52 protein-coding genes and 2 tRNA genes (1 of these 54 only partly in view) are annotated in these 56,790 nt (G+C 66.3%); 35 read left to right on the top strand and 19 right to left on the bottom strand.

The window, feature by feature from the left end; all coding sequences use genetic code 11:
• From fabD to mltG, 6 genes are all read left to right on the top strand, one after another.
• On the top strand, positions 1-742 hold the 3' portion of the coding sequence (fabD, locus tag ABDV78_RS07945; RefSeq protein WP_343526836.1) for an ACP S-malonyltransferase. 218 nt of this gene lie to the left of the window's left edge; 742 of the gene's 960 nt are visible here — the last part of the coding sequence; its start codon lies off the left edge, out of view; the stop codon is at positions 740-742.
• A 36-nt stretch (positions 743-778) separates the two neighbouring features.
• Positions 779-1,207: a GxxExxY protein gene (locus ABDV78_RS07940; RefSeq protein WP_343526835.1), complete on the top strand. Its 429-nt coding sequence runs from the start codon at positions 779-781 to the stop codon at positions 1,205-1,207.
• A 2-nt stretch (positions 1,208-1,209) separates the two neighbouring features.
• Positions 1,210-1,950 carry a 3-oxoacyl-[acyl-carrier-protein] reductase gene (fabG, locus tag ABDV78_RS07935; protein WP_343526834.1) on the top strand — a complete coding sequence of 247 codons (741 nt, stop codon included), beginning with the start codon at positions 1,210-1,212 and terminating at the stop codon, positions 1,948-1,950.
• Positions 1,951-2,080: 130 nt separating this feature from the next.
• The gene (locus ABDV78_RS07930; RefSeq protein WP_007403554.1) at positions 2,081-2,317 is read left to right on the top strand and encodes an acyl carrier protein; all 237 of its coding nucleotides are present in this window, start codon (positions 2,081-2,083) and stop codon (positions 2,315-2,317) included.
• Between the two features lie 124 nt (positions 2,318-2,441).
• Positions 2,442-3,698, top strand: coding sequence for a beta-ketoacyl-ACP synthase II (gene fabF / locus ABDV78_RS07925; RefSeq protein WP_307099513.1), 1,257 nt, complete (start codon positions 2,442-2,444; stop codon positions 3,696-3,698).
• Between the two features lie 184 nt (positions 3,699-3,882).
• Positions 3,883-4,851: an endolytic transglycosylase MltG gene (gene mltG / locus ABDV78_RS07920; RefSeq protein ID WP_343526832.1), complete on the top strand. Its 969-nt coding sequence runs from the start codon at positions 3,883-3,885 to the stop codon at positions 4,849-4,851.
• 3 nt (positions 4,852-4,854) lie between these two features.
• Here mltG and bla read toward each other — a convergent pair whose 3' ends face one another.
• Positions 4,855-5,685 carry a subclass B3 metallo-beta-lactamase gene (bla, locus tag ABDV78_RS07915; RefSeq protein ID WP_343526831.1) on the bottom strand — a complete coding sequence of 277 codons (831 nt, stop codon included), beginning with the start codon at positions 5,683-5,685 and terminating at the stop codon, positions 4,855-4,857.
• Positions 5,686-5,810: 125 nt separating this feature from the next.
• On the opposite strand from bla, the gene ABDV78_RS07910 reads away from it, so the two are divergent.
• A complete protein-coding gene (locus tag ABDV78_RS07910; RefSeq protein ID WP_343526829.1) occupies positions 5,811-6,689 on the top strand; it encodes a LysR family transcriptional regulator in 879 nt (292 codons plus the stop codon).
• A gap of 109 nt (positions 6,690-6,798) precedes the next feature.
• Here ABDV78_RS07910 and eda read toward each other — a convergent pair whose 3' ends face one another.
• The 8 genes from eda to ABDV78_RS07870 form a co-directional block, all read right to left on the bottom strand.
• Positions 6,799-7,404 (bottom strand): bifunctional 4-hydroxy-2-oxoglutarate aldolase/2-dehydro-3-deoxy-phosphogluconate aldolase, encoded by a 606-nt coding sequence (gene eda, locus ABDV78_RS07905; RefSeq protein WP_343526828.1) that lies wholly within the window; start codon positions 7,402-7,404, stop codon positions 6,799-6,801.
• A complete protein-coding gene (gene glk, locus ABDV78_RS07900; RefSeq protein ID WP_343526827.1) occupies positions 7,401-8,366 on the bottom strand; it encodes a glucokinase in 966 nt (321 codons plus the stop codon). The genes eda and glk overlap by 4 nt, the downstream gene beginning before the upstream one ends.
• Positions 8,367-8,386: 20 nt before the next feature.
• Positions 8,387-10,204, bottom strand: coding sequence for a phosphogluconate dehydratase (gene edd, locus ABDV78_RS07895; RefSeq protein ID WP_343526826.1), 1,818 nt, complete (start codon positions 10,202-10,204; stop codon positions 8,387-8,389).
• A complete protein-coding gene (pgl, locus tag ABDV78_RS07890) occupies positions 10,201-10,911 on the bottom strand; it encodes a 6-phosphogluconolactonase (protein WP_343526825.1) in 711 nt (236 codons plus the stop codon). The genes edd and pgl overlap by 4 nt, the downstream gene beginning before the upstream one ends.
• Positions 10,912-11,011: 100 nt before the next feature.
• The gene (gene zwf, locus ABDV78_RS07885) at positions 11,012-12,475 is read right to left on the bottom strand and encodes a glucose-6-phosphate dehydrogenase (RefSeq protein ID WP_343526824.1); all 1,464 of its coding nucleotides are present in this window, start codon (positions 12,473-12,475) and stop codon (positions 11,012-11,014) included.
• Between the two features lie 9 nt (positions 12,476-12,484).
• Positions 12,485-13,411, bottom strand: coding sequence for an N-acetyl-gamma-glutamyl-phosphate reductase (gene argC, locus ABDV78_RS07880; RefSeq protein ID WP_343526823.1), 927 nt, complete (start codon positions 13,409-13,411; stop codon positions 12,485-12,487).
• Positions 13,408-13,794: an SH3 domain-containing protein gene (locus ABDV78_RS07875; protein ID WP_343526822.1), complete on the bottom strand. Its 387-nt coding sequence runs from the start codon at positions 13,792-13,794 to the stop codon at positions 13,408-13,410. The genes argC and ABDV78_RS07875 overlap by 4 nt, the downstream gene beginning before the upstream one ends.
• Positions 13,718-14,050, bottom strand: a complete 333-nt coding sequence (locus tag ABDV78_RS07870; RefSeq protein WP_343526821.1) for a MarR family transcriptional regulator — start codon at positions 14,048-14,050, stop codon at positions 13,718-13,720. Before ABDV78_RS07870 ends, ABDV78_RS07875 begins: the two co-directional genes overlap by 77 nt.
• 278 nt (positions 14,051-14,328) lie before the next feature.
• Between ABDV78_RS07870 and secG the strand changes: the two genes are divergently transcribed.
• Both secG and ABDV78_RS07860 read left to right on the top strand, forming a co-directional pair.
• Positions 14,329-14,700, top strand: a complete 372-nt coding sequence (gene secG / locus ABDV78_RS07865; RefSeq protein ID WP_343526820.1) for a preprotein translocase subunit SecG — start codon at positions 14,329-14,331, stop codon at positions 14,698-14,700.
• Between the two features lie 109 nt (positions 14,701-14,809).
• Positions 14,810-16,459, top strand: a complete 1,650-nt coding sequence (locus tag ABDV78_RS07860) for a CTP synthase (RefSeq protein ID WP_343526819.1) — start codon at positions 14,810-14,812, stop codon at positions 16,457-16,459.
• Positions 16,460-16,714: 255 nt separating this feature from the next.
• On the opposite strand, the gene ABDV78_RS07855 is transcribed toward ABDV78_RS07860, so the two are convergent.
• Positions 16,715-17,194: an Hsp20 family protein gene (locus ABDV78_RS07855; protein WP_343526818.1), complete on the bottom strand. Its 480-nt coding sequence runs from the start codon at positions 17,192-17,194 to the stop codon at positions 16,715-16,717.
• Between the two features lie 262 nt (positions 17,195-17,456).
• Between ABDV78_RS07855 and ABDV78_RS07850 the strand changes: the two genes are divergently transcribed.
• From ABDV78_RS07850 to ABDV78_RS07830, 5 genes are all read left to right on the top strand, one after another.
• On the top strand, positions 17,457-19,943 hold the full coding sequence (locus ABDV78_RS07850) for a TonB-dependent receptor (RefSeq protein WP_343526817.1): 2,487 nt from the start codon (positions 17,457-17,459) through the stop codon (positions 19,941-19,943).
• Between the two features lie 575 nt (positions 19,944-20,518).
• Positions 20,519-21,769, top strand: coding sequence for a lipoprotein-releasing ABC transporter permease subunit (locus ABDV78_RS07845; RefSeq protein WP_343526816.1), 1,251 nt, complete (start codon positions 20,519-20,521; stop codon positions 21,767-21,769).
• 13 nt (positions 21,770-21,782) lie between these two features.
• Positions 21,783-22,481 (top strand): ABC transporter ATP-binding protein, encoded by a 699-nt coding sequence (locus ABDV78_RS07840; protein ID WP_343526901.1) that lies wholly within the window; start codon positions 21,783-21,785, stop codon positions 22,479-22,481.
• Positions 22,478-23,071, top strand: coding sequence for a GNAT family protein (locus ABDV78_RS07835; protein WP_343526815.1), 594 nt, complete (start codon positions 22,478-22,480; stop codon positions 23,069-23,071). Before ABDV78_RS07840 ends, ABDV78_RS07835 begins: the two co-directional genes overlap by 4 nt.
• A complete protein-coding gene (locus tag ABDV78_RS07830; RefSeq protein WP_343526814.1) occupies positions 23,068-23,547 on the top strand; it encodes a glutathione peroxidase in 480 nt (159 codons plus the stop codon). The genes ABDV78_RS07835 and ABDV78_RS07830 overlap by 4 nt, the downstream gene beginning before the upstream one ends.
• A 65-nt stretch (positions 23,548-23,612) precedes the next feature.
• On the opposite strand, the gene ABDV78_RS07825 is transcribed toward ABDV78_RS07830, so the two are convergent.
• Positions 23,613-24,182, bottom strand: a complete 570-nt coding sequence (locus tag ABDV78_RS07825; protein WP_343526813.1) for a DUF308 domain-containing protein — start codon at positions 24,180-24,182, stop codon at positions 23,613-23,615.
• Positions 24,183-24,283: 101 nt separating this feature from the next.
• On the opposite strand from ABDV78_RS07825, the gene dnaE reads away from it, so the two are divergent.
• On the top strand, positions 24,284-27,772 hold the full coding sequence (gene dnaE, locus ABDV78_RS07820; RefSeq protein WP_343526812.1) for a DNA polymerase III subunit alpha: 3,489 nt from the start codon (positions 24,284-24,286) through the stop codon (positions 27,770-27,772).
• Positions 27,773-27,819: 47 nt separating this feature from the next.
• Here the strand turns inward: dnaE and ABDV78_RS07815 are convergent, their stop codons facing one another.
• Positions 27,820-27,954: a hypothetical protein gene (locus ABDV78_RS07815; protein ID WP_343526811.1), complete on the bottom strand. Its 135-nt coding sequence runs from the start codon at positions 27,952-27,954 to the stop codon at positions 27,820-27,822.
• A 48-nt stretch (positions 27,955-28,002) separates the two neighbouring features.
• Positions 28,003-29,070 (bottom strand): PA0069 family radical SAM protein, encoded by a 1,068-nt coding sequence (locus ABDV78_RS07810; protein WP_343526810.1) that lies wholly within the window; start codon positions 29,068-29,070, stop codon positions 28,003-28,005.
• A 116-nt stretch (positions 29,071-29,186) separates the two neighbouring features.
• On the opposite strand from ABDV78_RS07810, the gene ABDV78_RS07805 reads away from it, so the two are divergent.
• Positions 29,187-29,519 carry a VOC family protein gene (locus tag ABDV78_RS07805; protein WP_343526809.1) on the top strand — a complete coding sequence of 111 codons (333 nt, stop codon included), beginning with the start codon at positions 29,187-29,189 and terminating at the stop codon, positions 29,517-29,519.
• A gap of 4 nt (positions 29,520-29,523) precedes the next feature.
• On the opposite strand, the gene moaB is transcribed toward ABDV78_RS07805, so the two are convergent.
• The 3 genes from moaB to ABDV78_RS07790 all read right to left on the bottom strand — a co-directional run bounded on the left by moaB (position 29,524) and on the right by ABDV78_RS07790 (position 32,891).
• On the bottom strand, positions 29,524-30,051 hold the full coding sequence (gene moaB / locus ABDV78_RS07800) for a molybdenum cofactor biosynthesis protein B (protein WP_343526808.1): 528 nt from the start codon (positions 30,049-30,051) through the stop codon (positions 29,524-29,526).
• Between the two features lie 207 nt (positions 30,052-30,258).
• Complete coding sequence (locus ABDV78_RS07795; RefSeq protein WP_343526807.1) at positions 30,259-32,154, bottom strand: lytic transglycosylase domain-containing protein; 1,896 nt, start codon at positions 32,152-32,154, stop codon at positions 30,259-30,261.
• Positions 32,151-32,891: a uracil-DNA glycosylase gene (locus tag ABDV78_RS07790; protein ID WP_343526805.1), complete on the bottom strand. Its 741-nt coding sequence runs from the start codon at positions 32,889-32,891 to the stop codon at positions 32,151-32,153. The genes ABDV78_RS07795 and ABDV78_RS07790 overlap by 4 nt, the downstream gene beginning before the upstream one ends.
• Before the next feature lie 186 nt (positions 32,892-33,077).
• Between ABDV78_RS07790 and ABDV78_RS07785 the strand changes: the two genes are divergently transcribed.
• From ABDV78_RS07785 to ABDV78_RS07760, 6 genes are all read left to right on the top strand, one after another.
• Positions 33,078-34,733, top strand: coding sequence for an electron transfer flavoprotein-ubiquinone oxidoreductase (locus ABDV78_RS07785; protein ID WP_343526804.1), 1,656 nt, complete (start codon positions 33,078-33,080; stop codon positions 34,731-34,733).
• A 61-nt stretch (positions 34,734-34,794) separates the two neighbouring features.
• Positions 34,795-36,315, top strand: coding sequence for a hypothetical protein (locus ABDV78_RS07780; RefSeq protein WP_343526803.1), 1,521 nt, complete (start codon positions 34,795-34,797; stop codon positions 36,313-36,315).
• A gap of 41 nt (positions 36,316-36,356) precedes the next feature.
• Positions 36,357-37,199, top strand: coding sequence for a 4-(cytidine 5'-diphospho)-2-C-methyl-D-erythritol kinase (locus ABDV78_RS07775; protein WP_343526802.1), 843 nt, complete (start codon positions 36,357-36,359; stop codon positions 37,197-37,199).
• Positions 37,200-37,293: 94 nt separating this feature from the next.
• Positions 37,294-38,367 (top strand): recombinase RecA, encoded by a 1,074-nt coding sequence (recA, locus tag ABDV78_RS07770; RefSeq protein WP_343526801.1) that lies wholly within the window; start codon positions 37,294-37,296, stop codon positions 38,365-38,367.
• Positions 38,368-38,479: 112 nt separating this feature from the next.
• A complete protein-coding gene (locus ABDV78_RS07765; RefSeq protein WP_343526800.1) occupies positions 38,480-39,316 on the top strand; it encodes a class I SAM-dependent methyltransferase in 837 nt (278 codons plus the stop codon).
• A gap of 288 nt (positions 39,317-39,604) precedes the next feature.
• On the top strand, positions 39,605-40,231 hold the full coding sequence (locus tag ABDV78_RS07760) for a glutathione S-transferase (RefSeq protein WP_343526799.1): 627 nt from the start codon (positions 39,605-39,607) through the stop codon (positions 40,229-40,231).
• A gap of 102 nt (positions 40,232-40,333) precedes the next feature.
• On the opposite strand, the gene ABDV78_RS07755 is transcribed toward ABDV78_RS07760, so the two are convergent.
• On the bottom strand, positions 40,334-41,665 hold the full coding sequence (locus tag ABDV78_RS07755) for a dicarboxylate/amino acid:cation symporter (RefSeq protein WP_343526798.1): 1,332 nt from the start codon (positions 41,663-41,665) through the stop codon (positions 40,334-40,336).
• Positions 41,666-41,741: 76 nt separating this feature from the next.
• Between ABDV78_RS07755 and ABDV78_RS07750 the strand changes: the two genes are divergently transcribed.
• The 6 genes from ABDV78_RS07750 to ABDV78_RS07725 are packed head-to-tail and all read left to right on the top strand — an operon-like array spanning position 41,742 to position 49,725.
• Positions 41,742-43,001 carry a Xaa-Pro peptidase family protein gene (locus ABDV78_RS07750; protein WP_343526797.1) on the top strand — a complete coding sequence of 420 codons (1,260 nt, stop codon included), beginning with the start codon at positions 41,742-41,744 and terminating at the stop codon, positions 42,999-43,001.
• On the top strand, positions 42,998-43,756 hold the full coding sequence (locus tag ABDV78_RS07745; RefSeq protein WP_343526796.1) for a phytanoyl-CoA dioxygenase family protein: 759 nt from the start codon (positions 42,998-43,000) through the stop codon (positions 43,754-43,756). The genes ABDV78_RS07750 and ABDV78_RS07745 overlap by 4 nt, the downstream gene beginning before the upstream one ends.
• A gap of 33 nt (positions 43,757-43,789) precedes the next feature.
• A complete protein-coding gene (gene alaS, locus ABDV78_RS07740) occupies positions 43,790-46,438 on the top strand; it encodes an alanine--tRNA ligase (RefSeq protein ID WP_343526795.1) in 2,649 nt (882 codons plus the stop codon).
• Between the two features lie 49 nt (positions 46,439-46,487).
• Positions 46,488-47,357, top strand: coding sequence for a hypothetical protein (locus ABDV78_RS07735; protein ID WP_343526794.1), 870 nt, complete (start codon positions 46,488-46,490; stop codon positions 47,355-47,357).
• Complete coding sequence (locus tag ABDV78_RS07730) at positions 47,354-48,283, top strand: hypothetical protein (RefSeq protein WP_343526793.1); 930 nt, start codon at positions 47,354-47,356, stop codon at positions 48,281-48,283. Before ABDV78_RS07735 ends, ABDV78_RS07730 begins: the two co-directional genes overlap by 4 nt.
• Complete coding sequence (locus tag ABDV78_RS07725; RefSeq protein ID WP_343526792.1) at positions 48,280-49,725, top strand: MATE family efflux transporter; 1,446 nt, start codon at positions 48,280-48,282, stop codon at positions 49,723-49,725. Before ABDV78_RS07730 ends, ABDV78_RS07725 begins: the two co-directional genes overlap by 4 nt.
• A gap of 21 nt (positions 49,726-49,746) precedes the next feature.
• Here ABDV78_RS07725 and ABDV78_RS07720 read toward each other — a convergent pair whose 3' ends face one another.
• Positions 49,747-50,601: a diacylglycerol kinase family protein gene (locus tag ABDV78_RS07720; protein ID WP_343526900.1), complete on the bottom strand. Its 855-nt coding sequence runs from the start codon at positions 50,599-50,601 to the stop codon at positions 49,747-49,749.
• A 103-nt stretch (positions 50,602-50,704) separates the two neighbouring features.
• Here ABDV78_RS07720 and hemB point away from each other — a divergent pair, with 103 nt between their 5' ends.
• Both hemB and ABDV78_RS07710 read left to right on the top strand, forming a co-directional pair.
• Positions 50,705-51,697 (top strand): porphobilinogen synthase, encoded by a 993-nt coding sequence (hemB, locus tag ABDV78_RS07715; protein ID WP_343526791.1) that lies wholly within the window; start codon positions 50,705-50,707, stop codon positions 51,695-51,697.
• A gap of 11 nt (positions 51,698-51,708) precedes the next feature.
• The gene (locus tag ABDV78_RS07710; protein ID WP_343526790.1) at positions 51,709-53,907 is read left to right on the top strand and encodes a hypothetical protein; all 2,199 of its coding nucleotides are present in this window, start codon (positions 51,709-51,711) and stop codon (positions 53,905-53,907) included.
• Between the two features lies 1 nt (position 53,908).
• Here ABDV78_RS07710 and ABDV78_RS07705 read toward each other — a convergent pair whose 3' ends face one another.
• A complete protein-coding gene (locus ABDV78_RS07705; RefSeq protein WP_343526789.1) occupies positions 53,909-54,436 on the bottom strand; it encodes a hypothetical protein in 528 nt (175 codons plus the stop codon).
• A 155-nt stretch (positions 54,437-54,591) separates the two neighbouring features.
• Here ABDV78_RS07705 and ABDV78_RS07700 point away from each other — a divergent pair.
• The 5 genes from ABDV78_RS07700 to ABDV78_RS07680 all read left to right on the top strand — a co-directional run bounded on the left by ABDV78_RS07700 (position 54,592) and on the right by ABDV78_RS07680 (position 56,396).
• A tRNA-Arg gene (locus ABDV78_RS07700) sits at positions 54,592-54,668 on the top strand.
• A gap of 37 nt (positions 54,669-54,705) precedes the next feature.
• Positions 54,706-54,782 (top strand) — tRNA-Arg (locus ABDV78_RS07695).
• Between the two features lie 126 nt (positions 54,783-54,908).
• Entirely contained in the window at positions 54,909-55,184 is a 276-nt protein-coding gene (locus tag ABDV78_RS07690; RefSeq protein WP_343526788.1) for a hypothetical protein, read from the top strand.
• 495 nt (positions 55,185-55,679) lie between these two features.
• Entirely contained in the window at positions 55,680-56,015 is a 336-nt protein-coding gene (locus ABDV78_RS07685; RefSeq protein WP_343526787.1) for a hypothetical protein, read from the top strand.
• A 120-nt stretch (positions 56,016-56,135) separates the two neighbouring features.
• Positions 56,136-56,396, top strand: a complete 261-nt coding sequence (locus ABDV78_RS07680; protein ID WP_343526785.1) for a hypothetical protein — start codon at positions 56,136-56,138, stop codon at positions 56,394-56,396.
• Positions 56,397-56,790: the final 394 nt, after the last annotated feature.

Here is a 56,790-nt window from a genome sequence, read left to right as displayed (position 1 = left end):
CGTGCTGGAAAAGGAAGGCGGCGTCCGTCTGTCGGAAAAGGCCGATTTCGTCGCGGGCCACTCGCTGGGCGAATATACGGCGCTGTGTGCCGCCGATGCGATCGACCTGGCGACGACCGCGCGCCTCCTGAAGCTGCGGGGACGGGCGATGCAGGCGGCGGTGCCGGTGGGCGAGGGCGCGATGGCGGCCTTGCTTGGCGCGGACCTGGAAAAGGCCAGGGCCATCGCGGGCGCGGCGGTCGATTCGATCCTGGCCGAGGGCGGCGGGGAACAGGTCTGCACGGTCGCCAACGACAACGACCCGAGCCAGGTCGTGATTTCCGGCCACCGTGTCGCCATCGAAAAGGCGGTGGCGCTGGCCAAGGATCTGGGCGCCAAGCGGGCGGTCCTGCTGCCGGTGTCCGCGCCCTTCCACTGTCCGTTGATGCAGCCGGCCGCCGATGCGATGGACGCCGCGCTGGCCGAGGCGACGATCCGCGCGCCGCTGGTTCCCGTCTATGCCAATGTCGAGGCGGTCCCCGTCGCCGATCCGGGCACGATCCGCGCGCTGCTGGTGGCGCAGGTGACGGGCATGGTGCGCTGGCGCGAATCGGTGCTGGCGATGCAGGACACGGGCGTCGCGCATTTCATCGAGATCGGCGGCAAGGTGCTGGCCCCCATGGTCAAGCGCATCGCACCCGACGCCGATGCGGTCAGCGTCGTGACGATGGACGATATCGAGGGGCTGCTCGCGAAACTTTGATTTCGCGCGGAGACGCGGAGACGCGGAGGCGCGGAGATGCGGGACATGGACGAAATCAGTGGAGCGGTTCTCGACGTTGCGTTGCGGATGCATCGTGACTTGGGGCCTGGTCTTCTGGAAAGCGTTTATGAAACTGTGCTGGCGGGTAAGCTCGTCCAGATGGGCTTTTCCGTGGCGCGTCAGCGCCCAGTCGACATTCATTTTGACGGCATGACCTTCGATGCTGCGTTCCGAATTGACCTTCTGGTCGACGAGCGATTGCTCGTGGAAATCAAATCCGTCGAGCGGCTTTCCGCCGCTCATGCCAAGCAACTGCTGACCTATCTAAGGCTGACCGGCCAGCCGGTTGGCCTGCTGATCAACTTTGGCGGCGCAACGCTGAGGGAAGGGGTGCGACGGATCGTCAATTCCCACACTCCCTCCGCGTCTCCGCGTCTCCGCGTGAACCAAAGAATCGGAGAATAAGCATGTTCGACCTGACAGGAATGACCGCCCTTGTGACCGGCGCGTCCGGTGGCCTGGGTTCGGCCGTGGCCAGGGCGCTGGCGGCGCAGGGGGCGAAGCTGGCGCTGTCCGGCTCCAATGTCGACAAGCTGGAGGCGTTTGGCGCCGAGCTGGGCGGTGATCATGTCGCGGTGCCGTGCAACCTTTCGGACGCCGCGGCCGTCGACGCGCTGATCCCGCAGGCGGTGGAAGCGCTGGGCGGCAAGCTCGACATCCTGGTCAACAATGCCGGCGTCACCCGCGACAATTTGACCATGCGGATGAAGGACGAGGAGTGGGATCAGGTGATCCGCGTCAACCTGGAGGCCGCCTTCCGCCTGATCCGTGCCGCCGCCAAGCCGATGATGAAGGCGCGGTTCGGGCGTATCATCTCGATCACCTCGGTGGTCGGCGCCACCGGCAATCCGGGCCAGGCCAATTATGCCGCGTCCAAGGCCGGGATCGTCGGCATGTCCAAGGCCGTCGCGCAGGAACTGGCCAGCCGCAACATCACCGTCAACTGTGTCGCCCCCGGCTTCATGCGCTCGGCGATGACCGACGTGCTGCCCGATGCGCAGAAGGCCGCGTTGCTGACCCGCATTCCGGCGGGCGATCTGGGCAAGGGGGAAGACATCGGCGCGGCCGTCGTGTATCTGGCATCGAAGGAAGCGGGCTACGTCACCGGCCAGACCTTGCACGTCAATGGTGGCATGGCGATGCTTTGAGCCGCTGACGGACACGAATGATCCTGTCCTGGCCCAAGTCTGTCGCTGGACGGGCTTGCCAGACATGGGCGCGCGTTCTACGTGCGTTCAGGAAGTATCAACCCCCGATGAATTACGAGAAGGGATTACCATGAGCGAGACCGCCGACCGCGTGAAGAAGATCGTCGTCGAGCATCTCGGCGTCGAAGCCGACAAGGTGACCGAGGACGCGAGCTTCATCGACGATCTCGGTGCCGACAGCCTCGACATCGTCGAGCTCGTCATGGCGTTCGAGGAAGAGTTCGGTGTTGAAATCCCGGACGATGCCGCCGAGAAGATCACGACCGTCAAGGACGCGATCACCTATATCGACGAGAACAAGGCCTAATTCCGGGGCCACTCGACCCGCATTCTTCGCGGGTCGAACGGGCCGATAAGGCCAGGTTGCAAGCGGCTCCCCGACCCCGAGATAGCGGGCGGGGAGCCGTTTTCGTTGTGGAATGGAGTGGAATATGCGGCGCGTCGTCGTAACCGGATTGGGTCTTGTCACGCCTTTGGGTGCGGACGTGGAAACCGCTTGGGCCAATCTGATCGCTGGCAAGTCCGGCGCCGGTCCGATCACGCGGTTCGATACCACGGGGCAAAAATGCACCATCGCGTGCGAGGTGAAGCCCAAGGACCATGAATATGGCTTCGACCCTGACAAGCGCGTCGACCATAAGGTCCAGCGTCAGGTCGATCCCTTCATCGTCTATGGCATCGATGCCGCCGGACAGGCGCTGGAAGACGCCGGTCTGACCGAGATGGACGAGGCGACGAAGCTGCGCGCGGGCGTGTCGATCGGTTCGGGCATCGGCGGTCTGCCGGGTATCGAGATCGAATCGGTCAACCTGCATGAGCGCGGCCCCGGCCGGGTCAGCCCGCATTTCGTCCATGGCCGCCTGATCAACCTGATCTCGGGCCAGGTCAGCATCAAATACGGTCTGATGGGCCCGAACCATGCGGTCGTCACCGCCTGCTCGACCGGCGCGCATTCGATCGGCGATGCGGCGCGGATGATCCGCGACGACGATGCCGACATCATGCTGGCGGGCGGTGCGGAAAGCACGATCAACCCGCTCGGCGTGGCAGGCTTTGCCCAGGCGCGCGCGCTGAACATGAGCATGAACGACCGCCCGACCGAGGCGAGCCGCCCTTATGACAAGGGCCGCGACGGCTTCGTGATGGGTGAGGGTGCGGGCGTCGTCGTGCTCGAGGAATATGAGCACGCCAAGGCGCGCGGCGCGAAGATCTATGCCGAGGTCGTCGGCTATGGCCTGTCGGGTGACGCCTATCACGTCACCGCGCCGCACCCCGAGGGCAAGGGCGCGGAGAATGCGATGCGCATGGCGCTGCGCAAGGCGGGCATGGAGCCGTCGGACATCGACTATATCAACGCCCATGGCACCTCGACCATGGCCGATACGATCGAACTGGCCGCCGCGAAGCGCGTGTTCGGCGACGATCTGTCGGGTGCGTCGATGTCGAGCACCAAGTCGGCGATCGGCCATCTGCTGGGCGGCGCCGGTGCGGTCGAGAGCATCTTCTGCATCCTGGCGCTGCGCGACCAGATCGTGCCGCCGACGCTGAACCTCGACAATCCCGATGAGGGGACCGAGGGCGTCGACCTGGTCCCGCACGTCGCCAAGAAGCGTGAGGTGAAGGCGGTGCTGAACAACTCGTTCGGCTTCGGCGGCACCAATGCTTCGCTGGTGATGAAGGCGATCTAAGGGGCGACGTCCCATCCTTCGTTCCGTGCGAACGGAGCGTCGTACTGAAAATCCAACCCCGGCACCGACCGGGTCCGGTTGCAATCTGGATCAAGCCGCGCCATCGGCCTGATCGCAAGCGGACCCCGATCGGGGCCGGGGTTGTTCTATGTCGGGGGCATCGCCCCTCCAAACCGGGTGAGATATGCGCAAGGTCGGCTGTATCGGGTTGCTGCTGGGGCTGATGGGCATCGCCGTTTTTGCCTGGGTCGCGCATGACTGGGCGGGCAGCGGTCCGGCCGACAAGCCGCTTGCGGTGGTCGTGCCGGAGGGGGCGAGCCTGGCGCGTGCCGCCAATGAATTGCAGAAGGCAGGCGCGATCCGTTCGGCCAGTCGCTTCCGCCTGTACGCACGCGTCTTCGGCGACGGCGGTGCGATCAAGGCGGGCGAATATGCCATTCCCGAACATGCCAGCGCGCATGACGTGCTGACCCTGCTCCAAGATGGCAAGGTCCGCCAGCGGCTGGTGCCGGTGCCGGAGGGATATCCCTCCGTCCTCGTCCATGACGCGTTGATGCGGGCCGATGGACTGACCGGCGATGTGCCGGTGCCCACCGAGGGATCGATCCTGCCCGACAGCTATGCCTATCAGAAGGGCGACACCCGCGCTTCGGTCGTCGCGCGGATGCAGAAGGCGATGAAGGACTATCTCGCCCAGGCCTGGGCCGACCGGAAACCCGGCATCGCGGTCAAGACGCCGCAAGAGGCGATCATCCTCGCCTCGATCGTCGAGAAGGAAACCGGCAAGCCGTCCGAGCGGCGCACCGTCGCTGCCGTTTATGGCAACCGCCTGCGTATCGGTATGCCGCTCCAGGCCGATCCCACCGTGATCTATCCGATCACCAAGGGGCGTCCGCTCGGCCGCCGAATCCTGCGCTCGGAACTGCACGCTAAGAACGGCTACAACACCTATGCCAGCCCCGGCCTGCCAGTCGGGCCGATCGCCAACCCGGGCCGCGCCTCGATCGACGCGGTGCTGAACCCGGCCGACAGCAAGGCGCTGTATTTCGTCGCCGACGGATCGGGCGGCCATGTCTTTGCCGACACGCTGGCTGAGCATAATGCCAATGTGCAGAAATGGTACGCGATCCGCCGTCAACGCGGCGAGATGTGACGATCAGCCTGCCTCTTGCTTGAGGCGTTGCGTGAGTTTGCGCTGCGATGATGATGCATAGGCGCGGCACGCGCCCGGCGTCGTCAGGAACCGACTGGTCGCGCCGTCCTGATCGGCATGGGCGGTAATCAGGATGTCGCAAGGCAGCGCGCGCATCGCTGCCTGGCCACGTGCGAAGGCCGTTACGACCGCCTTGTTCGCCGGGGCCGAGAAGCGATAATCGTCGGTCGACACCGGGTTCAGGCTGGCGGCAAAGACGATCGCCCTGCACCGCTGGCCTTCGCAGGCACGCCAGCTCCAACTCGTGCTGCCCATGGTATGGCCCGGCGTCGCCCGCGCAGTGACGACGGTATGGCCCAGGGTCAGCCGCTCGCCATCGCGAAGCACCTTGACCATGCGGACGGGCGGGAACCTGCTGTCATAACCACGCTGCGGATCGTCCGCTGCCAGCCGCCCGGTGCGCAGCCCTTCCGCGCCGCGAGGGCTGGCGACCACTGTCGCGCCCGTGTCGCGGGCGAGGGCGGCGAGGCCGCCCGCATGGTCGAAATGCGGCTCGGTGCTGAGAATATATTTGACGTCGTGGGGCCGAAAACCGAGCTTCGCGATATTGGCCAGGATCGCGGGCTCGGCCTGGGGCAGGGCGCCGTCGATCAGGATCAGGCCCTTGCCCGTGTCGATCAGCGCGACGTTCAGGCCGCCGAAGCCGACCAGATAGCTGTTGCCGAAGACCCGTATTGGCGGTTGCGGCGTGAGCCATGCCGCCGTGTGATCCGTGATGATCGGGCGAGTCAGCGGGTCGTCGCCTGCGGCGGCGGTGGTGATAACGGACATCATGGCGAGCGTGACGGCTGATCTTATAAGCATTGCTATGTCTCCCTGTCCGTCATGATGGGCCGGGCATGATGCGGCGACAAAGCATCTTCCCTGGACAGAGCCATGAGAAGAATTGATGGTTGGGCATGGACCGTGCCCAATTGCCGCTGAACGCCCTGCGCGCCTTCGAGGCGGCGGCGCGTCATCTGAACTTCACCCGGGCGGCGATCGAACTGTGCGTCAGCCAGGGCGCGGTTAGCCATCAGGTCGCCCTGCTGGAGCAAAGACTGGGCGCACGGCTGTTCCATCGATTGCCGCGCGGGCTGGCGCTGACCGATGATGGGCAGGCGCTGGTGCCGGTCCTGGCCGAAATGTTCGATCGGGTCGGTGCGACGCTGGATCGCTTTGCCGATGGTCGCTTCCAATATGTGCTGAACATCGGTGTGGTCGGAACCTTTGCCACCGGCTGGTTGCTGGCGCGGCTGGACGATTTCGCGGCAACCCATCCGCACATTGATCTGCGCGTGTCGATCAACAACAACCGGGTCGACCTTGCGGGGGAGGGGCTGGATTGTGCGATCCGCTTCGGGGATGGCGCATGGCATGGAACACACGCCGAGCCGCTGATGACGGCGCCGCTGACGCCTCTATGCGCGCCCTCGGTCGCGGCGCGGTTGCAGGCACCCGGCGATCTGGTGCGGGAGCGCTTGCTCCGCTCCTATCGGGTCAGCGAGTGGGAAAGCTGGTTCGAGGCGGCCGGGGCCCAGGCCCCAACGTTGCGCGGGCCGATGTTCGACAGTTCGGCCTTGATGGTCGCGGCGGCGATGGCGGGGCAGGGCGTCGCGCTCGCTCCGAAGGCGATGTTTGAGCACGAACTGACCACCGAGCGACTGGTCCAGCCCTTTTCCGTCGAGGTGGATGCTGGGCGCTACTGGTTGACGCGGCTATTGTCGCGGAAAGAGGGGCTGGCGATGAGGGCGTTTCGGGTCTGGTTGATGGGCGCAGTGGGGTTTCCTCCCCTGTAAGGGGAGGTGGCCCGCAAAGCACGACGGAGGGGTGTTGCCCTGTCGCGAGCGGGACACCCCTCTACCATGCTGTGCATGGTCCTCCTCCCCTTGCAAGGGAGGAGGATAATCAACCCCGCAGGGCCGAAGCCGCCCGCGCCTTGGCCTCGACATCGGCCATCGATCCGCCAGTCACCCAGCTGCCGCCGACGCACAGCACGCGGTCGAAGGCGAGCCAATCGGGCGCACTCGCCTCGGTGATGCCGCCGGTCGGGCAGAAGCGCGCCTGATAGAAGGGCGCGGCGAGCGCCTTCAGCGCCTTCAGTCCGCCGCTGGTCTCGGCGGGGAAGAATTTGAAATGGGTGAGCCCCAGATCGAGCCCGCGCATGATGTCGCCCGCATTGGCGATACCGGGCAGGTACGGGATGCCGCTTTCGATCACCGCCGCGCCCAGGCGATCGGTCAGGCCCGGCGAGACGATAAACTCTGCGCCCGCATCGGCCACATCGCGAAGCTGCTGCTCGTTGACGACGGTGCCTGCGCCGACGATCGCGCCCGGCACCTTCTTCATTTCGGCCATGGCTTCCAGCGCGGCGGGGGTGCGCAACGTCACCTCCAGCACTTTCAGGCCGCCTGCGACCAGCGCCTCGGCCAGCGGCTTGGCGGTGGCGGCGTCGTCGATCACCAGCACGGGGATGACCGCGCTGGTGCGCATGATGGTGGCGATGTCGGTCATGTATGCTCCTGTGCGAAGGCCGCGGCCGCGCCGAAGAGGCCGGGCTGGGGATGGGTGATGAGCTTGACGGGAATGCGCGCCATCAGCGACTGAAAGCGCCCCTTGGCGACGAAGCGCTGGTCGAAGCCCGAACGCAACAGCTTGTCCTTGATCCGAAAGCCCAGGCCGCCTGCGATCACGACGGTCTTGGCCCCCTGCGCCAGCGCGAAATCGCCCGCCACCGCGCCCAGCGCCAGGCAGAAGCGGTCGAGCGCGGCGAGGGCGATCGAGTCCGTGCCGTCCAGCGCCTCGGTCCAGATTTCGCGGTCGTCACGGCTGGGCACCGCACGGCCTTCGAGCGAGGCGAGCGTCTCATAGATGGCGATGATGCCCGGGCCCGAACAGATCCGCTCGCAGGACACACGGGTAAAGGTACGGCGCAGACGCTTGAGGATCGCATCCTCGATCCCGTCGAGCGGCGCATAATCCATATGCCCGCCTTCGGTTTCGATGACATGGTAACGCTGCGGCGTCATCAGCACCTGGGCGACGCCCAGGCCGGTGCCGGGGCCGCATACGGTGATGACGCCATGCGCGGGTATCGGCTCCTCGGGGCCGCAGATGTGGAGGAAATCCTCCTCCGGCACCTGGGCGACCGCATGGCCGACCGCGCCGAAGTCGTTGATGACCGTATAGATGTCCGCGCCCAGTCGCTCGGGGATCAGCGAGGGACGGATGACCCAGGGATTATTGGTCATGCGGATCACGTCGCCGGTGATCGGCGACGCGATGGCGAGCGAGGCCGCCTTGGGCAGCGGGCGGCCGATATGCGCCTCGAACGCCTGCCACGCGGTCTGGAGCGAGGCGTGCTCGGCGGTCTTCTGCGTGCACGGCTCGCCCAGCTTGACGACGCGGCCATTCTCAACCTCGGCGATCGCGAAGCGCGCATGCGTGCCCCCGATATCGACGGCGACGATTTCCATGATCCTCTCCCCCTTTTCTATTACAGGCCCGCGCCGGCGAGGATGGGCGATGCGCCCTTTTCGGCCTCGTCGGCGGCCTGGCGGAACAGCGCGAACAGTTCGCGTCCCATGCCCTGGATCGGCGCGGGCGTATCGGCCAGCTGGCGCGCGGCCCATTCCGCCGGATCGACCATCGCGTTCAGCGTGCCCTCGACCGCGTCCAGACGGACGATATCACCGTCGCGGATCAGGCCGATCGCACCACCGCCGATCGCCTCGGGGCTGAGATGGATGGCGCAGGGCACCTTGCCGCTCGCCCCCGACATGCGGCCGTCGGTGACGAGCGCGACCTTGAAGCCCCGGTTCTGCAACACACCCAGCGGCGGGGTCAGCTTGTGAAGCTCGGGCATCCCGTTCGCCTTGGGGCCCTGGAAGCGGACCACGACGACCACGTCACGCTCCAGCTCGCCCGCCTTGAACGCGGCCTGGACTTCCGACTGGTCGGAGAAGACGCGCGCGGGCGCTTCGATGATCCAGCGTTCGCGCTCCACCGCCGATACCTTGATGCAGGCGCGGCCGAGATTGCCTGACAGGATGCGCATCCCGCCATCGGGCGAGAAAGGCGCGGCGGCGGGACGCAGGATGGTCTCGTCGCCGCTGTCGCCGACCGGCTTCCAGTTCAGCCTGTCGTCCTCGATCACGGCGGTCTGGCCGTAATCGGACAGGTCCTTGCCCGCCACCGTCAGGATGTCGCGGTGGAGCAGCCCCTCCGACAGCAGTTCGCGGATGACATAGGGCATGCCGCCCGCCGCCTCGAACCCGTTCACATCGGCCGAACCATTGGGATAGACGCGTGCGATCAGCGGCACGGCGGCCGAGAGGCGGTCCATATCCTCCCAGTCGATGATGATCCCCGCCGCGCGCGCGATGGCGGGCAGGTGGATCAGGTGATTGGTCGAGCCGCCGGTCGCCAGCAGGCCGACCGCCGCGTTGACGATCGCCTTCTCATCGACGCACCGGCCCAGCGGGCGATAATCATCGCCCCGCTGTCCGATCCTGGCCAGCCGGTGCACGGCGGCGCGGCTGAGTTCCTGGCGCAGCTTGGTGCCCGGATTGACGAAGGCGGCGCCCGGCATGTGCAGGCCCATCACCTCCATCATCATCTGGTTGGTGTTGGCGGTACCATAGAAAGTGCAGGTGCCCTTGGAATGATAGGCCGCGATCTCGGCGTCGAGCAGCTCGTCGCGCCCCGCCTTCCCCTCGGCAAAGGCTTCGCGGACGGCGGCCTTCTGCTTGTTGGGCAGGCCGGTCGGCATCGGGCCGCCGGGGACCAGGATCATCGGCAGATGCCCGAAGCGAAGCGCGCCCATCAGCAGGCCCGGCACGATCTTGTCGCAGATGCCGAGCAGCGCCGCGCCTTCGAACGTGCCGTGGCTGAGCGCGACGGCGGTCGAGAGCGCGATGGTGTCGCGGCTGAACAGCGACAATTCCATGCCCGCATAGCCCTGCGTCACGCCATCGCACATGGCGGGCACGCCGCCCGCGACCTGCGCGGTCGCGCCCACTTCGCGCGCCCAGACCTTCATCAGTTCGGGGTAGCGGTAATAGACGGCGTGCGCCGACAGCATGTCGTTATAGGCCGACACGATGCCGATGTTCATGCCGCGATCCGCCTTCATGGCGTCGCGGTCCTCCTCGGTCCCCGCATAGGCATGGGCGAGATTGGCGCAGCCCAGATTGGGGCGGCGCACCGCCATCTCGGCCTCTTGCGCGATCAGGTCGAGATAGGCCTGACGCCCCGGCTTCGAACGCTCGATGACCCGGTCGGTAACGGCGGAGACGGCGGCGTTCAGGCTCATTGTTCGCTCCAGTGGATGTCGATGGGCAGTTCGACCTCGGACAGGACGCGGCCGATCGGATAGGGTGAGGAGGCGCCTTCCTTGATCGCGTCCTCCAGGACCTTCTTCTTGGCCGGGCCCGAAATTGCGATCATGATCGCGCGTGCCGACACGATGCCCGCACGGCTCAGCGTCACCCGTGCGACCGGCGCCTCGGGGGGCAGGGGATCGGGCATCAGGCCCAGCGCGCGGCGCTCCTTCGGCCCGTTGAGCGCCTCGTCATAGTCCGGGCCGGGGAAGATCGATGCGGTGTGCCCGTCGGCGCCCATGCCCAGCAGGACGAGGTCGAGCGGCCAGTGCAGATCCTGCATCAGCGCATCGGCCGAGCGGCCCGCCGCCTTATAGTCTTCGGTCGCCTGCGGCACGATCGGCATCACCCGCGCGCCCCGGGGCAGGAAGATCTTGCCGATCATGGTCACGTTGGACAGCGGATCGCCCAGCGGCACGATCCGTTCGTCGGCGGGGACGATGGTCACGCGCTTCCAATCGAGCTTGGCCTGAGCCAGCTTCTCATAGACCGGGATCGGCGTCTTGCCGCCGGACAGCGCGATCACCGCCGCACCGCGTGCCTCGATTGCGCTTTCGATGATGAACTGGATGTCGCCGGCCAGGGCGCCCGCCATCTCGGCGGCGTCCTCGTAATCCCACCATTCGATTTCGTCGGTCATGTCATCCTGTCCTGATATTCGGGGCGCGAGCGCGGCCCGCCGGTCGGGCGGGCCACGGGGGCGCCAATGTCGTCCATCCTCGCAGGGAGGATGGGGTGGATCAGTCGTCCTGCCAGGTCACGCCGTCGCGTTCGGTCAGCGCGATCGCGGCGGACGGGCCCCAGCTGCCGCTGGGATAGCTTTTGGGCTTGACGTCGGCGGCGTCCCAACCGGCGCGGATCGCGTCGATCCAGGTCCACTGTGCCTCCACCTCGTCGCGGCGGACGAACAGGGTCTGATCGCCCTCGATCAGGTCGAGCAGCAGCCGTTCATAGGCGATACGGCGACGGGTGCCCGCGAACTCCGCATCGAGCGACAGGTTCAGCGGCACTTCGCGCAGGCGCAGCCCCTCGCGATCGAGTCCCGGCTCCTTCGCCATCACCAGCACCTGGATATATTCCTCGGGCTGGAGGCGGATGATCAGCCGGTTGGGTTTCAGAATGCCGCCGCGACCGGCGAACATCGAATGCGGCACCGGCTTGAACTGGATCGCGATTTCCGAACGGCGGGTCGCCATGCGCTTGCCGGTGCGCAGATAGAAGGGCACGCCCTGCCAGCGCCAGTTGTCGACATGCGCCTTGATCGCCACGAACGTCTCGGTCTTGGACGGCTTGCCCAGTTCGTCGGCATAGGAGCCGACGATCTTGCCGCCGACCGCGCCGTCGACATATTGGCCGGTGACGGTGTTGGCGGGGACTTCCTCCGGCGTCATCAGGCGGAGCGAGCGGAAGACCTTGGCCTTTTCGTCCCGGATCGCGGTGCCGTCATAGCGGGCGGGCGGCTCCATCGCGATCAGCGCGAGGAGTTGCAGGATATGGTTCTGCACCATGTCGCGCAGCGCGCCGGCGCCTTCGTAATAGCCCGCGCGATCCTCCAGCCCGACCGTCTCGGCGATAGTGATCTGGACATTGTCGATGCCGTTAGCGTTCCAGATCGGCTCGAAGAAGAAATTGCCGAACCGCAGCGCCAGGATGTTCTGGACCGTCTCCTTGCCCAGATAATGGTCGATGCGGAAGGTGCGCTCCTCGGGGAAGCCGAACGCCACCGCGTCGTTGATCTCCCTGGACGAAGCAAGGTCGTAGCCGAGCGGCTTTTCCAGGCCGATGCGGACCGTCTCGCCCGCCAGCCCGACCGATTCGAGGCCCTTGATGGTCGATTCGAACAGGCTGGGCGCGGTCGACAGATAGATGGCGAGGCCGTTGGAGACGTCGCCGACCTTCTCCGCCAGCGCCGGGAAGCCTTCGGTCGAGGAGGCGTCAAGCGACTGATACTGCAATCGATTTAAGAAGCCGTCGATATTGGCCGCATCCTTGCGGTCATCGGGCAGGAAGGTATCGAGCGCCTTGGCCGCAAAGGTGCGGAAGCTGGCATCGTCATGATCCGAACGCGCGGTGCCGGTGATCGTCAGCCCATCCGGCAGCAAACCGTCTGAATGAAGATTATAGAGCGAAGGCAGCAACATACGCTGCGACAGGTCGCCGGTCGCGCCGAAAAGCAGCACCTTGCCAACGGGATTGCGCGTCATGACGTCTCCTTAGAGGACGAGGCCGGCGGTCGGATCAAGGCCGGCCATGATGTTCAGATTCTGCACCGCCGCTCCCCCGGCACCCTTGCCCAGATTGTCGAGCGTGGCGATCAGTCGAGCCTGACCCGTGGCGGCATTCCCGCACAGGCGCAAGGTCATCCGGTCGGTGCCGGCATTTTCTTCGATATTCACCGCCGCGACCTCGCCGGGCGCGAAGGTCACGACGCGGCCATCGGCATAGGCCCCAGCCAGCACCTCCGCGACCGCCTCCAGCGACGGCGCGCCGGGCAGGGCGTAAAGGGGCAGGGGCACTTCGACGACCATGCCGCGATAGGTGTCGACCACGGCGGGGGCGAAGATCGGGGCGTGGGTCAGGCCCGAATGGCGCTGCATCTCGGGCGCATGCTTGTGCGCGAGCGACAGGCCATAGGGGCGGAAGGCGCGGTTCGTGGCGGTTTCATACTCGGCGATCATCGCCTTGCCGCCACCCGAATAGCCCGACGCGGCATTGACCGACAGCGGCCAGTCGGCGGGGACGATCCCGGCGCGCACCAGCGGCCGGACAAGCGCGAGGAAGCCGGTGGGGTAGCAGCCGGGGTTGGAGACGAAGCGCGCCTGCGCGATCCGCTCCGCCTGGTCGGGCTCCAGTTCGGCAAAGCCATAGACCCAGCCGGGCGCCGTGCGATGCGCGGTCGAGGCATCGACCACGCGGGTCCGGTCATTGGCGATCAGCGAGACGGCCTCGCGTGCGGCATCGTCGGGCAGGCAGAGGATGACGAAATCGGCATCGTTGATCGCCTCCGCCCTCGCGGAGGCGTCCTTGCGGCGATCATCGGGCAGGGTCAGGATCGACAGGTCGGGGCGACCGGCCAGCCGGTCGGCGATCTCCAGCCCGGTCGTGCCCGCGCCTCCGTCGATGAAAACCGTCTTCGTCACTGTACCCGCTCCAGCCGGTCGGCGTCGCAATAGCCCACCATGCCCATGTGCGGCGCGATCCCCCAAGCATGACCGCCCGCGATTTCCAGTACCTCGAACGTCTCGCCCGACGTCAGCTCGGCAAGAACCGTGCTGTCAGACCCGCGGCCTTCGCGCAAGGTGACGGGAGCTTTAGTGATGTAAAGCAAAGGGGCGGCATAGTGCGGCGCGAACACATATTCGGCGAGCCGGACATCGGCCAGATCGGCACGGACCGCATGGGTGCGCGGGTCGAGCGCGACGCGGCGACCCTGCAGCGAAAAGCTCTTACGCGCTGGCGTGCTGGAGGCCGGATCGTTGGCCTGGGGCGTTGCCAGCGCCGATGAAATGTCCGAATTCTTCAAGAAAGTCCGCCCCTTCAGGTGTCCTGGCGACAAAGATGTTGCGCTTGTCGCTATCGTCGCGTTGGCGGCGCAGATAGCCCAGCGTTCCCAGTCTATTCAAGGCGCGGGTAACAACAGGTTTCGAGACGTTCAAGGCGCGCGCCAAACCGCGTACCGTATGCGGGCCGGGGCGCAGATAGACGACGAGCAGCAACGCCATCTGCCGATTGGTCAGATCGGGTTCCCCCGACCGGACATAATCGACAAGGGCGCTCATCCAGGCGAACAGCGACTGCGGGTCGTGTGGATTGGACACGGGTGGCGATTCCAATGGCTGAGCCGGGCGTTGCCGGGCGTTGTTTCGTAGTCATAACGCCCTTGAACGACGGTGGTTTCCACTGATGTTCCGCCAGAGTGAACAACTTGGCGGCATCCGATCCTCGCCGCGCACCGCCTGGGGATGAGCGGGTGGAACGCCGGACATGGTTGATCCCATCCTCCGCCTCGCCTATGTGCGCGCTTTCGCACCCCCTATATCGGGATCACACGCGCCTCATGTTCGTCTTCCTGCTCGTCATCCACGCCATCATCGCCGCCCTTCTGGTCGTGGTGATCCTCATGCAGAAGTCGGAGGGCGGCGGTCTGGGCATGGGGGGCAGCCCGGCGGGCCTGATGTCGGCGCGGGGCGCGGCCGATTTCCTCAGCCGTGCGACGGCGGTGCTGGCGACGGCTTTCGTCGGCTTCTCGATCCTGCTGGCGGTCCTGGCCGCAACGCGCGGCGCGCCGGCCATCGACACCTCGCTGGCCCGGACGCCCGCGACTCAGGCGCCGGTCACCCAGCCTGCGCCTGCTCCGGTCCCTGCGGCCAATGCCGCTGCACCGGCGACTCAGCCCGCCGACAATTCGGCGGTACCGCTCGCCCGCTAAAAAACCGGGCTTTCATCGCAGCTCAGGCCCTCGTGCCGCCGCAAATCGTCGGCGGCGCGCATCTTTGCTGTTGTCGTATCCACCCCATCCAAGCTAGGCGATTCTTCCCATGGCGCGGTATATCTTCATCACCGGCGGCGTGGTTTCGTCGCTCGGCAAGGGCCTCATGGCGGCCTCTCTTGCGGCTCTTTTGCAGGCACGCGGTTATCGCGTGCGCATCCGCAAGTTCGATCCTTACCTGAACGTCGATCCGGGCACGATGAGCCCGTATCAGCATGGTGAGGTCTATGTCACCGACGATGGGGCCGAGACCGATCTCGACCTCGGGCATTATGAGCGTTTCACCGGCGTCGCCTCGCGTCAGTCGGACAACGTCACCTCGGGGCGCATCTACAAGACGATCATCGAGCGCGAGCGGCGCGGCGACTATCTGGGCGCGACGGTGCAGGTGATCCCGCACGTCACCGACGCGATCAAGGCCTTCGCGCGCGCCGATACGATCGACGAGAATGGCGAGGAACTGGACTTCGTCCTCTGCGAGATCGGCGGGACCGTCGGCGATATCGAATCGCTGCCCTTCATCGAGGCGATCCGCCAGCTCAAGAACGAGCTGGGCCGTGGCCAGTCGATCAGCATCCACGTCACGCTGGTTCCGTACATCGCGGCGGCGGGCGAGCTGAAGACCAAGCCGACCCAGCATTCGGTGCGTGAGATCGCGGCGCTGGGCGTCTCGCCCGACGTGCTGGTCTGCCGTTGCGAACATCCGCTGCCCGCATCGGATCGGGCCAAGATCGGCCTGTTCTGCAACGTGCCGCCGTCCGCGGTCATTCCGGCGCTGGATGCCAAGAGCATCTATGCCGTGCCGCTGCAATATCATGCCGAGGGCCTCGATTCGGAGGTGCTGCGCGCCTTTGGCATCGAGCCGCAGGGGGCGCCCGACCTGTCGCGCTGGACCGAGATCGTGGACCGTCTGGTCAACCCGGAAGGCGAAGTCACGATCGGCGTGGTCGGCAAATATGTCGGCCTGCAGGACGCCTACAAGTCGCTCAACGAAGCATTGGTCCATGGCGGCATCGCCAACAAGGTGAAGGTCCATATCCGCTGGATCGACGCCGAACTGTTCGAGGGCGATGAGAGCGAGATCGCGCAGCAGCTCGAACCCTGCCACGCCATCCTGGTCCCCGGCGCGTTCGGCGAGCGTGGCGCGCAGGGCAAGATCGAGGCGGTTCGCTTCGCCCGTGAGCGGCGCGTGCCCTATTTCGGCATCTGCTTCGGGATGCAGATGGCCTGTGTCGAGGGCGCGCGACATCTGGCGGGGATCGCCGATGCCTCTTCGACCGAATTCGGTCCGACCTCGGAGCCGGTGGTCGGCCTGATCACCGAATGGATGGGCCGGGACGGTCTCGAAAAGCGCGAGACGAGCGGCGATCTGGGCGGCACGATGCGGCTCGGCGCCTATGACGCCAAGCTGGCGGGCAACAGCGTGGTGGCCTCGATCTATGGCAGCGAGGATATCTCCGAGCGGCATCGGCACCGCTATGAGGTGAACACCGCCTATAAGGACGCGCTGGAGAAGGGTGGCCTGGTGTTCAGCGGCATGTCGCCCGACGGCACGCTGCCCGAGATCGTCGAGCGGCCGGACCATCCCTGGTTCGTCGGCGTGCAGTTCCACCCCGAACTCAAGTCCAAGCCCTTCGACCCGCACCCGCTTTTCGCCAGCTTCATCGAAGCGGCGGTCAAGCAGAGCCGGCTGGTGTGATGATCGCCCCGCCTCCAGAGGATGGAGGCGGGGTTTTTCGCCATTGGGAGCGCGAACCCGCCGTCCGTTCGATTTGAATGGGGGCGGGTGCTGACCGCAACGAACCACAGGGTTGCGGCTGTCCCGCTGTTATTCCTCCCCCTTTCAGGGGAGGAATAAGACGAAATCCGATACGACCTGGAAAACAAAAGGCGCCCGGACCCATCGGCCCGGACGCCCCGCGACGTCTTCAGGGAGGGAAAGACGTCGAGCCTGTTACGCCGCCTTGGCCTCGTCGGCCTTGTCATCGGCGTTATGCTCCACGGCGGCGAGCGGCTGGCCCGTCTTGATCGCGATCGTCTTGGGCTTCATCGCCTCGGGCACCTCGCGGACGAGGTCGATGACGAGCAGGCCATCGTTCAGGCGTGCATCCTCGACGAACACGAAGTCCGCCAGTTCGAAGCGCCGCTCGAACGAGCGATTGGCGATCCCGACATGCAGGAAGTTGGGCGAGTTCGCCTTGTCATCCTTCTTGCCGGTGACGAGCAGCATGTTCTGCTGCGCGGTGATCTCGATCTCGTCACGGGCGAAACCGGCCACCGCCAGGGTGATGCGGTAACGGTCCTCGGCCAGGCGTTCGAGGTTGAAGGGGGGATAGTTTTCCGCCGAAGCGCCGCGCGAATTGGCCTCCAGCAGATCGAACAGCCGGTCGAAGCCGATGGTCGAACGGCGATACGGAGTCAGGTCGATACGCATGTCAAAACCTCCATCAGAAGCGAATTGAACCGGATCTTCGGGTCGCTCCTGCGTGGACACGATCCCGAATGATCGTGCGGCCCGAATGATCGTGCGGCCCGATGATCGGCACCGCACGCGAACCAATATGGCTCAAAGAAAATTCGCTTCAAGAGCCGAAAAGGATCGAAAAGCAAATCTTCGCACTCCCCAAGCCACCCGTGGCTTGAATGCCCAGTAAATTGATGTGTGAATGGGGATGAAAACCAAAAGGGGAGCTTCCATGTCCTTCACTCTCGCGCTGATCCTGGCGACGCAAGCGGCGGCGGCACCAGCCACCGCCGATCCGCAGGAGACGCCCGCCGCGCAGGCCCCGGCCGCCGAAGCCGGCCGTGCCGAAGGACGGCTGGGCACGGCGCAGCAGAGCGGCGGGGATGTCGTCGTCACCGCGCGCCGCCGGGCCGAGACGATCCAGTCGGTTCCCATCGCCATGTCGGTGATCGGCGGCACCGCGCTGGCGGAGACGGGCACCTATAATGTCAACAGGCTGACCCAGATCCAGCCGACACTGCAATTCTATTCGACCAATCCGCGCAATTCGGCCGCCAATATCCGTGGCCTGGGCGCGCCCTTCGGCCTGACCAATGACGGGATCGAGCAGGGCGTCGGCATCTATGTCGACCAAGTCTATTACAGCCGCATCGCCTCGGCGACGTTCGACTTCACCGATACCGAGCGGATCGAGGTGCTGCGCGGGCCGCAGGGCACGCTCTATGGCAAGAACACCACGGCCGGCGCGATCAACATCATCACCCGCCCGCCCAGCTTCACGCCCGAGGCGCGGGTCGAACTGAGCGCGGGGAACTACGACTTCTTCCAGGGCAAGGCGTCGGTGTCGGGGCCGCTGGTCGATGACAAGGTCGCGGTACGGCTGTCGACCTCGATCACCACGCGGCGCGGCACGATCTGGAACACACGCCAGCAGGAATGGCAGAACAGCCAGGACAATCTGTCGCTGCGCAGCCAGTTCCTGTGGCATGCGACACCGACGCTCGACCTGACCCTGTCGGGCGATTATGCGCGGCAGAACCCCAATTGCTGCGTCCAATATTATGCGCGGGTGGGTGCGACGCAGCGGCCGGTGACCCGGCAATATGCGGCCCTGGCCGCGGCCCAGGGCTATAGCGTGCCCTCGACCAACGCCTTCGACCGGCTGACCGATGTGGATACCGATCTGCGCGCCAAGCAGGAATTGGGCGGCTTGTCGCTGGTCGCCAGCTGGGACGTCGGGTCGGCGACGCTGACCAGCGTGTCGGCCTGGCGCTTCTGGCATTGGGATCCGTCCAACGACCGCGATTTCATCGGCCTGCCGATCACCACCGTCTCCGCCAATCCGTCGCAGCAGAGCCAGGTGACGCAGGAAATCCGCATCGCCTCCAACGGCAAGCGGACGCTCGATTATGTGCTGGGCGCCTTTTACTTCTGGCAGTCGATCGACACGCAAGGGTTGCAGGTGCAGGGCCCGGCGGCGAGCCGTTTCCTGCTCAACCCTGGCCCGCTGCCATTTCTTGCCAATGGTTGCGCGACGGCCACCACCAATGCGTGCAATCCGGCGGTGCTGAACGGCCTGACGTCCCGGAACACGATCGGCTTCACCAACACCTCGGCGGCGCTGTTCGGCAAGCTGACCTGGCATGTCGACGATCGCCTGTCGGTATCGCCGGGGTTGCGGCTCAATTATGACCGGAAGGACGGCTCCTATGTCTCGACGGTCACCAACGGCGCCGGTTCGAGCAACCTGACCAATGACCAGCGCGGCGTTCTGGCACCGCAAAACTACACGCCGTCCTTCACCAACTGGAACCTGTCGGGCGATCTGACCATCGCCTATGATTTCAGCCCCGATATCCATTATTATGCGACCTATGCCCGCAGCTATAAGTCGGGGGGCATCAACCTGTCGGGCCTGCCGCTCGACGGGCAGAACAATCCGATCCTCGCGACGCAGACCGTCCGTCCCGAAAAGGTCAATCACTTCGAACTGGGCCTGAAGACCCAGTTCGCCGACCGCCGCGCGACGGTGAACATCGCCGGTTTCTGGACCGAGATCGAGGATTATCAGGCCACGGTGAACAACCTTCAGGTCAACGTCCTGCGCGGCTATCTCGCCAATGCGGGTCGGGTGCGCACGCGGGGCGTGGAGATCGACTCGGCCTTCCGGCCGACCCAGCGGTTCAACGTCTATGCCAATGCGGCCTTCACCGATGCGCGCTACACTCGCTTCACCAACGCGCCCTGTCCGCCGGAATTGTCGGGCGGAACCGCACTGCCGGTCGTGAACGGCCAGATCGTCGGCACGCCGGCGGCGGCGGGGATGCCGGGCAACTCGCTTCCCTATTGCGACATTTCGGGACAGTGGCTGCCGGGCGTCTCGCGCTGGGCCTTTTCCTATGGCGCGGAATATGACCTGCCCGCGACGGTGGCGGGGGTCGATGGGCAATTCTACCTGGGGTATGACGGCAGCTATCGGTCGAAATTCTCGGCCAACCCCTCACGATCCGCCTACACCGACATCGATGGCTACAGCCTGTCGAACCTGCGTGCCGGGTTCAAGGCGCCCGGCAATCTGAACGCCTTTGTCTGGGTGCGGAACCTGTTCGATCAGGATTATTACGAGTTGCTGGCGACCCAGTCGGGCTCGACCGGATTGATCGTGGGGCAGCCGGGTGATCCCCGCACTTATGGATTCACGATTTCCAAATCCTTCTGATCGAATATGGTCGCCCCCTCTACCCGTGCATCAGCCCGGTGGAGGGGGAACGTGGTTTCCTCAGACGAATCGATCATTCGTCCACATTCGGTTCATCTTGATCTGGTATAGCGAAGCTCCCGTAACGGGCGCCGGGCCGGCATCTGGGATACGGAGTTTGGAAGCTCCCCGTTTCCCGCCGGTTCCGGCGGCTTTTCAATGGGGGGACGCGCGGAAGGGGCTGAATGACAAACGCCCGGACCGTTTCCGATCCGGGCGCCTGCGTGACGATCGCTCGTCAGCCCCCTTTTCCCGCTCCCGCATCAACCTCTTTGGGTGAGCGTTGGAGCAATCCCCGAACCACGGCCGTTGCTGCCTGTGTCTCAGTGGGATTGTGGTACGTTACGGCAGGGCGGCTTGTCATCCCTCTTGCGGCATCCGCGCTACGATTGGCGGGTTTGTGTGGCTGGCTTGCAACAATCCGGGGAGTCGCCGGTTTACCCGCCCGCATCGGGCGCGGCATTGCCAGCACCCGGCGCCGCTCGTACAGCCGCTGGGTCTTCTAGTTTTCCCTTTCTAGGATCGAACGAACCGCAATGATCCTGTCTCGTTATGAACGGATGATCGCCCGGCGCTATCTGCTGCCGGGCAAGGGGGAGGCGTTCATCTTCCTCGTCGCCTCGATCAGTCTGGTCGCGGTCATGCTGGGCGTCGCCGCGCTCGTCATCGTCATGAGCGTGATGAACGGCTTTCGCGCCGAACTGTTCGACAAGATCGTCGGGCTGAACGGTCATGCGGTGGTGCAGGGGGTGGGCGGTCGCCTGCCCGACTGGCGCGACATCGTGCGCGATGCGAAGGCCACGCCGGGCGTGACCAGCGCGGTGCCGATGATCGAACAGCCGCTGATGTCCAGCTATAACGGCCGGGTCGAGGCGGTGCTGGTGCGCGGCATGCGCGTGTCAGACATCCGCAACAACTCGGCCATTCGTTCCAAGATCGTCATGGGCAATCTCGACAGCGTCACGCCCGGCAGCGGCCGGATCGCGATCGGCAGCCGCCTGGCCGAGGCGCTGGGCGCGAGCGTAGGCTCGCAGATTTCGCTGATCAGCCCCCAGGGACAGACCACCCCCTTCGGCACCGTGCCGCGCATCGTCAGCTATACGGTCGGCGCGATCTTCGAGATCGGGGTGTATGACTATGACAAGGCCTATATCATCATGCCGATCGAGGATGCGCAGACGCTGCTCCTGATGGGTGACACGGTCGGCATGGTCGAAATCCAGACCGTCGATGCGGACCGGGTGGGTCAGATCCTGGCGCCGCTTGCCGACACGTTGGGCGGCCGGGCGGTGATCGCCGACTGGCGGACGATGAACGCGCAGTTGTTCGAGGCGCTGGCGGTCGAGCGGGTGGCGATGTTCACGGTGCTGTCGATCATCATCCTGGTCGCGGTGTTCAACATCCTGTCGTCGCTGATCATGCTGGTCCGCGCCAAGACGCGCGATATCGCGATCCTGCGGACGATGGGCGCGACCCGCGGGGGATTGATGCGGATTTTCATGACCGTCGGCACGACGATCGGCGCGCTGGGCACGGTCGCGGGTCTGGCGCTGGGCGCGATCTTCCTCTTCTATCGGCAGGGGGTGGTGAACTTCGTACAGTTCGTGACGGGCCAGAACCTCTGGGATCCGTCGATCCGTTATCTGACCGAATTGCCGTCCAAGACCGATCCGGTCGAGGTCATCGTGATCGCATCCATGGCGCTCGTCTTTTCCTTCCTCGCCACGCTCTACCCCGCCTGGAAGGCGGCGAGCACGGACCCGGTTCAGGTGCTGCGCTATGAATGATCCGATCATCCGCATGGGAACCGCGATCGAGCCCCGCGCCGCCGAGCCGGTACTGGAGACGCGCGGACTTTCGCGCAGCTTCACCCAGGGCGACCAGACGATCGAGGTGCTGCGCGGTGTGGACCTGGCGGTCGCGCCGGGCGAGATCGTCGCGCTGCTCGGCCCGTCAGGCTCCGGCAAGTCGACGCTGTTGCAGGCGGTGGGGCTATTGGAGGGGGGCTTTTCGGGATCGATCCGTATCGCTGGCGAGGAGGTGTCCAAACTCGACTCGCATGGCCGCACCATCGCGCGGCGCGACTATCTGGGCTTCGTCTATCAGTTTCACCATCTGCTGCCCGACTTCAACGCGATCGAGAATGTCGTCCTCCCGCAACTGGTGCAGGGCAAGCTGCCCGCCGCCGCCGATGCACGCGCCAGGGGATTGCTGACCGCGCTGGGCCTGGGCCATCGGCTGACCCATCGGCCGAGCCAGCTATCGGGCGGCGAGCAGCAGCGCGTGGCGGTCGCCCGCGCGCTCGCCAACCAGCCGCCGCTGGTGCTGGCGGACGAGCCGACCGGCAATCTGGACGAACACACGTCCGAGGTCGTGCTGGCCGAATTCCTGCGACTGGTGCGTGGCGAGGGCTCGGCCGCACTGGTGGCGACTCATAATGAGCGGCTGGCGCTGAAGATGGACCGGGTGGTGCGTCTGCATGAAGGACGCCTGCAATGAGCGTCTGGACCGAGACGCCGACACTGACCGGTCGCCACGTCACGCTTCGGCCCTTCGTCGAGGCGGATCTGCCGGCATTGGTAGAGGTCGCGCGGGAGGGCGATCTCTGGAACATCTTCTACGCCAATGTCTCCATGATGAAGATACCCGAGCGCTGGCTGGCGGTGGCGCTCAAGGAGCGGGATGTTGGCCGCGCGCTGCTCTTCACGGTCGAGACGCCGGATGGCGCGGTGGTCGGCACGACCCGCTATATGCGCATGGCGCCCCAGCATCGGCGACTGGAGATCGGCGGTACCTTCTACGCCCCCCGCGTCCAGCGGACCGGCGTGAATACCGAGGCGAAGCGGATGCTGCTGACCCATGCTTTTGAGGTGATGGAGGCGCAGGTGGTGCAGATTCGCACCGACTCGCTCAACAGGCGCAGCCAGGCGGCGATCGAGCGGCTGGGCGCGAAAAGGGACGGCGTGTTGCGCGGCCACCAGGTGATGGCCGACGGGCGTATCCGCGACAGCATCGTCTATTCGATCATCGATCGCGAATGGCCGGGGGTTCGGGCGAACCTGGATTATCTGTTGGGGAAGCATGGATGAGCGGGATCGCGGATTTCTCCGTCACGGCGGCGGACGGCACCTCGGTCGACATGGCGGCCTATGCGGGACGTGTGCTGCTGATCGTCAACACCGCCTCGAAATGCGGTTTCACCCCGCAATATGAGGGGCTGGAGGCACTGTATCGTCGGTATGAGGGGCAGGGGCTGACCGTGATCGGCTTTCCCTGCAACCAGTTCGGCGCGCAGGAACCGGGCGATGCGGCGGAGATCGCCAATTTCTGCTCGCTGACCTATGACGTGACCTTCCCTGTGATGGCGAAGGTCGAGGTCAATGGCGATGGGGCCGACCCGTTGTTCCAGTGGCTGAAGGCCGAGGCGCCGGGTGTGCTGGGGACCAAGGCGATCAAGTGGAACTTCACCAAGTTCCTGGTGGACCGCGATGGGCGGGTGGTTGGCCGCTACGCCCCCACGACCAAGCCGGAGGAACTGGCCAAGGATATCGAGGGGCTCCTTTAAACCCGAGCCTTGGTTCAGCCTGGACTGAGGGGGGAATGAGATCGTCCCCCCCATCAGCCAAGGGGTCAAAGCGCGAAAGCGCTCGCCCCCTTCTTGTGATCCAGCGCTGAGGCGATCGAGGTGATGCCGCCGAACAGGAAGCTGATCCCCAGGATATAGCCGGGCAATGTCATCGCGCTCCACGGCAACGTTGCAAGCACGAACAGCGCCAGGATGATGTTCAGCACGCCCAGCGCGATCATCCAGCCGCGCCGCCGCCGCATCCGTACACCCAGTCCGATCTCCAGCGCACCGCGCAAGGCCAGCCACACGGCCACCAGCAAGGTGAGCGAGATCGCGCCGGTCGCGGGCTCGAACGCCATGATCAGCCCGATGATCAGCGAAAGGATGCCGAAGCCGATCGCGTAGCCACGCCCCTCATGCCCCTTGCCGAAGATGCCCGCGCCGATCGACACGAGCCCGGCGGCGATGAAGAACGCCCCGATCACCAAAGTCGCGGCCAGCGTGGCGGGCACCGGGAACAGGAAGGCCGCAATCCCGATCAGGGCCGACAGCACGCCATAGGCCAATATCCAGCCCCAGCCCGCCCCGGGGCGCAAAGCACTGGCAAAGGAACGGTCGGTGTCGGTCATCATCTTCCACCTTGATCTGGATTGATCCTTCTGTTGCCGTAACGGTTCGTCTTTCAAGGGGTTCCATGCTGGCCGAATCATGCGGCTTGGCCTAAGGGTCGGGGATGCATTCTGGATATGTGCCGCTCCGCATCTTCTCCTCCTTCACGATGCTCGACGGCGCGATCGATCCCAAGGCGATCGCGGCCCAGGCCAAGGCGAACGCGTTCCCCGCCGCCGGGTTGACCGACCGCAACGGCCTCTATGCCGCCATGGCCTTTTCCGACGCGGCGAAGAAGGCGGGGGTGCAGCCGATCATCGGCACGATGCTGGGCGTCGCGCGGCCCGACATGCCTGATAACGTCGCGCCGGTGGTCGACTGGGTGGCGCTCTATGCGCAGGACAAGACCGGGTATGATAATCTGTGCGCGCTCGTGTCGGCGGCGCATCTCGATCGCCCGATCGAACTGGCCGCGCATGTCGGCTTCGACACGCTGGAGCGGTTCAGCAGTGGCCTGATCGCGCTGACGGCGGGCGGGGAGGGTGGCATGGCCCGCCTGTTCGCCGAGGGTCAGCCGGACCGGGCCAGGCGCTATGCCGACCGGCTTCAGGCCATTTTTGGCGACCGGCTCTATGTCGAACTCGCCCGCCGTGACGATCCCGTCGAGATCGCGGCCGAGCAGGACCTGATCGACCTGGCCTATGACCGCGACCTGCCGCTGGTCGCGACCAACCCGTGCTGCTTCGCCGATAGCGGTTTTCGCGACGCCCATGACGCCATGCTGTGCATCGCCAATTCGACCTATGTCGAAATGGACGATCGCCCCAAAAGCTCGCCCGAGGCCTGGCTCAAGCCCGCCGAGGTCATGAAGCAGCTCTTCGCCGACCTGCCGGAGGCGATCGACAATACGCTGGTCGTGGCGCAGCGCTGCGCGGTGATGGCCCCCTGGCGCAAGCCCATCCTTCCCAGCCTGGCGGGCGACCGCGAGGGGGAGGCGGCGATGCTCCGCCGCGACGCGACCGCCGGCCTGGAGGCGCGGCTCGACCGGATCGCCGAGCTGGAGGGCGAGGGCGAACCCGGTTGGCGCGAGGCCTATCACGAACGCCTGAGGTTCGAGGTCGACATCATCATCCAGATGGGCTTCCCCGGTTATTTCCTGATCGTCGCCGACTTCATCAAATGGGCCAAGGATCATGACATTCCGGTCGGTCCGGGCCGTGGTTCGGGCGCGGGATCGGTGGTCGCCTGGGCGCTGACCATCACCGACCTCGATCCCCTGAAGCTGGGCCTGCTGTTCGAGCGCTTCCTGAACCCGGAACGCGTGTCGATGCCCGACTTCGACATAGACTTCTGCGAAACCCGGCGTGGCGAGGTCATCCGCTACGTTCAGGAAAAATATGGTCGCGACCAGGTAGCGCAGATCATCACCTTCGGTAAGCTGAAGGCGCGCGCGGTGCTCAAGGACACCGGCCGCGTGCTCCAGATGAGCTATGGCCAGGTCGATCGCCTCGCCAAGCTGGTGCCCAACCACCCGACCGATCCTTGGGACCTGAAGCGCGCGCTGAACGGCGTGCCCGAGTTGGCGAAGGAATATGCCAACGACAACCAGGTCCGCCGCCTGCTCGACCTGGCGACCAAGCTGGAGGGGCTGCCGCGCCACTCGTCTACCCACGCCGCGGGTGTGGTTATCGGCGACCGGCCGCTGGCGCAGCTCGTACCGCTCTACCGCGATCCGCGTTCGGACATGCCGGTCACGCAGTTCGACATGAAGTTCGTCGAGGGCGCGGGGCTGGTCAAGTTCGACTTTCTTGGCCTGAAGACGCTGTCGGTGCTGCAAAAGGCGGTGCAGTTGCTGGCCAAGCGCGGGGTGGAGGTCGACCTCGGCGCGCTCGCCTGGGACGATGAGGCCACCTATGCCCTGTTGCAGAAGGGCGACACGGTCGGCGTGTTCCAGTTGGAATCGGAGGGCATGCGGCGCACCCTGTCCGCCGTGCGGCCGACCAATTTCGGCGACATCATCGCGCTCGTGTCGCTCTACCGCCCGGGTCCGATGGACAATATCCCCAGCTTCGGCCGCCGCAAGCAGGGGACCGAGGAGATCATCTACCCGCATCCGCTGCTCGAACAGATATTGTCCGAGACCTATGGCATCTTCGTCTATCAGGAACAGGTGATGCAGGCCGCCCAGATCCTGGCGGGCTATTCGCTGGGCGGCGCGGATCTTCTCCGCCGCGCGATGGGCAAGAAGGTGAAGGCGGAGATGGACGCGCAGCGCGCCATCTTCGTCAAGGGCTGCCAGGAGGTGAACGGCATCCCGTCGCAAAAGGCCAACGAGCTGTTCGACTTGATCGACAAGTTCGCAGGGTATGGCTTCAACAAGAGCCACGCGGCCGCTTATGCGTTGCTCGCCTATCAGACGGCGTGGCTGAAGGCGCATCATCCGCACGAATTCTATGCCGCGTCGATGTGCTACGACATGGCGCTGACCGACAAGCTCGCGATCTTCGTCGACGATGCGCGGCGCATGGGCGTGACGATGCTGCCGCCCTGCATCAACGCCAGCCAGGCCGAGTTCGATGTCGAGCCGCATGAGGATGGCCTGGGCGTCCGCTATGCGCTCGGCGCGCTCAAGTCGGTGGGCGAGGGCGCGATGGAAAAGCTGGTCCTGGAGCGGCAGGCGGGCGGGCCCTTCGCCTCGCTCGATGCGCTTGCCAAGCGGGTCGATCCGCGCCTCATGAACAAGCGCCAGTTGGAAACGCTGGCGTCGGCGGGGGCGTTCGACGCGATCGAGTCCAATCGCGCAGGCGTCCATGCGGTCGCCGAAACGATCCTGGCCATCGCGGCCCGCACCCATGAAGGGCGGACCAGCGGACAGGGCGGCCTGTTCGGCGAAACCGAGGTCGCGGGCGATGCGATCAAGCTGCCTTCCGGCGTTCGCTGGACGCTGTCGCAGCGGATGGAGCAGGAGAAGGAGGCGTTCGGCTTCTATTTCTCGGCGCATCCGGTGGACCGTCATGCGCATATCGCCAAGATGCATGGCGCGCGGACCTATACCTCGCTGACCGAACTCGTCATTCCCGATGACGGCGCGCGGATCGGTTCGACCATGGCCGCTTTGGTGGAGGATGCGCGCTGGCGGACATCGGCGCGCGGCAAGCGCTATATGATGGCACAGCTCTCCGATGCGACGGGCCAGTTCCTCGCGACCTGTTTCGACGATTCGGTCGCGGCCGATCTGGAAAAGGCGGCCAAGGAGGGCGATTGCGCGCTCATCACCGTCGAACTCGACCGCCGTCCGGGCGAGGAAGCGCCGCGTGTCAGCATCAAGCGGGTCCAGCCCTTTGACGGGTTGGCCAGCACCGCCAAATTCGTCGTCGAGGTGACGGTGACGGACAAGTCGGCGTTTCGCGCGCTCCACGCGATGCTTGACCCGCTGCGCAACGGCCGGGGCGAGGTCCGTGCAAGGATCGCGGGGCCGGATGGGGATACGCTGCTCTCACTCGGGCGGAATTTCCTGCTCGACGCGGAACTCGCCAGCCATATCGAGGACCTGCCCGGCGTGAAGGCCGTGGCGATGAAATCGTCCGAAGCCCGACTGGCGTTGGTGGGGTAGTCTTCGCTCCCCGGTACGAGTCTGCCACTCATGCCGGGGGCGTACCGTCAGCTGCCTTTTTCGCGCTGGCCTTGTTCATCCTCCTTCGCGTCGCCGTGATTGCCATAGCCGCCGCCCGAGCGATCGGCCTCGTCCTCATTCGGCACCTGGTTGGGCGGCGTCGGTTCGGGATCGGTGATCATATGGTCTCTCCTTCACGGCCATAACGCCTTGAAGAACCGGAGCGATCCTCAGAACAGCTCGCCTTGCGGGCCGGTGGGCGGACGAAACTGACCGGTGTCGAGCTTTGGCCGGTCGAGATTGAGCCCGTGCAACCGGCAGGCGCGGTGGAAGCGGACCCGCAGCAACTCGGCCCATGGCCCTTGCCCCCGCATCCGTGAGAAGAAGCCCGGATCATTGTCGCGTCCGCCGCGCAGGGACTGGATGATCGCCATGACCTTGGCCGCCCGGTCGGGGAAATGCGCGTCCAGCCAGGCGCGGAACAGTGGCGCGACCTCGTGCGGCAGGCGGACGGGAATGAAGAAGGCGTGCCGTGCCCCTGCCTCCGCAGCGCGGGCGACGAGATGCTCGATCTCATGGTCGGTGATCGCGGGGATGACCGGCGCGATCGAGACATAGGTCGGTATCCCCGCCGCCGCCAGCGTCGCGATGGCCGCCAGCCGACGTGCGGGCGTCGGCGCGCGGGGCTCGACCGTACGGGCGATCTGCGGATCGAGCGACGTCACCGAGACGCAGACCGTCGCCAGGCCGCGTGCCGCCATGGCCCCCAGAATATCGATGTCGTGCACCACCCGGTCCGACTTGGTGGTGATGGCGACCGGATGGCCGGTTTCGGCCAGAACCTCCAATATCCGGCGGGTGATCCGCCACCTTTGCTCGATCGGCTGATAGGGATCGGTGTTGGTGCCCAGCGCGATGGTCGAAACCCGGTATCCCGGCTTGGCCAGTTCGGCGCGAAGCAGTTCGGCGGCGTTCGGCTTGACGAACAACCGGCTCTCGAAATCCAAGCCGGGCGACAGGTCGTGATAGGCATGGGTGGGCCGTGCGAAACAATAGATGCAGCCATGCTCGCAGCCGACATATCCGTTGATCGATTGGCTGAACGGCAGGTCGGGGGAAGTGTTGCGGGTGATGATCGTCTTCGGCTTGAGCGGGGTGACGATGGTCGCCAGTCGCGGCGGTTCGCCATCGATCAGCGAGCGCGCGTCGAGCCAATCCCCATCCGCCTCGCGTTCGGGCAGGTTGAAGCGCTTGCTGGTCGCATTCTGGGTGGCACCTCTTCCCGTCGTCTTCTGCATTCCCAAATCGGAACATATAAAGAACAAAAAGGCAAGGGCGGGATCACCGATATCGGGCTTGCAAGGGCGTAAACGGCGCGATAGTCATTGGAACGTAAAGTGAACAAAGGGGCTGTATGGCGCGTCTCGACTATCTCGAACTGCCGGTCGCGGACCGGGCGGCGGCGAAGCGCTTCTATGCCGAGGCGTTCGGATGGGACTTCATGGACTTCGGGCCGGACTATGCCGCAACGACGAGCGGAGACACCGATATCGGCGTGGACGCCGCATCCGATCGGGTGAAGGCGCCCCTGCCGGTGATCCGGGTCGCGGATCTCGAAGCGGCGCAGGCGGCGGTCGAGAAAGCGGGCGGCACGATCAGCGTCCCCGCCTTCGCCTTTCCCGGCGGGCGACGCTTTCACTTCCGCGATGTGGACGGGCACGAACTCGCGGCGATGCAGCCCGACTGATCGATCAGCGCTCAAGCAGGCGCGGCATCAGTTCCACGAAGTTGCAGGGGCGGTGACGGCTGTCGAGCTGGTCGCGCAATATGCCGTTCCAACCATCCTTCATCGCGCCGGTCGATCCGGGCAGCGCGAAGATATAGGTCCCGCGTGCCACGCAGGCGCAGGCGCGTGACTGGATCGTCGAGGTGCCGATCGTCTGGAAGCTGAGCCAGCGGAACAGCTCGCCGAAGCCGGGGATCATCTTGGTCGCGACCCGCTCGACCGCTTCGGGCGTGACGTCACGCCCGGTCACGCCGGTTCCGCCGGTGATCAGGATGCAGTCGATGCTGTCGTCATCGATCCAGCGGTGAAGCTGTGCCACGATATGGTCGGCATCGTCGCGCAGGATGGTTCGGTCGGCCAGTTCATGTCCGGCCTCGCTCAACAGGCCGACCAGCGTGTCGCCCGATCGATCCTCGGCCAGTGACCGAGTGTCGGAGACGGTGAGCACCGCGATACGGACGGGCAGGAAAGTGCGGCTCGTGTCGATGGGCATGATGGCTTTCGCTCTGAATGGTTGGAGGCTGAACGCTTGGCAAGGCGGGCGGGGCGCGATGGGGAGGGCGCTTCGACGTCGCTCGGGATGAACGGCGGCCGGGAATGGGGATGCCGAGCCCGTTCCGACGTCCAGCTATGACCCCGATGGCGGTCCGGCCTGAGCATCGTTGAACGCCAGGCAGGGGCAGGGCCGCGCGTGGCGCGCTCAATTCGCCTGGGTCAGCGTCGCGTTCGACTGCGGATTGATCGGTGCGTTCAGCGCGATCGTCGTCCGGGGCTGGACACTGGCCTGCGCCGTGTCGGTGCGCTTCATGCGGATCGCGGAAGCGCCGGGCAGGCCGGGGAAGCGCGGCCAGAGTCCCTGGGCCAGCGCCGATCGGCTGGGCGACTTGGTCTTGCCGGTCTGGCTTTCGTACATCCAGTAATTGCGCAAGACCATGGTGACATAGCCGCGCGTCTCCCAATAGGGGATGCTTTCGATATAGAGGAGCGGGTCGCCGCCGTCGCGGACCAGGCTGTTCCACTCCGCCACCGGCTTGGGGCCCGCATTATAGGCGGCGATCACCTTTGGCAGCAGGCCACCCGTCACCCCGGCCATATCGCGCAGCCGCTCCAGATGGCGCTGGCCGATATCCATGTTGGTCGACGGCTTGGTCAGCGCGCTACGGTCGATCGAGACGCCGCGTTCGCGCGCGAAATCGGTCGCGGCGGCGGGCATGATCTGCATCAGGCCATAAGCGCCCGCCGGGCTGACCACCTTGTTGCGGAATCCGCTTTCCTGAAGGGTATGGGCATAGACCAGCGCCTTTTCGACGCGCCAGCCGCTGTCCGGCGTCCAGCTCGGCGTCGGGTAGCGGGCCTCCGCGGTCGCGGTCACGCCCGCCGGGCAGTTATGCGCGAGCCAGACGGTGGTGGCGGGCAGGTCGAGCGATTCGGCCAGGCGGACCAGGTTGCGGAACTCATGCGGCTGGCCGATCCGTGCCTGTTGCCGGATGACCTGGTCGGCGAGATCGGTCTCGCCGATCTCGACCAGCGCGGCGGCGACCAGGATGTTGGGGCGGCGATCGAGCGCGGCCCAGTCGGTCGCGACCAGTTGCCCCCTGGGTTCGCGATCGCCCTGCATCCCCAGCGCCTGCCGCGCCAACTGGCCGTAGAAGCTCTCACGGAACTGGGAGGCGGAGCGGAGCCGCCCCTCGATCTTGTCGGGCCGCCCGCAGACCATGTCCGCGCGCGCCGCCCAGTAAAGCGCCGCCGCGCGCAGATCGACGTCGGTGGCGCGCGCCGCCGTCCCCTCGAAGGCGGTTTCGGCGGTCTGGCAGTCATTCTGTCGCCAGGCCGATAGCGCGACCGTCCAGCGGCCCTGGATCGCCCAGTCGCCGACCCCGTTGGCGGCCTTGGTGGCCATGGCGCGGGCATTGGCGTCGTCGCCGCTGAGGAAATAGATCCACGCAACCTTCTGCTGCCATTCGGTCAGCGCTTCGGGCGACAGGCCCTGGGTCGCCTCCAGCAGCGCCTGGGCGGGAGCGCCCTGATCGGCCTTGACGAAGGGCTGCATCTTGACCGCCAGCTCGGCGGCGATCTGGTCGCTGCGGATGCTCTTGGCGCGGACGCGGCGGGGCGCGCCGTCCTGCCAGATCAGGTCATGCGCCTCCGGCAGGGGCGGAAGGTCGCGCGCGCCCCGCGAACGGGCGAGGCGGGCCAGTTGCTCGGCCTGGGGCAATTCGGGGGCTTCGTTGAGCAGCGTGACCAGCCGCTCGACATCGACCTTGGGGGATCCCTTGGCGGTGTAGAGTTCGGCGCGGGCGATGGCGTGGAGCGGGCCGGGCTTGAGCGAGTCGAGCTGCAACTGTGCATCCGTCCAGCGGCCATCGCGGATCGCGGCGAAGACGCGCATATAGCCCGCCTTCTGATCGGCATCGAGCAGCGCGGGGATGGTCGGCGGCGGCGTCTTGGGCAGCACGGCGGCGGTGCGGGCATCGGCGGCCGGGGTGGTTCCGGCCCCGGCGATCGGATCGGCCGGAGCGGCGAGGGCGGTTCCCGCGCAGGCGGCCATCACGGCCCCGACGGTCAATGTGGTCGCGACAACCTGCCCCAGCTTCATGCGCGCATGTCCCCCATGACTCTCTGCAAATCCCTCCAGCTTTCCGCCTTCGCCATCGGCTTTTCGATCAGGAAGCGCGGATGGAAGCTGGCGACAGCCCGGCTTTGTCCGCTTTTATGGTCAACGGCGTGTGAATGTCCGCGTGCGCTGGTGAGTTCGGTCCCGAGCACGGCACGGCTCGCCGCATTGCCGAGCAGCAGCAGCGCGCGCGGCGCGATCAGCCCGACATGATGGAGTGCGATCTCGGCCAGCCGCGCTTCCAGTCCGGCGGGGGCACGTCCGGCCAAAGGACGCCGGGCGCAGACGGCGGCGAGGTGCACCGTCTCACGCGATTGGCCGATCGCGGCGAGCATCCGGTCGAACAGCCGACCACAGGCGCCCGACAGAATCTGCCCGGCTTCGCCATCGTCGCGGTCGGGGCAATCGACCAGCACCATGAGCGGGGCATTGGCGGGGCCGGTCGCGGTCAGCGAGACGCCGTCCCAGTCCGCCTCGGGCGCGGCATCCGACAGCCGCCACGCCAGAAACGCCTCCAGCGTGTCGGGCAGCAGCGTCGATGGCGCGATGGCAGGCCCGACCGGCACGGACGTGGGCGTGGACGAGGGCTGGGCGAGGCCGGCCGGCGCGAAGGCCGCGGGACGGGCGGGTTCCGCGGCCTTCCAGTCGCGGGGTTCGTCCTCGACCAGCAGGTCGACGCCCGCATCATGCCACCAATCAAGCACGCTGGCCGCCAGCATACTCTCTAACGGTGCGGTATCGAACGTCGGAAAAGCCCCCATATGGGATAAGCCCATGCTGCAAGGTTGACGTTCGCGTCAATCTGTCGGATCGACAGTCAGGACAAGATGTTTCCCGTCCGCGTCCGAACGAGCCCTTTGCAACGGGGCGCTACGGTCGCGCTATGGTCTAGCTATGAGGATGCCATGAGCGAACGCGAATCGATGCCCTATGACGTGGTGATCGTCGGCGCAGGTCCGGCGGGCCTGTCGGCGGCGATCCGTTTGAAGCAACTGGCGGCCGAAACCGGGGACGAATTATCGGTCTGCGTGCTGGAAAAGGGCTCGGAGGTCGGGGCGCATATCCTGTCGGGCGCGGTGATCGACCCGATCGCGCTGAATGAACTTCTTCCCGACTGGCGCGAGGATGGCTGTCCGCTGGCCGAGGTGCCGGTGACCGAGAATCATCACTGGATCCTGACCGCCGGCAAGCATCATGCCGTGCCACACGCGCTGGTCCCGCCCTTCATGCACAACAAGGGCACCTATACCGGCAGCCTGGGCAATCTGTGCCGCTGGCTGGCGGGCAAGGCCGAGGAACTGGGCGTCGAGATCTTCCCCGGCTTTGCGGCGGCGGAAATCCTGTTCCACGAGGATGGCCGGGTGAAGGGCGTCGCCACCGGCGACATGGGCATTGCGCGCGACGGCACGCGCAAGCCCGATTATCAGCCGGGCCTCGAACTCCACGCCAAATACACCTTCTTCGCCGAGGGCGTGCGCGGCCATCTGTCCAAGGAGATCATCCGCCAGTTCGATCTGGCGCGCGACAGCGGGCCGCAAATCTATGGCCTGGGCATCAAGGAATTGTGGGACATCGACCCCGCCAAGCACGTCCCCGGCCGCGTGATCCACACCCAGGGCTGGCCGCTGGGCGACGAGGCCAATGGCGGTGGTTTCATCTATCACCAGTCGGGCGGCCAGGTCGCGATCGGCTTCGTGACGTGGCTCAACTATTCCAATCCCTACATCTCCCCCTTCCAGGAGATGCAGAAGTGGAAGACCCACCCGGTCATCGCCGAACTGCTGAAGGGCGGCAAGCGTGTCTCCTATGGCGCGCGCGCGATCAACGACGGCGGGCTTCAGGCCATCCCCAAGCTGACCTTCCCCGGCGGCGTGCTGATCGGCTGCTCGGCCGGGTTCCTCAACGTGCCCCGGATCAAGGGTACGCATGGCGCGATGAAGTCGGCGATGCTGGCAGCGGAAGCGGCGTTCGCGGCGGTGCAGGCGGGGCGCGAGGGCGACGAACTGACCGACTATCCGGCGGCGTTCCGAGCGTCCTGGCTCTACAAGGAATTGTCGGGCGTTCGCAACGTCGTGCCGCTGGTCAAGAAATATGGCGATTTCGTCGGCAGCGGCCTGGCCAATGTCACCATGTGGTCCGAGCATTTCGGGCTGAAAATGCCCTTCACGATGAAGCACAAGCCCGATCACGAAACGCTGTGGCGCAAGGATCAGGTGAAGAAGCCCGATTATCCCAAGCCCGACGGCGTGCTGACCTTCGATCGCCTGTCCTCGGTGTTCCTGTCCAACACCAATCATGAGGAGGATCAGCCGGTCCACCTGACGCTGAAGGATGCGTCGGTGCCGATCGCGCACAACCTGCCCCTGTTCGACGAACCGGCGCAACGCTACTGCCCGGCCGGCGTTTATGAGGTGGTAAATGTGGAAGAGGGCGATCCGACATTCGTGATCAACGCCCAGAACTGCGTCCACTGCAAGACGTGCGACATCAAGGATCCGGCCCAGAACATCAACTGGGTCGTGCCGGAAGGCGGCGGAGGGCCCAATTATCCCAATATGTAAGCGTGCCGATGTCCTGTCCCTGACGGCGGCCCTGCTGGTCGCGTCGGGCCTCGTCTCTCCGGTGGCGGCGACGGTGCGTCCCGCCACCCCGCCCTTGCCAGCCTATCTCGCCGCGCGCGTGGCGGCGGCCGAGGGGCGTTCGGCCGAGGCGGCAAGCGGCTATGCGATCGCGCTGGCGGGCTGGCCCGATGATCCCGCCTTGGCGGTGCGCGCCTATCGCGAGGCGATGATCAGCGGCGACGAGGCGCTGGCGCTTCGGTCGGCACAGGTGATGAAGGCCGAACAGGTCGCGCCGCTCGACGTGGCGTTGCTCGACCTGGCGATCGCGGCGCGCAAGCGTGACCTGGGGGGCGTGGATGCGGCTATCGCCCGTATCGACCAGGGAGCGCTCGCCATATTGTCGCCCGCGCTCAAGGCGTGGGTGGCATGGGATCGTGGCCAGCCGGTCGAACCCGCGCTCGACAGCGCGGGCAAGGAGCCGGTCGCGCGGCGACTGGCCGATGAACACCGGGTGCTGATCGCGCTGGCGGGAAAGCGGATGGACCATGCCGCTGCCAGGCTGCTGCTGGAGACGATGCGCGCCGCACCGGACACGCGCATCGGCGCGGCGGAATTGATGGCCGGGCGCGGCGATGTGGCGGACGCCCGCGCGCTGATGGCCGACCCGCTGGTCGTCGCCACCCGCAAGGCGCTGGGCGTGAAGCCGAGCCTGGGCTTCGGCATCTCGCAACTGCTGGTCCGCGTCGGTGGCGAATTGGCGAGCGACGGCCCGCGTCCGCTGGTCATCGCGCTCGCCCGCACCGCGGCGATCGCCGATCCGGGCAATGACCGCGCCCGCCTGTTGCTGGCCCAGGCGCTGTCCAAGGACGAGGCATGGACGGCGGCGATCGCGGCGCTGGACGGGATCGATCCCAGGCGCGCCTTCGCGCACCGCGCCGATATCGTGCGGATCGGCCTGTTGCAGGCGGCCGGGCGGGATGGCGAGGCGTTGATGCTGGCGCAGCGGCTGGCGGTCGCGCCGGGCGCATCGGTGGAGGATTGGCAGGTCTATGCCGACCAGTTGATCGCCGCCAAGCGTCCGGCCGACGCCGTGCCGTGGTATGAACGGGTGACGCGCGGCGATCCGGCGGTGCCCTGGGCCGCATGGCTGCAATATGGCGGCGCGCTGGATCAGGCGGGCCGCGCGGAAGAGGCCGATGCCGCCCTGGCGCGCGCGGTCGCGCTCGGCCCCGACCAGCCGCTAGCGCTCAACTATCTCGGTTATGCGCGGGTCGAGCGGGGGTATGACGTGCCCGGCGCGCTCGCCCTGTTGGAAAAAGCCAGCAAGCTCGCGCCCGACGATGCCTCGATCACCGATTCGCTTGGTTGGGCCTATTACAAGGCCGGGCAGACCGCCCGCGCCCTGCCGCTGGTCGAGCGTGCCGTCGTCGGCGAACCCGCCAATAGCGAGATCAACGACCATCTGGGTGATATCTACTGGGCGCTCGGGCGGCATTATGAGGCGCGCTATGCCTGGCGTGCGGCGGCGCTGACCGCTGACGAGGCGCAGATGGCGGAGATCACCCCCAAGCTGTCGCGCTGATCGCGCTTGCTGGCGGGGGCGGGGCGTCGCATGAGGCGCCTATGACCCGTATCGTCGAAACCGCACCGGCCAAGATCAACCTGGCGCTTCACGTCCGTCGCCGGCGGACAGACGGCTATCACAAACTGGAAACCCTGTTCGCCTTTTGCCGCGACGGGGACGTGGTGACGGTCGAACCTGCCGGGACCGGGGCGACCACCCTGACGCTGACCGGGCCGTTCGCCGCCCTTTTGCAGGGGGAGCCGCCGGCCGACAATCTGGTGTTGCGCGCGGCGGCGGGGTTCGTTTCGCGTTTCGGGATCGCGGGGCATCACGCGATCACGCTCGACAAGCATCTGCCGGTCGCATCGGGGATCGGCGGTGGGTCCGCCGATGCCGCCGCGACGCTACGTGCCTTGGCGCGGATGCACGGCATGGCGTCCGATCACCCGGAGCTGTTCGCGCTGGCGGCCTCGCTGGGGGCGGACGTGCCCGCCTGTCTGCTGGGCCGGACCGCGCTGGGGCGGGGCAAGGGGGATGCTTTGCGACCGCTGGCGCCGATGGGCGACCGGCCGGTGCTGCTGGTCAATCCGGGCGTCGGCGTCTCGACCGCGGCGGTCTTCGGCCGTTGGGACGGGGTAGACCGCGGCGCTTTGGCCGAGGGCGAGGTGATGACGGTCGCGGCGGCAGGGCGAAACGACCTGGAGCCGCCCGCCCGTGCGATCGCGCCGCAGATCGATGCGGTGCTTGCGCTGCTGGAGGCCGCGCCCGGCGTCATCCTGTCGCGCATGTCTGGATCGGGGGCGACCTGCTTTGCGATCTTCGACACCGTGGACGCGCGCGATGCGGCGGCGCGGGCCGCCAGGGCGCAGGACTGGTGGACGCTCGCGACTTTTTTGGCCTGAATATTTGTTCTCATCTTGTTCTCATGGAACAAAGCGCATACATTGCAGATGCGTTGAATGGACCACCAGGTTGGTCTAGCGAGGGAAGCATCTGATGGCCGCCAATCTGAAAGTGATCGAAACAGGCATGGCAACCGCAAACGCAGACCGGCAAAAGGCGCTGGACGCCGCACTCGCCCAGATCGACCGGGCGTTCGGCAAGGGCTCGGCGATGAAGCTGGGACAGAAGGAGACGATGCAGGTCGAGGCGATCTCGACCGGCTCGCTCGGTCTCGACATCGCGCTCGGCGTCGGCGGCCTGCCGCGCGGCCGCGTGATCGAGGTCTATGGCCCTGAATCGTCGGGCAAGACGACGCTGGCGCTGCACGTCATCGCCGAGGCGCAGAAGATGGGCGGCACCGCCGCCTTCGTCGATGCCGAGCACGCGCTCGATCCCGTCTACGCCAAGAAGCTGGGCGTCAATATCGACGAACTGATCGTCTCGCAGCCGGATACCGGCGAGCAGGCGCTGGAAATCACCGACACGCTGGTCCGCTCGAACGCGATCGACGTGCTGGTGGTCGACTCGGTCGCCGCGCTCGTGCCGCGTGCCGAGATCGAGGGCGAGATGGGCGACAGCCATGTCGGCCTTCAGGCCCGCCTGATGTCACAGAGCCTGCGCAAGCTGACCGGATCGATCAGCCGCTCGCGCTGCATGGTGATCTTCATCAACCAGCTCCGCATGAAGATCGGCGTGATGTACGGCAACCCGGAGACGACGACGGGCGGCAACGCGCTGAAATTCTATGCCTCGGTCCGGCTCGACATCCGTCGCACCGGCCAGATCAAGGATCGCGAGGACATCACCGGCAACACAACCCGCGTGAAGGTGGTGAAGAACAAGGTCGCGCCGCCGTTCAAGCAGGTCGAATTCGACATCATGTATGGCGAAGGCATCTCGAAGATCGGCGAGATCCTCGACCTGGGCGTCAAGGCCGGGCTGGTCGAGAAGTCCGGGAGCTGGTTCTCCTACGACTCGGTGCGGATCGGGCAGGGGCGTGAGAACGCCAAGAACTATCTGCGCGACAATCCCGACATGGCCGACCGGCTGGAACGCGCCATCCGGCAGCGGACCGAGAAGGTCGCCGAGGAGATGATGACCGGTCCCGACGCGGACGACGATCTGTAACACAGGGCAACGGCCCGCCGGAAACGGCGGGCCGTTTTGCCATGCGCGGCTCGGGCTCCTGGCGAAGACGAGATGAAGGGCCGGAAAGGGCCGGAAAGGGCGGGGGGGAGGCATGACGGGGGCGATGGACTGGGCCGGGCGGGTCGGCGACACATGGGCGGCGGAATGGCGGCGCACCGATCGCAGCCTGGCCGACCTTTCGCGCCATCTTGACGCGGCCATCGCTGCCGTCGCGCCCCATCGGGGAGGGGCGCTCGATATCGGCTGCGGAGCCGGAGCGACCAGCCTGGCCCTGCACGCCGCGCGCCCCGCGATGGAGATCACGGGTGTCGATCTATCCCCCGAACTGGTCGCGGTGGCACAGGCGCGGGCGGAGGGCGAAGCGGCCGGTCCTGTACGTTTCCACTGCCAGGATGCGCTGGACCTGGCGGCGCGCGACGGACCATTTGATCTTTTCGTCTCGCGGCATGGGGTGATGTTCTTCTCCGATCCCGTCGCGGCTTTCCGCGCCTTGCGCGATGCGGCGTCGCCGGATGCGACCCTGGTCTTTTCCTGTTTTGACGAGCGCGGGCGAAATGGCTTTGCGACGCTCGCCGACATCGTGACGGGGCAGGAGCCGCCCGTATTGAAGGGCTATGCGCCGGGCCCGTTCGCCTTTGCTGATTTCCATCAGGTCGCGACATGGCTGGAACAGGCGGGCTGGACACTCGGCGCGGCGGCGCGGGTCGCCTTCGATTATAGGGTTGGACAGGGCGATGACCCGGTTGCGGACGCGGTGGCCTTCCTGTCCCGCATCGGCCCTGCGGCGCGTGCAATCGCGGACGCCGAGCCCGAGGAGCGGCGGCGGATCGTCGATGCGCTCGCGGCCCTATTGTCCGATTATCGCATGGGCGATCAGGTCGTCCTGCCCGCCTCGGCCTGGATCTGGCGGGCTCATGCGGGGGGATAGCGGCCATATTCCGGGCGCGCGGGACGTGTCGGGACGGATGTGCGGCTTATCGCTGCGATGATCGTGACCGTTGGGACAAGCGCTACGGTTCGCGTGGCGGCGCGTGGGATTTTGAGGCGCGATCGTTACGCAGACCGCACGCATCCGAATCTCCTCCCAACAAGGGGATAGGTATCGGGACATGCGCCCAGGACCATGTCGGATGACGGATCGACAGGCGCATGTTCGTCCCTTTGGCTCCCGCCGCGACCCTGATGCGTTATCGCCGCCGGATCATGGGGAACTGGCATGACGATCATCGTCCATCATCTCGAAAATTCGCGGTCGCAGCGCATCCTGTGGATGCTGGAGGAACTGGAACTCCCCTATGAAGTCCGCTGCTATGAGCGCGAGCCCAGGACGATGCTGGCGCCGCGCGCGTTGCGCATGGTCCATCCGCTGGGCAAGTCGCCGGTCATCGAGCATGACGGACTGGTGATCGCCGAGACGGGGGCGATCATCGAGTATCTGGTCGGCAAGGGCGATGGTCGGCTCGGCCCCCCGGCGCATCGCGAGGCGATGCTGCGCTGGCGCTTCTGGCTGCACTATGCCGAGGGGTCGTTGATGCCGCCGCTCCTCGTGCTGCTGGTGCTCAGCCGAATCCCGCTCCTGGGCAAGGCCGCGATGAAGCGGTTCCAGCCGATGATCGACCGCCATCTCGACTATGTCGAAAGCGAATTGAAGAACACGCCCTGGTTCGCGGGCGACCCATTCACCGCCGCCGACATCATCATGAGCTTCCCGCTGGAGGCGGCGCGGGCGCGGGCGGGACTGGACGAAAGCCGCCCCGCGACGATCGCGTGGTTGGAGCGCATCCACGCCCGCCCGACCTATCAGATCGCGTTGGCGAAGGGCGGGCCCTATGCCTATGCGTGACCTCGCCTCCCGGACATGCCGCAGGTCGATGTCCGCCGCCCCGTCAAAGCCGTCGGGTATCGGGTGGTAAGGCCACGGGGCCGTACCGCCCGGTCCGCCGGATCAATGCCCGCCGACCTGACGAAAGCTGTCCGGCGCGGGCTCGGCGGGTGTGCCCGATGGCGCGTGGAGCGAAGGCATATCGACCGGTTCGGGTGGATCGAGCGGTCCTTCCCATTTGGCGATGACCGCACTGGCGACGGCATTGCCGATGACGTTCGTGGCCGAGCGTCCCATGTCCAGGAAATGGTCGACGGCCAGGATCAGCAGCAATCCCGCCTCGGGGATGTTGAACATCGGCATGGTCGCCGCGATCACCACGAGCGAGGCGCGCGGTACGCCCGCAATCCCCTTCGACGTGACCATCAGGACCAGCAGCATGGTGATCTGCTGCCCGATCGACAGGTCGATGCCATAGGCTTGCGCGATGAACAGCGACGCGAAGGTCATGTACATCATCGAGCCGTCGAGATTGAACGAATAGCCGAGCGGCAACACGAAGCTGGCGATCCGCGGCGGCACGCCGAACCGGTCGAGACCCTCCAGGATGCGGGGATAGGCGGCCTCGGACGAGGCGGTCGAGAAGGCGAGCATCAGCGGCGCGCGGATATGCGCGATCAGATCGCGGATACGCGATCCGATGAACAGCGTGGCCACCCCCAGCAACACGAGCCACAACAGGATCAGCCCAAGATAGAAGCTGCCCATGAAGACCGCGAGCCTGCCGATCACCGACGGACCCTGCTCGGTCAGAGTGCCAGCCACGGCCGCGAACACCGCGATCGGCGCGACCCGCATCACATAGTCGGTCACCTGCAGCATCACCGCGACCAGCGCGTCCACCGCGCGGACCAGCGGCGCCGCCCGCTCGCCCACCGCCGTGATCGCGACGCCCAGGAACAGCGATCCGATGACGATCTGGAGCACTTCGTTGGTCGCCATCGCCTCGATCAGCGAGGCGGGGACGAGATGGGTGACGAACTTCTGCAGGTCGAAACCGGCTTTCACCACGCCGCTGTCGGCGGTGACGGCGGGCAGCGGCAGGTTGAGGCCCACGCCCGGGTGCAAAAGGTTGACCAGAACCATGCCCAGGCTGAGCGAGACGAGGCTGGCCGAGATGAACCAGGCGAGCGAGCGCACCCCGATCCGCCCCAAAGCGCGGGTGTCGCCCATCTGCGCGATGCCCGACACCAGGGTCGCGAACACCAGGGGCGCGATGATCATCTTGATCAGTCGCAGGAACAATCCGGTCACGATCGCGAAATAGCCCGCGATCGTCTTCAATTCCGCGGTCGCCGCCGCGCTGCCGTCGTCCAGCGACAGGTTGATCGCCAGTCCCACGACCAGCCCGAGGACCAGGCCGACGAAGATGTACAAGGTCAGCCGCTTGGCCATGCATCCCCCAATATCGATTACGCGCGCGAGCCAAGGGCATTGCGGCGCGCAGGTCAAGAATTCTATCGTGGGCATCATGTCGACCCTGATGTCCCGCCGCGCGATGATCGCATCCGCCGCCGCCCTGCCGATCCTGGTCCGACCAGGCCTGTTGCGGGCCGCCGAACCCGATATGGCGGCATTGTCCGATATCACCGGCGGCGCGGTGCCGATCGGGGTGGAGGAGCGGGCCCGGCGCCTGTCCCGTGCCCAGGCCCTGATGAAGGCAGCGGGGATCGGCGCCATCCTGATCGAGCCAGGATCGAGCCTGGTCTATTTTACCGGCGTTCGATGGGGCCGCAGCGAGCGGCTGACCGCTGCGATCCTGCCGGTCGAGGGGGAGCCGTGCATCGTCACGCCGTTCTTCGAGGAGCCCTCGGTCCGCGAAACGCTGGCTGTGCCAGCCGAGGTGCGGGTCTGGCAGGAGGATCAGAACCCGCTGGCCATCGTCGCGGGCTTTTTGCGCGATCGCAAGCTGGCCACCCGCCCGGTCGGGATCGAGGAGACGGCACGCTTCTTCGCTTTTGACGGATTGCAAAGGGCGCTGCCGGAGGTGCGGCTGGTTTCCGCCAATCCCGTCGTGCGCGGATGCCGGATGGTGAAGACCCCGGCCGAGATCGCGTTGATGCAACTCGCGACCGATGTGACCATGGCGGCCTATCGCTGGCTCCATCCTCGGGTCGAGGCGGGAATGACCGGGCCGGAGATCGGTGCGCTGATGAGCGCGGCCACCCGCCGGCTCGGCGGCAGCCCCGAATTCAGCATGGCGCTGATCGGGGAGGCCTCGGCCTATCCGCATGGCAGCAAATTGGTGCACCGGGTCGCGGCGGGGCAGGTGGTGCTGATGGACTGCGGCTGCACGGTGCAGGGCTATCAGTCGGACATTTCGAGAAGCTGGGTTCATGGCACGGCCAGCCCCGAACAGCGTCGGGTCTGGGACACGGTAGCGCAGGGGCAGCAGGTGGCGCTGATGGCGGCGCGAATCGGGGCACCCGCGGGTGCGATCGACGATGCGGTGCGGCGTTTCTATACCGCCCAGGGCTATGGCCCCGATTATCGCCTGCCGGGGCTGTCGCATCGGACCGGCCATGGCATCGGGCTGGACGGGCATGAGCCGGTCAATCTGGTGCGTGGGGAGGCGACGCCGCTTGCCCCCGGCATGTGTTTCTCCAACGAGCCGGGCCTCTATCTGCCGGGCAAGTTCGGCATCCGCCTGGAGGATTGCTTCCATATGAGCGAGAGCGGGCCGGTCTGGTTTTCGACGCCGCCCAAGTCGATCGACGCGCCGATCGGATGATCCCCGAACTGGACGAGCGGGGCTATGCGCTCTGGCCGTCACGGCTGGAGGGCGAGGAATTGGCGGAGCTCGCGCGGCTTTTCGCCGACTGGCCCAGTGGGCGTCCCGGACAGCGGATCGATCCGGCGCGCGCGGCGGCCCTGGCCGGGGTAAGGCGGCTCTGCACCGCGATGGCGCCGTTCATGGGAGAGAGGCTGCGGCCCGTCCGGGCGATCCTGTTTGACAAGCAGGACGGCGTGAACTGGGCACTGGGTTGGCATCAGGACCGCACCATCGAAGTGGCGGAGCGGCGCGACGTCGAGGGATTCGGGCCATGGACGGTCAAGCAGGGCAGGGTGCATGTTGCGCCACCCGTCTCGCTGCTGGAGCGGATGGTCACGGTGCGCCTGCATCTTGATCCGGTCGATGCGGACAATGCGCCGCTGCTGGTCGCGCCGGGTTCGCACCGGCTGGGCCTGATCGCGGAGGATGCGATCGCCGGTGTGGTCGATCGACTGGGCGAGGCGGTCTGCCTGGCCGGCGCGGGGACGATATGGTTGTACCGGACGCTGATCCTGCATGCGTCGGCGAGGTCGTCGCCGGGACGGCATCGGCGGGTCCTGCAGATCGATCTTTGCGCCGATGATCTGCCCGGCGGCCTGCACTATGCCATGGAGGACACCGCAAAGCCTGATGGGGTGGTTGGCGTCCCGTCGGGTGGCTCAAACGACACGCTCGGCCGATGCGATGGAGCGCCCTTGATGCGCGACGCTTGAGCGGGCGCGAAACCTCGCCTAAGTCGCGTTGCCATGACCTCGACCAACGACATCCGCCGCGGCTTTCTCGACTATTTCGGTTCGCAAGGACACCAGATCGTGCCCTCCGCGCCGCTCGTGCCGCAGAACGACCCGACGCTGATGTTCGTGAATGCGGGCATGGTGCCGTTCAAGAACGTGTTTACCGGCCTGGAGTCGCGCCCCTATTCGACCGCGACCAGCTCGCAGAAATGCGTGCGCGCCGGGGGCAAGCATAACGATCTCGACAATGTCGGCTATACCGCGCGGCACCATACCTTCTTTGAAATGCTGGGCAATTTCTCGTTCGGCGACTATTTCAAGGAACAGGCGATCACCCATGCCTGGACCCTGTTGACCAAGGTGTGGGGCATCCCGGCCGAAAAGCTGACCGCCACCGTCTATCACACCGATGACGAGGCGTTCGACCTGTGGAAGAAGATCGCTGGGCTTCCCGATCACAAGATCATCCGCATCCCGACCAAGGACAATTTCTGGGCGATGGGCGAGAATGGGCCGTGCGGTCCGTGCTCGGAAATCTTCTACGATCATGGCGACCATATCTATGGGGGCCCTCCCGGCAGCCCCGAGGAGGATGGCGACCGATTCGTCGAAATCTGGAACCTCGTCTTCATGCAGTTCGAGCAGGAAGCGAACGAGATCGTCGGCGAACTGCCCAAGAAGTCGATCGACACCGGCATGGGGCTGGAGCGGATCGCGGCCGTCCTGCAGGGCGTGCACGACAATTATGACACGGATACGTTCAAGGCGCTGATCGCCGCGTCGTGCGAGCTGACCCACACCAAGGCCGAGGACGGCCAGAAGGCGTCGCACCGCGTCATCGCCGACCATCTGCGCTCGGCGGGTTTCCTGGTGGCGGATGGCGTGCTGCCCGCCAATGAGGGGCGCGGCTATGTCCTGCGCCGCATCATGCGCCGCGCGATGCGTCATGCGCATCTGCTGGGCGCAAAGGAGCCGTTGATGCACCGGCTGGTCCCGGCGCTGGTCGCGGAAATGGGCGCTGCCTATCCCGAACTGGTCCGCGCGCAGCCGCTGATCGAGGCGACCTTGAAGCAGGAGGAAACCCGCTTTCGCCAGACGCTGGACAAGGGGCTTAAGCTGCTCGACGAAGCGACTTCGGGCATGGCGCCCGGCGCGACGCTGGCGGGTGAGACGGCGTTCAAGCTGTATGACACCTATGGTTTCCCCTATGACCTGACCGAGGACGCGCTGCGGGCGCAGAACCTGTCGGTCGACCGGGCGGGTTTCGACGCCGCCATGGCCGAGCAGAAGCGCGCCGCGCGCGCCGCGTGGAAGGGATCGGGTGCCAAGGCATCGGATGACGTCTGGTTCGACATCGCCGAAGAGACGGGCTCGACCGAGTTCCTCGGCTATGCCTCGGACACCGGCGAGGGCGAAGTGCTGGCGCTGGTCAAGGACGGTGCGCGGGTCGACAGTGCGGCGGCGGGCGACACCGTGTCGATCATCGTCAACCAGACGCCTTTCTATGGCGAAAGCGGCGGTCAGGTTGGCGACAGCGGCACCATTTCTAGCGATACCGGGTTGAAGGCGGTCGTCATCGACACCTCCAAGCAACTCGGCCGCGTGTTCGTGCACAATGCCGAGGTCCAGGAAGGTGGCATCAAGGTCGGTGACAGCGTGAAGCTGGCGATCGACACCGCCCGCCGCGCCGCGATCCGCGCCAACCACTCGGCGACGCATCTGCTGCACGAGGCGCTGCGCCAGCGGCTGGGCACGCATGTCGCGCAGAAGGGGTCGCTGGTCGCGCCCGAGCGGCTGCGCTTTGACTTCTCGCAGCCGGTCGGCATGACCGCCGAGGACATCGCCGAGGTCGAGACGAAGGTGAACGAGCAGGTGCGCGGCAATGGCCCGGTCATCACCCGCCTGATGACCCCGGACGAAGCGATCGAAATGGGCGCGATGGCGCTGTTCGGCGAGAAATATGGCGACGAGGTCCGTGTCGTGTCGATGGGCGAGGACGCCGATGGCACCTACAGCCTTGAACTCTGCGGCGGCACGCACGTCAATGCGCTCGGCGAGATCGGCGTGTTCAAGATCGTGTCGGAAGGCGCGGTGTCGAGCGGCGTGCGCCGTGTCGAGGCGCTGACCGGAGAGGGCGCGCGTGCCTATCTGTCGCACCGTGACGAGATGCTGAAGGCCGCCGCCGCGACGCTCAAGACCACGCCCGACGAGGTGCCCGCGCGCATCGCCGCGCTGGTCGAGGATCGCCGTCGTCTGGAGCGTGAACTGGCCGAGGCGAAGAAGGCACTCGCCATGGGTGGCGGCGCCGGTGGCGCGGCGGCGGGGCCGGAACAGATCGGCGACGTGGCCTTTATCGGCCAGGTGCTGGATGGGTTCGAGGCCAAGGGGCTGCGCGGCGCGGTGGACGATGCCAAGCAGCGTCTGGGCGGACCGGGCGTCGCGGTGATGGTCGCGGTCAATGATGGGCGCGCCTCGGTCGCGGTCGGCGTGACCGACGAGCTGACGGGCCGTCACAATGCCGTCGAACTGCTGCGCAAGGCTGTGGCGGCGTTGGGCGGGCAGGGCGGCGGAGGCCGTCCCGACATGGCCCAGGGTGGCGGCCCGGACGGCACCAAGGGCGCCGAGGCGGTTCAGGCGGTTCGGGACGCACTCGCGGGATAATTCACCAGCCGAAGGGCCAGCCAAGGGGAGAGTGGCGATGGACAAGGGAATGACGAAGCCTCTGATGTTCGGGGCGATGCTTCTCTTGCCCTCGCCACTTCCTGCACAGACGGCGCAGCCGCCGGCACCGCCCGCCACGGCGGGCGATGGGGTCGTAGTGACCGCCCGACCACTTGCGACCGACCGCGAAGTCCGTGAGCAGATCGTCGGCGTGACGGGCCATCCCAGGTCGGACATGCCGTTGATGCGGTTCCGCGAGCCGGTGTGCATCGGGACCGCCGGCCTGCCGGTCGCGGCGGGTGAGGCCATACTGCGCCGGATGATGGAAACCGTTCGGTCCCTCAACATGCCGATAGCGGCCGACGGATGCCGCCCCAATATCCTGGTCCTCTTTGCGGACGATCCCCAGGAACAGCTTCTCGGCCTGCGCACCCGTTCGCCGGAAATATTCGGTGATCTGTCCCGCGCCGCGGTCGGCCGTATCGTGAAGGGCGCGGGGCCGGTCTATGCGTGGAACGCGGCGGTTCGGGTGTCGCGCGACGGGGACCAGCTCTTCCAGACCGACACCTGGCCGCAGATGAAGCTGGGCGCCGCCTCGCGCCTGCTCACGCCGATCCGGCAGGACATCGCCGCATCGGTCATCGTCATCCAGCGCAAGGCACTGCTCAACAAGACGCTGGGGCAGATCGCCGATTATGCGGTCATGCGGGGCATGGCGGCGACGAAGCCGGTGGAGGGCATGACCTCCGCCACGATCCTGACCCTGTTCGACAAGGATGGTGGCACGGCGCCCGCCGAACTGACGGCGTTTGATCGGGGCGTGCTGAACGGCATCTATGCCTCACCGCCGCATGCACAGGCCACGCAGCAGGTGGCGACGATGGAGCGCGCGGTTCGCGAGCAGGGCGGCACACGGTGACGGCGGTGGCGGGCAGTCCGTTACGGGCCGGGATGGCGGCGGTCGTAGCGCTGCTCGTCGTGGGGCTGTTCCCCGCGACGGCCGGTGCCCAGACGCCCCAGACATCCCCGGCCGCACAGGGTGTCGCCCCGACGGTTTCCGATCCGATCGTCGTCACCGCCCGTCCGTTGCCGGAGCGGCGCAAGACCCTGGGCTGGTTCGGGGCGATCTCCGGCTATCCCGATGGCGACGAGCCGCTTTCACGGATGACGGGGGCGCTGTGCATCGCCGGTGTCGGCCTGCCCACCGACCTCCTGCTGGGGGTCGCCGACCGGATCATGCAGAATGCGCAGCGCCTGGGCATCGCGCTGGGCGGTGAGAAATGTCGCCCCAACGTCGTCATCCTGTTCGTCGGAAACGGGGCGCAGCAGGTTCGCTGGTTGTCCGACCACCGGCCCGGCATATTCGGCAACATGCAGGCGTCGGAGGTCAGCGCGATGGAGCGCGATGCCGGCCCGGTCCATGCCTGGAATCTGACCGCGATCACCAGCCGGGATGGCGACCAGATCTTTCAGATGGGCGACAGCCTCCCGACCCTCCACATCCCCAGCGCCAGCCGGATCAACCTGCCCATCAAGTCGCAGATCGCGGCGGCCGTCATCCTGATCGACCGCCGCGCGGTGAACGGGAAGACGATCGGTCAACTCGGCGACTATGCCACGATGCGGGCGCTGGCCGTGGTCCGCCCGCGCAAGGTGGATGGCGTGTCGACCATATTGTCCCTGTTCGATGCCGGGGGGAGTGCGCCGGAGGCGCTGACCGCGTTCGATTGGGGCTATCTGCGGGGCCTCTATTCCGGTCAGGGCGATCGCAGGCCCTATGCCCAATATGTCTCCATGGCGCAGTTCGTCGAGCAGGAAATCATGACCAAGGCGACCAAGCCATGAAGCCCGAAGCCGGACGGCGTGACCTGACTGCCGGGCCGATCGGGCGGACCCTCCTGCTGTTCGCGCTGCCGACGCTGGGATCCAGCGTCCTGCAATCGCTCAATGGGTCGATCAACGCGATCTGGATCGGCCAGTTTCTGGGCGAGCGGGCACTGGCCGCGACGACCAACGCCAACATCATCATGTTCCTTCTGGTCGCGGCGACCTTCGGCTTCGGCATGGCGGCGACCATCCTGATCGGCCAGAATATGGGCCGTCGCGATATCGATGCGGTGCGGCGCGTGCTGGGATCGGCGCTCGGCCTTTTCGCGGTGATCTCGACACTGACGGTCGGGATCGGCTGGTGGGCGGCGCCGGCGATCCTGCGCGCGCTGGCGACCCCGGCGGAGGTCTATCCGCTGGCGCTCGCCTATCTGCGGGTCATCTTCGTCGCGATGCCGCCGGGGTTCATCGCGGTCCTGCTGACCATGGCCTTGCGCGGGGTGGGGGATTCGATCACGCCACTCAAGTTCATGGCGCTGGGCTCGGTGCTCGACGTCGCGCTCAATCCGGTCTTCATCCTGGGGCTGGGCCCTGTCCCGGCGCTGGGGATCGAGGGGTCGGCGGTCGCCACGCTGATCGCCAATAGCGGCTCGCTTCTCGCCCTGATCGCCTATCTCTATGCCAAGGATCTGGTCGTCCGCCTGCGGGGGCCAGAGTGGCGCTATCTGATCCCGACCCCGGACCTGCTCAAGGCCATCGTGGTCAAGGGCTTTCCGATGGGCCTCCAGATGCTGGTCGTCTCCACCTCGGCGCTGGCGATGATGGGGCTGGTCAACCGCCACGGCACCGCGACCACGGCTGCTTACGGCGCGGCGAACCAGCTCTGGACCTATATCCAGATGCCCGCCATGGCGGTGGGGGCGGCGGTCAGTGCGATGGCGGCGCAGAATATCGGCGCGGGGCAGTGGGAGCGGGTCGATCGCATCACCCGGGCCGGGTTGCGCATGAACCTGTTGCTGACCGGCGCGCTCGTCCTGCTCGTCACGTTGCTCGACCGGCATGTCCTCTGGCTGTTCCTCGGCAGCGAGCCGGGGGCGATCGATATCGCGGCGCGGATCAACCTGATCGGCGGATGGAGCTTCATCCTGTTCGGCGTGTCGATGGTGCTGGCGGCCACTGTGCGGGCGAACGGCGCGGTGGTCGGGCCGCTGGTCATCCTGGCGATCGCGATGTTCCCGGTGCGCTTCGGCCTCGCCAATGCGCTGGCCCCGATGCTGGGCGCGGATGCGATCTGGTGGAGTTTCCCGGCGGGCTCGTTCGCCTCGATGCTGATGACCATCGCCTATTACCGGCATGGCGGCTGGCGTAAGGGCCGGCTGACCCCGGTGACGGCCGAGGAGTGCAAGGAACAGGCGCTCGCCGAGGGGCAGCCGACCCAGAAGGCGATGCCGGTCGGCTGATCGCCCCGAGCCGGGGGGCGATCAGGCCGGCGCCATCACCTCGATGATGCCCGGCGCGATCCGCGCGGTGACGGGCGTATGGGCCAGCACCTCGCCGTCGATCGAGATGGGTAGTGGCGGGATGGTGTTGAGCTCGATGGCCTTGCCCCGGAATTCGCGGACCTTTTCCTTCCGATAGTCGCTGCGCAGGATGCTTGCCGCCCAGTTGACGATCAGGCGGCGTTTCACATGGCCGCACACCGCCTGCACCACGATCTCGCCCGAATCGACCTCCGCCGATTCCACCAGTTCGGTCCCGCCATGATAGGGACCGTTGGAGATACGCACTTCGACGACGCGCAGCCGTTCGCGCTTTCCATCCTGCTCGACGATCAGGGTGAAGGGGCGGAAGCGCATGAACTGATAGGCGGCCCAGCCCAGATAGCCCAGCCGCCCGGCGATCCGCTTCAGGCCATGCGGCACCGTCTCGGCGATTTTGGGGCTGATCCCCATCGCGGCGCAGTTGGCGTAATAGTCATTGTCGATCATCCCCAGATCGATCCGGCGAGGCCGTCCGCTGCGGATCACCTCGATCGCCCCCTCGATGTCGAGCGGAATGCCCAGCGAGCGCGCGAAGCTGTTCGCCGTGCCCAGCGGCAGCACGCCCAGCATCACGTCATGCCCGACCATCAGGTCGACCAGCCCGCTGATCGTCCCATCGCCACCGCCCAGGATCAACAGGTCGGGCTTGGCCGCCAGCAATTCGCGCACGGTCGGCTCCAGTTCGTCTGGATCCTCCACCGCGCGCGCGTCGACCCGGTAGGGCAGGCCGGACATGGCCTTGCAGGCGCGCTTGAACAGGGCCTGTCCACGCCGCGACTTGGCGTTCACCACCATCGCCGCCGATCGTATCTCTCTCAAGACGGATATCCTTTCGCCCCCGGAACGCTTGCATGCAACGCTTGGCAAGCGCGGTCCGATCCCCCAAATGCGGACTATCATGACGGCATCCTATCCCGCGCTTCGCCTTCGCCGCACCCGTGCCTCGCAATGGAGCAGGCGGCTTCATGCCGAAACGGTGCTCACCCCGGCCGATCTGATCTGGCCGCTGTTCGTGACGGAGGGGCAGGGGGTCGAGGAACCGATCGCCAGCCTGCCGGGCGTATCGCGCTGGTCGCTGGACGGGATCGTGGCGCGCGCGCGCGAGGCGGCGGACCTGGGCATCCCCTGTCTGGCGCTGTTTCCCAACACGCCTTCGCATCTGCGGACCGATGACGGGCGCGAGGCGTCCAACCCCGACAATCTGATGTGCCGCGCGATCCGCGCCATCAAGGACGCGGTGCCGGAGATCGGCGTGCTGACCGATGTCGCACTCGATCCCTATACCACGCATGGCCATGACGGGTTGGTCGACGCGGCGGGCTATGTCGTCAACGACAGCACCGCCGATGCGCTGGTCGAGCAGGCGCTTACCCAGGCGCGGGCGGGCGCGGATGTAATCGCGCCATCGGACATGATGGACGGGCGGATCGGCATGATCCGCGGCGCGCTGGAGGCCGAGGGCTTCGTCAATGTCCAGATCATGGCCTATGCCGCGAAATATGCGAGCGCCTTCTACGGTCCCTTCCGCGACGCGGTGAACACGCGCGGCCTGTTGAAGGGGGACAAGCGCACCTATCAGATGGATCACGCCAATGCCGAGGAGGCGCTGCGCGAGGTCGCGCTCGACCTGTCGGAAGGGGCGGACAGCGTGATGGTGAAGCCGGGCCTGCCCTATCTCGACATCATCCGCCGGGTGAAGGACGAATTTCGCGTGCCGACATTCGCCTATCAGGTGTCGGGCGAATATGCGATGATCGAGACGGCGGTGGCGGCGGGGGCCGCGGACCGCGACGCGATGGTGCTGGAGACGCTGATGGCGTTCAAGCGCGCCGGATGCGCGGGCGTCCTGACCTATCACGCGGCGCATGCCGCGCGTCTGCTCGGCGCCTGAACGCCCCCATCTTGCCGCATCGATCCGTTCCCGTCCGGGCCCTGTTTGTCGCGACGATCCTGACGGGATCGTTCCTGCTGTTCCTCGTCCAGCCGATGGTCGCGCGCATGGCGCTGCCCCGGCTGGGCGGCGCGCCCGCCGTGTGGAACTCGGCGATGCTGATCTACCAGGCGTTGTTGCTGGGCGGCTATGCCTATGCCCATGCGCTGGGCCGGTGGCGGCCCAGGGTCCAGGCGGCGGTCCATATCGGCCTGTTGCTGGCGGCGGCGTTATGGCTGCCCATCGGGTTGATCGCGATCGATCCGCCTGCCGATGCGGAACCCGCCTTGTGGGTGCCCTGGCTGCTGGTCCTGTCGATCGGGCCGCTGTTCTTCGTCGTGTCGGCGCAGGCGCCGCTGGTACAGCGCTGGTTCGCGCTCGCCGAGCCGGGGCGTGACCCCTATGCCCTTTATGCCGCCTCCAATCTGGGCAGCTTCGCCGGGCTTCTGGCCTATCCGCTGCTGGTCGAGCCCGCCATGGCGCTGAGCGGTCAGAGCAGGATGTGGAGCATCGGCTATGCGCTCCTGGCGGTACTGGTGCTGGCCTGCGCCACCCGCCTGCCGGTCGCCCGGGCACAGGAAGAGGCTTCGCCGATGGTCACGCCCGCTCCGGGCTGGCGGCGCGTGCTCCTCTGGATCGCGCTGGCGGCGGTGCCTTCGGGGCTGGTACTGGCGACCTCGACCTTCATCACCACCGACATCATGGCGATGCCATTGCTGTGGGTCCTGCCGCTTGGTCTGTACCTTCTCAGCTTCATCGTCGCCTTCGCTACGCGGCGGGGCGTCTCGGACGCGCTGACCCGGATCGCGCCGATCACGCTCCTGCTGTTCGGCGGGGTCATCATGGGCAGCTATCCGCAGCGGCCCTATTTCAACGTCATCATCGCGCTGCTGTTGCTGTTCATGGTTTCGGTCGCGCTGCACACTGCGCTCTACCGGGCGCGACCGGGGGTGGACCGGCTGACCGGATTCTATCTCTGGATGGCCGTGGGCGGGGCGCTGGGCGGCGCGTTTTCCGGTTTGCTGGCGCCGGTCCTGTTCGACTGGACCTATGAATATCCGCTGCTGATCCTGGCGGCGGCCATGCTGATCCCGCAGCAGTTCCTGACTGCCTGGCTCCGCGATGCGTGGCGGCGACACCACCGGGCGATGCTGCTGGGGCTGGCCATCATGATCGGGCTGTTGCTCGACCTGCGGCTGGTGGGCGGGGCGGACGCGCTGGGCGGGAACCGGGATGGGCTCGCTCTTCTGGCCATTGCGGCGCTGGGCCTGGCGACGATCGGCGCGCGGATCGGCTTCGTGCTGCTGCTGTCCGGGGCGCTGGTGATGTTCGGCGGGTATCGTGCCCTGTCGCTCTCGCTGGAACGCGATGCGCGGATGCGGAGCTATTTCGGCGTCTATACGGTGCGCGACGGGGACGGCTATCGCGAGCTGGCGCATGGTTCGACCATTCATGGCATCCAGTTGCGCGGGTCGGACGCGCGCGAGCGGATGCCGACCACCTATTATGCGCCGCGTTCCGGCGTCGGACGCGCGATGCGCGCCGCTCCCGCCCTTTATGGCCCGGCGGCGCGGATCGGCGTGGTCGGGCTGGGGACGGGAACGCTGGCCTGTTACGCCCAGCCGGGGCAGGACTGGCGCTTCTACGAGATCGATCCGGTGATGGTGCGTCTGGCGCGCGACACCGGGCAGTTCAGCTATCTGCGCCTTTGTCGCCCGAACCCGGTCATCCGTATCGGCGACGCACGGTTGCGGCTGATGGCGGAGGCTTCCGCGAGCCTCGATCTGCTGGCGCTCGACGCCTTCTCATCGGATGCGGTGCCCGCGCATCTCCTGACGCGCGAGGCGTTCGCGACCTATGGCCGGGTGCTCGCATCGCGCGGCCTGTTGATGATCCATATCTCCAACCGCTTCGTCGATCTGGAGCCGGTCGTCGCGGCGGCGGCCCGCGATGGCGGCTGGACGATCCGCAAACTGCATTATGTGCCCAGCGATCTGGACCGCATGGATCAGGCGACGGGATCGGACTGGCTGGCGCTGTCGCGCGATCCCGGGGTCATCGGGGCGCTGGAACGTCAGGGCGGAGACTGGACCCGTGCGATCGCGCCGCCGGGCCTTGCCGCCTGGACCGACGATGATTCCTCGGTCCTGCCCTTCATCCGCCGTTTCTAGATCAAGCGGCGGGCAGGCTGGCAGTCAGCGCTCCGATCTGGCTGCCCTGACGCTCGATGATGGTCGCGGTGCGGGCGCGCAGGGCGGTGAGCGCCGGATAATCGGGTTCCAGCGCGGCGGCGCGTGCGATCGCCCGGTCGTCGATCTCGCTCAGCAGGGCCGAGGTGCGTGCCCGAATCTCATCGAGCGTCGCCAGTTCGGTCTGGGCGGTCAGCCATGCGTCGCTCCCCACCGCCGCCCCGCGGGCCCTGGCGGCGCTGGCCCGGGCCTGGTCATGGGCCTTGGCGAATTCCTGGTCCAGCGCGGTCAGCCGACCGCCGATGTCGGCGATCTGCGTATCGAGCGCCGGGTCGGGGCGCAGCTCGGGCGCCGCCACTTCGGGTTCGGCAAAGCCCCGCTTCTCGACCGGCCGCACCGCCAGCGAAGGATAGCGCGTGGCATCGCGCGAACATCCCGCCAGCGCCGCCGAGGATGCAAGCGCCAGCAGGGCAAGGGACAGGGAAGGGCGGGCGATAAAGCGATCGGTCATGACGTGCCATCCTAGACGGGGCATCGCAGGCGGGGAAGCGTCCCGGGGAAGAGTCGCAAGGTGGCAAAGCGCGTCCTGTCCGAAGAAATTGTGGAAAACCCGAACAGGGGGGTTGCCACGATCCGAAACCGCTTCTAAGAGCCCACCTCCACAGCGCGCCCGTAGCTCAGCTGGATAGAGCATCAGACTACGAATCTGAGGGTCGGACGTTCGAATCGTTCCGGGCGCGCCAGTGGATCAAACATCAGGTCTCGACAGAGGCCCCATGCGCGCCCGTAGCTCAGCTGGATAGAGCATCAGACTACGAATCTGAGGGTCGGACGTTCGAATCGTTCCGGGCGCGCCATTTCTGTTCAGCTTTGGGCACTGCGGCACTCGGCGTCTGGGATGCTATGATCGCGCGTTCCAGCATCGCGTTGCGCCCCGTGATCCGAACCTCGCGGTCGCCGACTTCGACACGGTCCACGAGCAGGTGGATGTATTCCTTGCGCGTCCTTCCGTCCGACTCGTTCAACTTACGGCGAAGCAGATCGCCGAACCGGGCGATGATTTCAGGCGTGATTCGCCGATCACCGGCGTCGAGCTGCCGTTCGAGGACGGCGATGTCGGCTTGGGTGCTGGCCTTCTGCGCACGGATGTTGCCGAGTTCACTGGCGACTTGCGGATCGTCGGGGCTCAGCGTGTTGTTCTGGACCAGCCTGATTACGCTGGCGCTCTCGCCATCGAGTTGGGTCAGCCGGGCGCGTAGCCGCTTAAGTTCAGCGGCGCGCTCCGCGACGGCGGTTTCCGATCGGTCCAGCCATGTCTGCAGAAGCGTGGTCAGTCGTTCGGGCTGGACGAGATGACGGGTCACCGCGCCGACGACCAGATCGTCTAGCTGCCCCATCGGGACACGACGTCCCGTGCACGCGTCCGGCCCGCGCTTGATCCGCGCCGAACAGGCGTAATAACGATACTGGCCGGACTTTCCGGTGCTCGTCATCATCCCGGCGCCGCAACCGTCCCCACCGCAACCGCAGACCGCGCGGCTGGTCAGCAGATTCGTATTCGTCTTCGCGGCCGCTTCGCCCATCCGCGGGTCGCGGTCGGCCATCTGCTGGCGGACCGCATAGAACGTCTCTTCATCAATGATCGGCGGAACTGGGATCGGTACCCACTCGCTTTCCGGCCGCGTATCACCGGTGCGAGAATTCCGGCGGTTGAAGATGACATAGCCTATGTAGGCGGTGTTGGTCAGGATGTTGTGCAGCGTCCCGATGCTGAACCGCTTGCCCCGGATGCGATAACCGCGTTCGTTGAGGTGATGCGCCAAGCCCGTGACGCCAATCGGGCCGCTCGCCGTGCCCTCAAGGTACGTCTTGAAGATGTACCTCACCATGTCGACCGTCTCGGGGTCGTGCTCCAGCTTCTTGCGGTCCTTGCCGCGCGCCTGCGGCACGGTGCAGGTGCGGAAGCCGATCGGAGGCGTCTGCCCGTTCCAAAAGCCGTTCACGGCATTGGCCACCATGGTGCGGCGAACATGCTTGGCGTTCTCGGCCGAATGATATTCGTCGAAGATGGCGAGCATCGACACGGCTAGGTCGGACGCTGGATCGTCGCCGAAATCCTGCGTCACCGAAATAATGCGGATTTTCTTGCTGCGGAGCCGCTCGCGATACTGCATGAAGTCGAGCGCATTGCGGAACAGCCGCGACAGCGAATGCGCGAGGATGATGTCGACCGGACGCTCATTCGACTCGGCGAGCGCGATCATCTCACGAAAGGCGCGCCGATGATCGTCGGTGGCGCTGCCCGCTTCCGAGAGGACCCTGACGGCCTGCGCGCCATGATCCTCGATCCAGCGTTCGGCGGTGGCGATCTGATCCGGCAACGACAAGTCGTTCTTTTCCTGCCGCGTCGTCGATACCCGCGCATAGACGAAGACGCGCTTACCCGCGAACGTGTCGCTTCCCATTGTTAGACCTTTCGAACAGCGCGCCCTCCTGTTCGAGGGTCGACCATGAATCGTCGAAGGCCGCGCTGACAAGCCCTGGATCGTTAATGCGCGCATCACAGATCGGCGACACGGAGGTAGCCTGAGGCGTTGGAGGTGATGCGCGCCGGCTCATGGGCCGGGCGTGGCAGGATCAGAATGTTCGCGCTGAGGGGTATACTCGCGATTCTCATCGAATGTGCGCTGACGCGCAATTCGCGATACCATTCAGCGCGATGGGAAACCTCAACGGTTGGTCGTGCCCCCCGGGGTGGTGTAGCTGAGGGGTGGCCATCGGCGATCTCCGGCCAGGCCGGGATGGTCAGGCGGCCATGGCTGGCAGCGTGACGGCGGTATCATCGCTCAACTGCGCGACGCTTTC

It is taken from the genome of Sphingomonas sp. (assembly GCF_039594485.1).
In the GTDB taxonomy this organism is placed as follows: Bacteria; Pseudomonadota; Alphaproteobacteria; order Sphingomonadales; family Sphingomonadaceae; genus Sphingomonas.
Note: the sequence above shows the minus strand (reverse complement) of the source record. Positions and strands in the feature narration are given on the sequence as shown.

Coding starts and splice junctions, on each gene's coding strand:
- ABDV78_RS07805 (WP_343526809.1), top strand. CDS start 29,187: ATGGCGCGTCTCGACTATCTCGAACTGCCGGTCGCGGACCGGGCGGCG.
- dnaE (WP_343526812.1), top strand. CDS start 24,284: ATGCATTCTGGATATGTGCCGCTCCGCATCTTCTCCTCCTTCACGATG.
- ABDV78_RS07755 (WP_343526798.1), bottom strand. CDS start 41,665: ATGGCCAAGCGGCTGACCTTGTACATCTTCGTCGGCCTGGTCCTCGGG.
- ABDV78_RS07735 (WP_343526794.1), top strand. CDS start 46,488: ATGACGAAGCCTCTGATGTTCGGGGCGATGCTTCTCTTGCCCTCGCCA.
- secG (WP_343526820.1), top strand. CDS start 14,329: ATGTTCGTCTTCCTGCTCGTCATCCACGCCATCATCGCCGCCCTTCTG.
- moaB (WP_343526808.1), bottom strand. CDS start 30,051: ATGCCCATCGACACGAGCCGCACTTTCCTGCCCGTCCGTATCGCGGTG.
- eda (WP_343526828.1), bottom strand. CDS start 7,404: ATGACCGACATCGCCACCATCATGCGCACCAGCGCGGTCATCCCCGTG.
- ABDV78_RS07855 (WP_343526818.1), bottom strand. CDS start 17,194: ATGCGTATCGACCTGACTCCGTATCGCCGTTCGACCATCGGCTTCGAC.
- ABDV78_RS07765 (WP_343526800.1), top strand. CDS start 38,480: ATGACGGGGGCGATGGACTGGGCCGGGCGGGTCGGCGACACATGGGCG.
- hemB (WP_343526791.1), top strand. CDS start 50,705: ATGACGGCATCCTATCCCGCGCTTCGCCTTCGCCGCACCCGTGCCTCG.
- edd (WP_343526826.1), bottom strand. CDS start 10,204: ATGAGCCTGAACGCCGCCGTCTCCGCCGTTACCGACCGGGTCATCGAG.
- ABDV78_RS07790 (WP_343526805.1), bottom strand. CDS start 32,891: ATGCTGGCGGCCAGCGTGCTTGATTGGTGGCATGATGCGGGCGTCGAC.
- pgl (WP_343526825.1), bottom strand. CDS start 10,911: ATGACCGACGAAATCGAATGGTGGGATTACGAGGACGCCGCCGAGATG.
- ABDV78_RS07870 (WP_343526821.1), bottom strand. CDS start 14,050: ATGAGCGCCCTTGTCGATTATGTCCGGTCGGGGGAACCCGATCTGACC.
- ABDV78_RS07850 (WP_343526817.1), top strand. CDS start 17,457: ATGTCCTTCACTCTCGCGCTGATCCTGGCGACGCAAGCGGCGGCGGCA.
- ABDV78_RS07940 (WP_343526835.1), top strand. CDS start 779: ATGCGGGACATGGACGAAATCAGTGGAGCGGTTCTCGACGTTGCGTTG.
- ABDV78_RS07860 (WP_343526819.1), top strand. CDS start 14,810: ATGGCGCGGTATATCTTCATCACCGGCGGCGTGGTTTCGTCGCTCGGC.
- ABDV78_RS07810 (WP_343526810.1), bottom strand. CDS start 29,070: ATGCAGAAGACGACGGGAAGAGGTGCCACCCAGAATGCGACCAGCAAG.
- ABDV78_RS07845 (WP_343526816.1), top strand. CDS start 20,519: ATGATCCTGTCTCGTTATGAACGGATGATCGCCCGGCGCTATCTGCTG.
- ABDV78_RS07720 (WP_343526900.1), bottom strand. CDS start 50,601: ATGGTGGTGAACGCCAAGTCGCGGCGTGGACAGGCCCTGTTCAAGCGC.
- ABDV78_RS07745 (WP_343526796.1), top strand. CDS start 42,998: ATGATCCCCGAACTGGACGAGCGGGGCTATGCGCTCTGGCCGTCACGG.
- recA (WP_343526801.1), top strand. CDS start 37,294: ATGGCCGCCAATCTGAAAGTGATCGAAACAGGCATGGCAACCGCAAAC.
- glk (WP_343526827.1), bottom strand. CDS start 8,366: ATGGAAATCGTCGCCGTCGATATCGGGGGCACGCATGCGCGCTTCGCG.
- ABDV78_RS07725 (WP_343526792.1), top strand. CDS start 48,280: ATGAAGCCCGAAGCCGGACGGCGTGACCTGACTGCCGGGCCGATCGGG.
- ABDV78_RS07830 (WP_343526814.1), top strand. CDS start 23,068: ATGAGCGGGATCGCGGATTTCTCCGTCACGGCGGCGGACGGCACCTCG.
- ABDV78_RS07760 (WP_343526799.1), top strand. CDS start 39,605: ATGACGATCATCGTCCATCATCTCGAAAATTCGCGGTCGCAGCGCATC.
- ABDV78_RS07910 (WP_343526829.1), top strand. CDS start 5,811: ATGGACCGTGCCCAATTGCCGCTGAACGCCCTGCGCGCCTTCGAGGCG.
- fabF (WP_307099513.1), top strand. CDS start 2,442: ATGCGGCGCGTCGTCGTAACCGGATTGGGTCTTGTCACGCCTTTGGGT.
- ABDV78_RS07705 (WP_343526789.1), bottom strand. CDS start 54,436: ATGACCGATCGCTTTATCGCCCGCCCTTCCCTGTCCCTTGCCCTGCTG.
- ABDV78_RS07785 (WP_343526804.1), top strand. CDS start 33,078: ATGAGCGAACGCGAATCGATGCCCTATGACGTGGTGATCGTCGGCGCA.
- ABDV78_RS07840 (WP_343526901.1), top strand. CDS start 21,783: ATGGGAACCGCGATCGAGCCCCGCGCCGCCGAGCCGGTACTGGAGACG.
- ABDV78_RS07775 (WP_343526802.1), top strand. CDS start 36,357: ATGACCCGTATCGTCGAAACCGCACCGGCCAAGATCAACCTGGCGCTT.
- bla (WP_343526831.1), bottom strand. CDS start 5,685: ATGATGTCCGTTATCACCACCGCCGCCGCAGGCGACGACCCGCTGACT.
- ABDV78_RS07835 (WP_343526815.1), top strand. CDS start 22,478: ATGAGCGTCTGGACCGAGACGCCGACACTGACCGGTCGCCACGTCACG.
- ABDV78_RS07930 (WP_007403554.1), top strand. CDS start 2,081: ATGAGCGAGACCGCCGACCGCGTGAAGAAGATCGTCGTCGAGCATCTC.
- ABDV78_RS07750 (WP_343526797.1), top strand. CDS start 41,742: ATGTCGACCCTGATGTCCCGCCGCGCGATGATCGCATCCGCCGCCGCC.
- ABDV78_RS07815 (WP_343526811.1), bottom strand. CDS start 27,954: ATGATCACCGATCCCGAACCGACGCCGCCCAACCAGGTGCCGAATGAG.
- ABDV78_RS07795 (WP_343526807.1), bottom strand. CDS start 32,154: ATGAAGCTGGGGCAGGTTGTCGCGACCACATTGACCGTCGGGGCCGTG.
- ABDV78_RS07825 (WP_343526813.1), bottom strand. CDS start 24,182: ATGATGACCGACACCGACCGTTCCTTTGCCAGTGCTTTGCGCCCCGGG.
- mltG (WP_343526832.1), top strand. CDS start 3,883: ATGCGCAAGGTCGGCTGTATCGGGTTGCTGCTGGGGCTGATGGGCATC.
- alaS (WP_343526795.1), top strand. CDS start 43,790: ATGACCTCGACCAACGACATCCGCCGCGGCTTTCTCGACTATTTCGGT.
- zwf (WP_343526824.1), bottom strand. CDS start 12,475: ATGACGCGCAATCCCGTTGGCAAGGTGCTGCTTTTCGGCGCGACCGGC.
- ABDV78_RS07680 (WP_343526785.1), top strand. CDS start 56,136: ATGCGCGAGGATGATGTCGACCGGACGCTCATTCGACTCGGCGAGCGC.
- fabG (WP_343526834.1), top strand. CDS start 1,210: ATGTTCGACCTGACAGGAATGACCGCCCTTGTGACCGGCGCGTCCGGT.